Here is a 57,671-nt window from a genome sequence, read left to right as displayed (position 1 = left end):
AAGAATTGAATAGCAAAAATTTGAATGGTATGGTATTAACACCAAACCAGGAATTGGTTTATTCACGACAGCAACAGAAGTTTCAAAAAACATTGATTGACAGGCCTGTAATGATCAATCCTGCTGAAATAAAAAATAATTTTCAATACGAAGATGTTCCTGTTGTTGAAGTTTTGGAACAGATCAGGGAAGCCTATAGTATTAGTATTGTTTACGATAAAGAAGCTGTTAAAAATTGCAAGCTTACAGCCGACCTGCGCGATGAATCTATTTATAAAAAGCTTGAACTGATTTGCAAGGCTATGGATGCAAAATACCAGGTGATAGATGGACAGGTTACAATAGAGGCAAAACCCTGCGAATAGAGAGAAAGTCAATTAATCTCTCATTGCTAGAACTTTCTTGCCAGACAGCCGTATACTATTTCTTAACCACTAAAAACGATTGCTTATGTTATATAATTCAACCTGAAAAGAATACTCCTGCAAGTAAATAAAAGCCGGTACTGCTGCAAACAGAACCGGCCTGCAAAGAACGCCCCGTCACAGTGGTATGGCGGCGGGGCTGTTGTGATCATTTTGATTTTTTAACCAAAACCTAGTAAAGTTATGCAAAATCGTGAACGCCTTAAACGGCTAATTTTTCAATTTATGAGAATAGGACTGCTGCCCGTTTTAATGATCATGTGTTTGGCGGGTATCTCTTATGCTGAACCTGCAAATGGACAGGAAATTTTAAAAAAGAAGATATCCATTTCTGCTGATCAGGAAGTAATGAAAAACATCCTCAGGCAGATAGGTAAAAAGGCCGAAGTGAAATTTGTTTATATCTCTTCAAATATTCCGGACCGCAATAAAACGACCATTGTTGCAAATAATGAAGAATTGGGGTCGGTGTTGTACAAACTCCTGAATCCTTTCAATGTTCAATACGAAGTGAATGGTGATCAGATTGTTCTGAAACCGGTTGCCCTATCTGCTTTCATTACGGAGCCTGAAACTGGTAGTTCACCTGTGGTGACGACTACAAGCACGCCTATTAAAGGGGTAGTAAAAGACTCGGATGGCAAACCGCTGGCAGGAGCAAGTGTGGTGGTTAAAGGCTCTAGCAGTGGTACGGTGACCAATGAAAAAGGTGAGTTTGTTATCAACGTTCCTGAAAATGTATCAACATTGATCGTTTCTTATATAGGAATGGAAAATGCAGAAGTGAGCATTAAAGGAAAATCTAGTTTAAATATCACCATGTTGATCTCTGCTGCCCAACAGCAGGATATTGTAGTGGTAGGATATGGAAAGCAATCAAAACAAAAAGTAACCAGTGCTGTTACTACTTTAAAAACTGATAATTTTAAAGATGCGCCTTATACCGATATCCAGTCTGCAATTGCTGGTCGGGTTGCAGGTGTAGTCGTAAATTTTAGTGGAGGAGCGCCCGGCAGCGTGCCTTCTTTGACCATAAGAGGTGGCGAGCCATTGATCGGTCAGAATACACCATTATACGTAATCGATGGAATCATCAGGGATGGTGCTGCCTTCGTTGCCCTGAACGTGAACGACATTGAAAACATCAGTTTCCTGAAAGATGCCTCAGCCACTGCCGTATATGGAGCGAAGGCTTCTGCTGGTATTGTATTGGTAACCACAAAATCAGGAGTTGCTGGCAAATCAGTAATCAATTATTCCAACAACATTGCCTGGAATACGCCTAACCTGTTTCCTAAATTGATCAATTCATATGATAAGGCCCTCGTTGCCAATGCCATTGGGGCAGAAATGGGTTTCGGTCCATATTCATCATACAGGCAGGGTCAGTTGGACTCTATAAAAAGTGGCATCAGTCCTGATATTTACCCAAATACAGACTGGTATGGCCTGGCTTTTAGAAAATACGCCAGTCAGCAATCGCACAATTTATCCTTGAGCGGTGGTAACAAGCAGACAAAATATTATGTGGGCCTGGGCTATTTCAACCAGGGGAGCAACTACGTAAACAATGCTTATAAAGTTCAGCGTTTTTCCTACAATACTAAAGTTAGTTCCGATTTTGAATCCATTGGTTTGAATGTAGCGCTTGGCCTGAGCGGGTATTATTCCTCTTCAACCCAACCACCTGCCGGTACGGCCTCAATATTCAGCCATATAGTAGCCAAAAGTCCATTGGACCAGGCCTTTAATAAGGATGGTAGTTTAGCACCTTTGGTGGATCACCCACTTGCTGAAATCTATTCTCCTGGTTACAGCCGTTCAGAAGCTTTTTTCAATGACGGTAACCTTACATTTACCTGGAATGTACCTATGGTAAAAGGATTGAGCTTTAAAGCATTAGGCGACTATGCATTTACGATGAATCCTTCCAAAACATTTAATGTGCTGGCTACTCAGTACAAGACAGATGGTACGATTTATCCAACACCTAATGCTTCTTTATCTCAATCCAGCAATAGTACGAAGGCATATAATGCGGAATTCCAGGCCGACTACAGCAGAAGCTTTGACAGACATTCCGTAGGTGCCACTTTTGTTTCGATTGTAAGAGGAGGTAGTAACAATGGGTTTAGTGCTTCCAGAAATAACTTCCCTTCTACAGCCATTGACCAGCTATTTGCCGGAGATGCCTCCTCTCAGTTGAATAATGGTTCAGCAAGTGAATGGGGAGAAGTTGGTTATGTAGGAAGAGTAAAATATGACTACGCAGCTAAATACCTGCTGGAAATGAGTGGCCGTTATGATGGGTCGGATTATTTCCCTCCTTCAAAACGATTTGGATTCTTCCCTGCTGTGAGTGCTGGCTGGGTTTTATCATCAGAAGGTTTCTATAAACAACTGAATCTGGATAAGGTATTCTCCTATTTGAAATTTAAGGGTTCATATGGCGAAACTGGTTCCATAGGCGGCAAATATGCTTATTTACCAACGTATAGTGTAAATTCCCAGGTATATGTTGCCAATGGAAATCTTCAAAATGGATATTCTGAAGGTGGCCTGACAGTCGCAGATCAGAATATTACCTGGTTTGATACTCGTGCACGTGATTTTGGATTTGAATTCGAAGTATTGAATAAAAAATTGTCTGGAGGTGTTGACTATTTCTATACAAGAACAAAAAATATATTGGGTAGCCCTGCCTTCCGCTATACCGATCCTTTAGGGACAAGTTTACCACAGGTGCTTACAGATGCTGCAACGCGCAAGGAAGGATTGGACTTCTCTTTAAACTATAATTTTAAAATTAAGAATGACCTTAAGGGATATATTGGGTTCAATGCTACCTACTTCAATTACCTCTGGGAAAATACCAATGAGGATAGTGTAGCATTGATGAATCCATTTACGCGTAGCCAGGGTTTTGACCAAAACTATTATGGCGCTATGCTTTTATCAAATGGCTTGTATCAGGACTACCATGATATCTTAAATAATCCAGTTCGTATAACTTCTACAGCATTAGGATTGGGCGATGTTTGGCTGGCAGATACGAATGGCGATGGAAAGATTGATAGTCAGGATAACCGTCGTTTAGGAAAATCACAATCTCCCCGCTTTACGTTTGGTGTTCCCGTTGGCTTACAATACAAAGGGCTTCGCCTGGATGCGCTTGTACAAGGCACCGGAACCCGTAATGTGTACCTTGGAGGCTTAATACAAGCTGGAGAGGGTTTTAACCGCATAAATTTTGATTTTCAGAAAGATTACTGGTTATCCAGCAATACGGATGCTAGTTATCCAAGAGCCGGTAATAATACGATGAACAGTGGAAATAACTACACCACCAGCACTTTCTGGTTAAAGAATGCTCGTTTTGTAAGGCTTAAGAGCGTAACCCTTTCTTATGATTTCAAACGGATCATGAAGAAATCCAGCTTCTTTAATGAATTATCTGCCCATGTAAGTGGTACTAATTTGTGGACATCATCACCTGTTAATAAATATTTTGATCCCGAATTAGCTGACAATAATAATTTCTTCTACCCTGTAAACAAGACTTATTCAATGGGCGTCCGTTTTGGTTTTTAAGAGCCTTATTTAATTAAACTAATGAAAATCATGAGATACTTTCTTTATATAATACTGATTTTTGCCATATCCTTTACCTCTTGTAACAAAGTAATGGATACCAAGCCTCTTGATAAATATACAGGAGAGGATGTGTGGAATAATTATAGTTTGGCAGAAGGTTACATATATACCTGTTATGCCAATTGCATGGGGTATATATTTTCCTGGAATTACGATGCAATAACTAAAAGTGTAAAAAACCATCCATGGGGTGGGTCTTATACTTCTGAAAAAACAGAACAGATTGATCGCAACTATGATGGTGGTTGGACGCAATTTAGTAATATCCGCAGGGTAAACCTGGTGTTGAAAAATATACCTGGTGCACCATTTACTGATGTTCAAAAAAACACTTTACGCGGTGAGGCTTTTTTCTTAAGAGGCTCTATCTATTCTTACCTGGCATTCCGTTTTGGTGGGGTGCAAATTGTAAAGGATGTATTAGATGTTGATAGTGACTTTAACATTCCCCGCTCTTCAATGAAGGATGCCTATGATTTCGCCCTGGCGAACTTGGATTCCGCGGCTAATTTACTACCTGCGACAAATACTAGAGGAAGGGCAACGAAAGGAGCCGCTTATGCTTTGAAAATGCGGGTAGCCCTGCAGGCAGGAGCATACATAAATGACAATAAATATTATACAGCCGTAAGAACTGCAGGTGATGCTCTTTTTGCCATGACGCAATACAGCCTGGACGATTATTCTAATTTGTTTAATGCCTACAGCACTGCCATCGCTTCTCCGGAAAACATTTTGGTATATGACCGTAAGAACACCAATACCAGTTTTGATGGAACTCCGATGCAATCGCTGGTGTGTAATTCTGATCAGATTCCTTCCAAGCTTACTGCAAATGCGCTGCTGAAATTTCCGCTCAAGGAGTCAATAGAAGGATGGATGAATTATGCGCCTACCCAGGACCTGGTAGATGATTATTTGGTAACTGACGCCGATGGCAAACAAAAGAAGTGGGATCAGACATCTTTTATCACTACAGGAGCAAACGTATATGAGAAAATGTATAAGAATAGAGATAAAAGATTCTACGCTTCAATTATATACGACAGTTCAAAATACTTTGGAAACGTAGCGTACCTGCGTGCTGATGGAAATTGCTCTTCCAACATCTCTCCGCTGAATGGTGGATGTATCTCTGGTGGAGCCTCTTTAACAGGCTATCTGTTTGCAAAATATGTGTACCAGGCAAAGAAACTATGGTACTCCGATCCAACTGACTTTTGTTACAGCGTACTTCGTTTGGGAGAGGCTTATCTCAATTATGCAGAAGCATGTATCAGGCTGGGCGATGAGGCCACTGCTAGGACCTATATCACGAAAACATATCAGAAACACGGCGGGTTTACCAATTCAATCACTTCTTCAGCAGAGGATCTGTGGAACGATTACCGCAGGGAAAGACATGTGGAACTCATTTTGGAAAACGGTGACAGGTATAGGTCTTTGTTGAGATGGGGTATGCAAGCTTCTGGCGGATTGAAGCAAGGATATGAAAATACGGCTCTTGCCATCCCTGAATTGACTGGTGTGTTGCACGGTATAGCAATTAGTGCTGATGGCAAAACATACCAGGTGTACAATTTAAATGAACAAAATGGTCAGCCTTTAAAATTTACTCCTAAGCGTTATTTATTCCCAGTACCTCAATCTAAAATAACTGCTCTTTCTATTTTGACTCAAAATGCTGGTTGGTAAGCCTTTTAATAAATATTAATCATGTTTCGTATGAAAAAATATAGTTTCCAATTGTTAATGGTTTCAGTCATTTCTCTGTTGATGACATCCTGTCTGAAGAAAGACTTGCCGGAAATGAAAAGCTCTTCATTGAATAGCATTAGCGATTTCAATTTAATTTATAAATACATCGATACAGTTATTGATAATCCCGGTACTGCGAAAGAAACTACCCGCATTCTGGTGAAGACGGTTCAGTTGAGTAAGACCAGGACAATCTCTAATGATACAGTTTATATATCCCCATCTTTCCCGGCAGGCTTTCCCCGTAAAGAAAAAGCAAAGGTCACTTTGAGCAATATCGTGGGATACGCTAACATACCAGACGCCGCTATTATTAGTCCAGTTAGCTCAGCTCCGGAATTGGGAAAGCCTGGTAATTATGCTGCACCAGTTAGGTATGAAGTAACTGCAGCAAACGGGAGCAAAAAAAGCTGGGTAATTGCTGTGGCTCCATTGCCTGTCGTAAGTAAATGGGAAGGCATCTATACGGAAACTGGGACTTTGGATCATTCAACTGCAGGTCTTCAAACTTGTCCGGCAAATTATACACAGGAGTTAATTACAGTGACTGCAAATAAATTAAAGGCGACAGCAGGATTTTGGTACTTTAATAACGCTGCTATAACCTACTTTATAACCATAAATGCAGACAACTCTGTTACCATTTCAAGCGATCCAAATGCTTCAGTAGTTGTGCAGCAACAGCCTTCGCCGGCTTCTACTTATGATCCGGTAAATAAAAAGTTTAATTTGTATTACTTCTATTACAGCGGCGGCGATCCTGCCAATTGGCGGAAGTTTAATACAGTGTTTACTTATAAGCCTTAAGGCTGAACTTTTCTCATATGGTAGCAATCGTTTAGATTCAAAAGGGGCTTTTCTAAGCCCCTTATTTGTTTTATTATAATATGAGGCAAAATAGCATCAGTATTCGTCAATATATTGGACATATGTCAGCCGGCAAATTGTTTTATTTGGGCCACTAAGCTGTAAATAATGGTTGCGTATTGGTAATGACCGAATGGGGACCATGCTGATGGGAGGCATTATAACAGATAGCATTCAGTTCAATGAAATAAGTCTTTGGTCAATTTAACATCGAATTTGAGAGAAAAGTTTAAGAGATTAATATCGATTTGAATAGAAAAGGAAAATAAATATGAAATTCAAAAAAGGCCTTTTATTACTTGCATTAACAGCATCTCTAAAAATAACATTTGCTCAGAAAAATGCTTCGGTACAACTTCCTGATGCCCGGCATGATTTGATTTTACAGGCACCTGTAAAAACGTGGGATGAGGCTCTTCCTTTAGGAAATGGCTTAATGGGCGGATTGCTATGGGGAGAAAACAATACCATCAGGCTATCATTAGACAGGGGCGATTTATGGGATGAACGCAGTTATAACGGGAAAGAATGGTGGAAAGACCATACATATGCAAAGGGAGTTGAACTGGTTGCTCAAAAAAAGTACGGGCAGTTGAATAACAGCTGGGATGCACCTTATAACGGTGTAACGCCCACAAAGTTGCCGACCGGCAGGCTTGAAATTAAATTGCCAACCGAGCATATTGTGCAGCAGTTTAAGTTGCATGAAGCTGTGGCGGAGGGAGAAGCTCGTTTTAACAGCAAGGCCGTGTTGAAGGTGATTTACAGTGCTATACAACCTGTTGCCCTGATTTCCATCAAAGGGGCTGTACCTGACGCTATTCAATTATTGACCACAATGGATGTTTATCGCAACAGTAAAAAAGGTGAATCAGGATTGTCCAGTGGTGGTTCTGTTCAAAAATTGGGGTATCCGGAGGCTGAAAGGGGAGGAAAAGAATCGGCTCAATGGTATATTCAAACAGCGGCACAAGGGTTGAAATATTGCGTGTATGTGCAAATGGAAAAGCGTAATGACGAAACGCTTATAGCCTTAACCATTACATCTACCAATGATGCTGCTGATTTTTTAAAACTGGCTGCCGAACGTTGCTCAATAGCTTTAAAGCAAGGCTATGCATCGTTGATGCAGCAACACGCACAATGGTGGAAAAACTTTTGGCAGCAGTCGAGTGTTTCGGTACCAGATACCGCCATTCAAAAACAATATAATCTGGTGCAATATTTTTATGGTGCCGCATCGCGAGCAAATACCCCGCCTATGCCTTTACAAGGGGTGTGGACAGCCGACGATGGTATATTACCTCCCTGGAAAGGCGACTATCATAACGATTTGAATACGCAAATGACTTATATCGCTTATCAGGAAGCTGGCCGCTTTGAGGAAGGATTGTCTTATTTGAACTATCTGTGGAACCGTAAGCCTTTCTTTGAGCAATTTGCAAAGGATTTTTATGGTACCAAAGGCTTGGCCTGTCCGGGGGTAATGTCCTATACCGGGCAGCCGCTTGGCGGTTGGGGACAATACAGCTTATCACCCACCATGAGCGCCTGGAGTGCCCATTTGTTTTACTTGCATTGGTTATATAGTGGCGACAATAAGTTTCTGAAAGAGAAGGCTTATCCGTGGAGCGCAGGCGTTGGCGAGTGTATGCTCGGACTATTAAAACCTGATGAGAAAGGACTACTAAAACTGCCTTTATCTTCTTCGCCGGAAATTTTTGATAATTCTCCGAAAGCCTGGCTAACGCCTAACAGTAATTATGATTTAATGTGCCTTAAAATGCTATTTCTTTCATTACAGGAAATGGCAAGTGTCTTAAAACAGCCTGGCGAAGCACAGAAATGGGAAAAGGCGGCCAAAGCCTTAGGCGATTTTCATACAAAAAGTGATGGCACCTTGCTGGTGGATGCAGTGCATGAACTGCCCTATAGCCATAGACACTTGTCAAACATCATAGGTATATATCCTTTTAATTTGGTAACGACCGAAGGAGAAAAAAGAGATGCAGAAATCATTCGTTCTAGTTTGAAGCAATGGGACAGCCTGGGTACCTCGCAGTGGTGTGGATATAGCTTTGCCTGGATGAGTTGTTTGCAGGCGAGGGTAGGTAATGCAGAGAAAGCGGTTGAGAACCTAGATATTTTCGTAAAGGCATTTATCCTGCGAAACGGTTTTCATGTCAATGGCGATCAAACCAAAAGTGGCTATTCCAGTATGACTTATAGACCCTTTACGCTTGAAGGTAACTTTCTGGCTTCACAGGCCGTACAGGAAATGCTGCTGCAAAGTTGGAGCAACCAACCCGGAATGGAGCATACAAGTATGATTCGTATTTTTCCTGCCGTGCCTGACAAATGGCAATCTGCATCATTCTCCAATCTTCGGGCAGAAGGTGGTTACAGGGTATCTGCCAAACGAGAAAATGGAAAGACGGTATTTGTTCAGATAACTGCTTCGAAAGCAGGAATTGTTCGGATTAAAAACAATTTCAGTGCGACTCCCCACTGGAATCTGCCACAGGTTCAATTCAAGGGAGATGTTTACAGTGTAGAACTGAAAAAAGGGCAAACACTGATTGCACAGTTTTAAAAAAGTGGGCTCTAATATAAAGCATGAGAAAGAAACTTGATTGGATGTGGAATGGACGTTCAGCTTAATAATTAAAGAATACATCTAAAAATGAAGACAAAATCAGCATTATTTTTCCTTGCTCTTATATTCTTATCAGCGGAGATGAATATAGCTATCTGTCAGGTTTTTCTTAAGAAAAATCAATCTAATCCCAAAGCTTCAATAGAAGATAGAGTTAATGATTTGTTGAAGCGGATGACTTTAGAAGAGAAAGTACAGCAACTAGGAATGACCAGCTTGATTAATTTTAGCAAAACACCAAATGTTTATGGAGTATGTGAAAGCCCGTTCGTAAGCTTGGATACTATTGCAAAGCAATCAGCAGCGGCCAAGAAGCATGCTTTCGAAAATACACGGTTAGGCATTCCACCCATTCAGATTGCTGAGTGCCTGCATGGCGTGTTGGCCTACGGCGCTACTATTTTCCCACAGGCAATTGCACAAGGGAGCACCTGGAACCCTGCTTTGATAAAACGTATGGCAGGCACAATTGCAACAGAAGCAAGTGCGGCCGGTGTTGATCAGGCGCTTTCTCCTTTATTTGACCTGATTAGAGATCCAAGATATGGTCGCAATGAGGAATGTTATGGTGAGGATCCTTATTTAGTAGGTAAGATCGGGTCGGCTTTCGTTATAGGGATGCAAGGTGATGTTGATCTTACTATAAATGGCATTCCTAAAGGTAAAATCATGTGTACCGCTAAGCATTTTGCAGCGTATAGTGCACCGGTTGCTGGTATTAATCTTGCCCCTACAGCAGTCGGCGAACGAGAACTTCGTACTTTTTATCTTCTTCCTTTTGAAATGGCTGTTAAAGAGGCTAATATTTATTCCATCATGCCTTCATATAATGAAATGGATGGTACGCCTGCCCATGCCAATAGCTTTTTATTAAACAAAGTTTTGAGAAAAGAGTGGGGCTTTAATGGATATGTATTCTCTGATTATGGAGGAGTTTCCATGTTGAACTATTTTCACCATATTGCACGGGATAAGCAGGAGGCAGCACTGCAGGCCATTCATGCGGGAGTTGACTTGGAAGCTCCTAATCCTGAGGCTTATCAAACTTTGGTACAACTGGTTAAAGATGGTAAGTTACCAGAGGAGATAATTGATCAAACAGTTCGTCGAATTTTGACTGTTAAGTTTAAGGCCGGTTTATTTGAAAAGAAATATGCCGATGGTACGCAATTGGCAAAAGTGAAACATACAGCTGAAGCCGTGAATCTTGCCAAAGAGATTGCTGAAGAATCAATCATTTTACTAAAAAATGAAAATAACTTACTTCCTCTAGATCAAACTAAGCTTAAAAGTATTGCTGTTGTTGGGCCAAATGCCAATCAAGTTCAATACGGTGATTATAGCTATACTCGTGATAATAGTTCAGGGGTTACAGTTTTGGAGGGAATAAAAAATCTTGTTGGAAAGAATACTCAAGTGAACTATGCCAAAGGCTGTGGAATTTCATCGTTGAATAAAGATGGATTTGAAGAAGCAATTGCGGCTGTTGAAAAGAGCGATGTTGCTGTAGTTGTGTTAGGCGAAACGAGTGCAATTTTATCAGGTCTTGGTTGGGGAAATGGTCCGGGTAAGGAAGAAAGCCACGAGCCATTTACAAATGGTGAAGGGTACGATGTAAGTGATATCAATCCTACGGGAGTGCAACGCGAATTGATCCAGGCAATTGCTAGGACAGGAAAACCTATTGTTTTGATTCTGATTCATGGTCGTCCCTGGAGCATAAAATGGGAAAAGGAAAATATTCCAGCAATTGTAGAGGCATGGTACCCGGGAGAACAGGGCGGAAATGCCATCGCAAATATCTTGTTTGGAAAGGTAAATCCCTCAGGTAGATTAAATGCCACTTTTCCTCAAACTGTTGGACATATACCTGTTGTTTACAATTACAAACCCTCCTCAAAGGGGTACTACCATCAGCCAGGCACTCCCGAAAAGCCTGGGCGTGATTACGTCTTTTCTTCACCAGCGGCATTATTCCCTTTCGGATACGGATTATCCTATACAAGTTTTCAATATTCTGACATGAGTGTTTCTAAAAAGAAGTTTGGAAAAGAAGATATTCAAGTATTTGTAAATGTTAAAAATACAGGTGGCAGAACCGGGAAGGAAGTTGTTCAGTTGTATATCCGTGATAAAGTGAGTTCAGTTACTACTCCGGTAATGGCCCTAAAACGTTTTGAAAAAATTGAATTGCATCCGGGCGAAAGCAAACGGGTAACCTTTAACTTATCTTACAAGGAACTTGGTTTATGGAATTCGGAAATGCAGTTTGTAACCGAACCCGGAGAATTTGAATTCATGTTCGCTAAGTCGGCAGAAGATATTCAATGCAAAGAGACTGTAGAATTTGAGCCTAACCAACAACCTTAATTTATGCCCTTAACTTCATTCTAGTTTTGAAACACTTGTAAAATGTTCGTTCATTGGGTTCAAAGGCCGGCTGGCAGATGCTAAGGGCAAAACACCTGGCACGCGGTGTTTGGGAAATGAATTTCCCTTCATCTAACCAGGATTTGGAGTATTATATTTCGGCTGTTACCAGCGAAAACCAGGAGCTTCGCTGGCCTGCAACGGCTCCATCCATAAACCAGACCGTGGTTGTATGGTAAGGCTACGGGAATGCGCTCACCGTTATCCTTGGTTAATGCATGGCGTAAAATGTGATCCCTTGTCTGGGAGAAACAAGTTACATCGATCTCATTATGACAGCAATCGTTAATTATCAAAGGAGCTTTTCTAAGCTCCTTTCTCATTTCCCAAACGATCAGAGTATAATCTATGATGCACCCTGTTTAATCCATTTTTTAGTTAATGCAGCATATTTAATTTCGCACCCATAATCAAGTAATTACTTTTTTACCTGGTTATTTTAGTTGATTACTAAGGGGCTTTTCTAGGCCCCTTACTTGTTTTTTATAATATGACGCAAAAATAGCATCGGTATTCGTTAATAAAGCATCAGTATTCGTCAATTTAGTGCCTGTTTGATACCTGCCTCATAAAGTAGCTTTACTTCCTGATTTGTTGATAAACTGTTTTCAAAAAATTGATTGTAGCATATATGACAAAAATCAAAGCAATATTCTTATGGCTTACAATAGCCAACACTAATCTGCTTTTTGCGCAGCAAAATAATCTGGCGATACGAAACAACTCTCTTACGGCTACATTTAACGTTGCACAAAAAACATTTGAGGTAAAAGATATAGCAACTGGAATAATTTTTCTCAGAAAGGGAATTGCTAAAGATGTTGCTAAGGCTGTGAGCGTTTCCGTAACGGATCCTGTTTTTGGCAAGGGTCAGGCTATACAGTTAATGAAACCTGACGGAGGCAATTATATCATGGCCCTGTATCCCCAGGTTCCCTTTCTCTTTATTCGGGAAACGATTGCCAACAGGGGGAAAGAAACGCTTGAACTGCAAAAAGTAAGCTCCTGTTCTTTCCAGGTAGACTTGCAAAAGCCGGTTGCCGGCATGAAAACATTGGGAACCGGAGGCTTGCATACCCCCACTGATAACCCTGGCAGCTATGTTTTTTTGACAACAGTATGGCCTCAGACACGCGAAGGCGTGGTAACAGGCTGGCTGACCAATGAGCGGGGCAGTGGTGTGGTCTTTTCGGATACAAGTGATAGCCGTGTAAGCATTCGTCCGCAAATTGATTATGGCCGCCTGTTGGTACAGGCTGGTGCCCAAACCCCTCTTGAAACCCTGCTGGTTGGCTATTTTAAAGATGCAAGGGTAGGGGAAGAAGAGTATGCGGCTACAATCGCCAGGCATCAGCATATTCAATTACCACCCCGCAAGGCAGTTTATTGTACCTGGTATAGTGAAAAAAATGGTGGTGCAGGTAATGAAAAATCAACAGATGAGCTGACAAGTTTTATTGCTAAGAGCCTAAAACCTTATGGTCTTGGTGTGGTTCAAATAGATGATGAGTGGCAGGATGGTGGCAATTTTAACGGACCCAGGCGTGGATTTGACAGGGTAAAACCCAATGGTCCTTATCCAAATGGTATGACACCTACTGCGAATATTATCAAACAAAACGGCTTGACAGCAGGTATTTGGTGGATGCCTTTTTCGCGCAACCATCAGGATCCGGAATACAAAGACCGTCAGTCATGGTTTGCACGTCGTTTAGACGGAAAACCTTACGAAACTACATGGGGTGGCACTTCTTTAGATATTACCAACCCGCAGGTGCAACAGCATTTGGCGCAAACTGCAAAAACATTGCGTAACTGGGGTTTCAATTACTTTAAGATGGATGGCTTGTGGACAGGTACAGTTACAGAGCAGGTATATATCAATGATGGCTACAAGGATGATCATATAGGCAACTGTAAGCCATTGTATGACAGCAGCAAGACCCAAATTGAAGCTTTTCGGATGGGATTAAAGTTGTTGCGAAACAATGTTGGAAAGGATGTGTTTTTTTCAGGCTGCTGCATTAGCCAGAATATGCGTTCTTTCGGTGCGTCAATAGGATTGGTGAATGCCATGCGTGTAGGCCCTGACTATAACCATGATGGTCAGACTATAAGAACAGGACCTTTAAGAGCATCAAGATTATACTTTTTAAATGGCAGAGTGTGGTGGAACGATCCTGATCCATCCATTATTCGTCAATCCGGTACTGCAACAGCAGATGGTGCTTGTAAAGGGATAGGTTCTTTGACAAGAGCACGATTGATGCCGTCATGGGTAGCATTAACAGGTCAGTTCTTTTTAAGCAGCGACTGGCTGCCCAATCTGCCTGAAGAGCGATTGGATATTATGAAAAGATGTATGCTGTCTCATAATGGAACTGCTCGCCCGGTAGACGCTTTTGATAGAACATTGCCTGCCACCTGGTTGGCAACAGACAAACATACAAACGTAGAGCGCAATGTGATTGGCTTGTTCAATTGGGATACAACCAAACAGCAGATTGGTTGTGGAACAGCCTGGGCTGGGCTGAAAAAAAATACCGCTTATTATGCATTTGATTTTTGGGAAAACAAAGTATTGCCTGATATAGCAAAGGAATTCGCTTTTGAACTTCCCGGCGAGTCATGCAAGATCATCGCCGTTCGTGCAAAGGCCAATCATCCGGTACTGGTGTCCACTTCCAAACACATCACCCAGGGGATGGTGGATGTAAAGGAGGAGACATGGAGTAATGCAACCCTTTCAGGCAAGAGTGAACTGGTTGGAGGGGATCCATATGAAATGCGCATAGCTGGTCTTGCAGATAATGGCAATTGGTCCCCAGAAAAGGTTGATGTCACTGGCCTTGAAGGTGCAACGATAAAAATTTTACCTGTCACCGAAAAAGGGTGGGTGCGAGTTGTGATTCAGAGCGAAAAGAGTGGCATTGCTCAATGGCGCATAAAGTTCAGGAACAAAGTGTAAAGCTTTCAAATCATCGAATAATCAATGAAAAATAGTATCATAAAGCATTTTTCTAATCATTTCTTTGCTTTTGTTTTGAGTATGGGTTTTCTGTTGCTGTTTACGAGCAGCCTTAAAGCTCAATCATTTCAATTGCAAACACAATATGCCAGGATCAGTGTGAATGGCAAAGGATATATTACTTCTATCAAAGAGAAAAAAACGGGGAAGGAATATTGCCCCAAAGGAATGGCTTCAGCCTTGATGAGCCTTCATAATGACAAGCAATATATCCTGCCCTCAAAAGCAATCTTCAATATTGCCCAAAAGGAAGTTGTAATCACTTATACCAATGGGTCTGTTGCTAAAATAAAAATCGATCAGAACCAAAACTACCTGCGGTTTCAGTTATTGTCATTGGCCCCGAGAAACGGTGTGGAAAATATCGTGTGGGGTCCTTACAAAACCAATATTTCCAAAACTATAGGTGAAATTATTTCGGTGGTGCGTAGCGAGGATTTTGCTATTGGTATTTTGGGTCTGAACGACAATACAATCAGTGGGCCGCCCACCGAAAGTTCCGCATATTATTATATTCACTCCCCGGATCCTAAAAAGTATCCGCTGCCACAACATCTGAAGGAAGGGCAGACATTCCCTATTGGAGGTGATGGTATCAACGATGTGGCTTTTTATTCACAGCCAGAGGAATATTTCAGGATGAATTATGGAAACGGCGCTTTATTGGAGCCTGCTTTTGGCTCAAGCATCTGCATGCATTCGAGAGACCGGAAAAAAGAGCGGATGATCCGCTTCCCTGTTTATCCGGAAGGCGTTGATCCAAAAGCAAATGCGCCACGCTACCAACTGGTATCGCCTGTAAATGCCGATTTTATAGGATCTGCCATTGCCTTTTATGCCTGCCCCGATTCTCTGGGGTTAAATACGATAGAAAAAATTGTAATAAAGGAAGGACTGCCACATATTAAAACAGACGGTAAATGGATAAAAGACCCGGCTGCTTTCAGACCTGATATTGCCTGGTGGGGCACACACGACAGCTTGGCTAGCTATGCTAATCAGCTTGGACTAAAATCTGTTCAGGATGAGGGCTGGGGAGAGTATTATCCTAATCCTGCCAACCGTTGGGGCAAAAGGAAAATCAGTTTGAACGGAGGATCTTCCATGAGCATTCCTGAATATGGAGCCCTGATGAAAAAGAATGGTATTCAATATGGTTTACATACCTTATGCGAATTCCTGCAACCAAATAACAACAGTGATGTTTCCCCGGTGCCAAGCGATAGCTTAGCTATTATGCTGAGAACCACTATTACGAAGAACCTTTCTGCATCGGATACCATCATTACCGTAGCAGACACCAGTTATTTCAATGAATTTGGCGGATGGGAAGGCAATCATACCAATGTGTTGAAAATTGGAAAGGAATTGATAGAATACAATGGGATTACCAGGACCAAACCTTATACTTTCTTAAATGTAAAACGCGGTTTTCACGGCACAACACGTGGCAACTACCCAGCCGGAACTACAATCGTAAAATTGCAGCCGAACTGTTACCACGGGTTTGCACCGGATATGAACCTGCAGGAGGTATATGCCGATTATTATGGCCGCTGGCTTACTGAAGGAGGAATGGACTATATAGACTTTGATGGATTGGAAAGCTGTTTGTACCAGGGACATGGCCAGTATTCATTCAAACGCTTCTTCCGTGGCCTGTTCGACAGTTATCATCGCAATGGTGGAAAATACCTGCGGGTGATGGGTAGTGCTATTGGTGAAGGCAGTTGGCATTATATGAGTGTATGCAACGTAGGCGGCGGCGACCACATGTTTAGTCCTGTGCTTAATAAATGGGGTATAGAGGGTAAAGACATTCGTTATGCTTGGGAAAGCAGTTATTTTCCGGCAACCTTTGGCATTCAGAATTACAGTGGAGACTGGAGCGTTTATGATGCAGAAAATTTACAAGCTAAATCAATAGGTTGGAATGCTACCTATATGCTCGGACTCAGCCAGCAGGCAGTAGAAAATAGTGCAGAAAAAGCTGCCATCTTTAAATCCTACCGCACTTGGGAAAATGCAAGGGCCTTACAACTGTTTAGCAAAGCGCATAAGGAAAAGCTGAAAGATCTTAATTACAAATTTCACCTGGAGCATAATGGAGAACGTTCTTTTACCTTGTTTACTGTTAAAGAAAACCGTTTCCGTAACCTGGAATACCTTCCTGGGGCACAACCATTGGTATTGCAAAATGAATTTGAAGCACAGCCTCTTGAATTGGCGATCAGGGTGCAGGGAGCAAAGGATGTTATTGCTGATGGTATACGCATCAAATTGGATAAAGGAGAGGAACTGGTTGTTGATAAGAAGTTATCCTCTGGCCAATTCATTATGTATAAAAACAATAGCCTGTATATAGCAGATAAAAACAGGAATAAGTTGGAAGAAATTAAAGTGACTAAGCCTCTTTCAATTGAAAAGGGACAATCCAATATATCAGTGCAGGCTTTGCACAATGCAAATGATAAAGTGAAACTGGAGTTGGTGGTGTCTGTGATAGGTAAGGGAGAAAAAATTAATGGCAAATCATTGGATGGAAAAGAACAGGCTTTCAAAAAATCCGGGATGGGATACGCCATAAAAGATAATACCAAAGAATAGATTGGTTACATCTGATTAAATATTCCGGTGTGTAATAATATGCACCGGAATATTTTTTTGTAGCATTGAGCTCTATTAGATTTGGAAAAATAACATTAGGAAAATGGGAGGTTGATGCAGAAAAAGAAAGCAATTTTATGTAGGTTGAGTAGGTCATGATCAGTAGCAGTATGCAAATATTGCATCAGTTTATGTCAATATTCAATAACATTTATTGAAGGTGTGGTTGTTAATTTTACTGCAACTTACCCTTTCAAACCTTACCTTGAAAGCGTAAACCCCCAGGGGAAATTGAATTAATATTTACAAGCTTGCATATGATGAAAAGACTGTTGAATAAAAAAACAATTGTAACAGGCGCCGGAGAAGGCATCGGCAGAGGTATTGCAAAAGCAATGGGACTGCACGGTGCAAAACTGGCCATCTGTGATATTAATGGGAAAGCCCTTGAAGAAACCGCTCTTCAATTGAAGAGTCTTGGAACAGAGGTGTTCAGTAAAATTGTTGATATACGAAACGAACAGGAGATTGTTGACTTTGTCCGCGAATCTTCTGCTTACATGGGTGGCATCAATGTATTGATCAACAACGCTGCCGTAATGCCTGGTTCGTCGTTGGAAACCCTTTCGTCTAAAACAATTGATGAAGTGTTAAGTGTGAATCTGAGGGCTCCTATATTATTCAGCCGGGAAGTGTTGCCTTATATGAAGAAGGGAGAGAGTGGTTCAATTATACACATGTCAAGCGTTACAGGTCATAATGGCTTTCCGGATGTAGCCATTTACGGAGCCACAAAAGGCGGATTAATGTCGCTGGCCCGCGGGCATGCAATGGAATTGGCGAAATACAATATTCGTGTAAACACGGTGTCTCCCGGAACAGTGGATTCAACCATGCTTCACCGGTTTATCCAGCAAAACGCAACGAATCCGGAGCAGGCGCTCAACGAGTTTAACCGCATTCACCCAAGAGGAAAAATAGCTTCCATAGAGGAGGTCGCAAATGTGTTCGTATTCCTCGCAAGCGATGAATCCATGAATATTACGGCTACAGACATTCGCTGCGATGGCGGTTATTGCGTTCAAGGTACTCAGCCAAAATAAAATTTACAATAGAGATGAAAATTACAGGATTAAAAACACTGGTGGTTAACGCAGAAATGCGAAACTGGGTTTTTGTAAAAGTTGAAACCGATCAGCCAGGACTTTTTGGATGGGGCGAAGGATCGCTTGAATGGAAAACCAGGGCGGTAGTGGGTGCATTGGAAGATTTTGAGCCCATGATTGTGGGTGAAGATCCCCGGAATATCGAACACCTTTACCAGAAAATGTACCGGCAATCTTTCTGGGCAATGGGCGCCATTGGAATGTCGGCGATTTCCGCTATTGAACAGGCGCTGTGGGACATTAAGGGGAAAGACCTCAATGTTCCGGTTTTTGAACTCCTGGGAGGCAAAGTCAGGGACCGGGTTAGAATGTACACCCATTTAGGTGGTGGCGACATGAAAGCGGTTTATGAAACCTTTGCTGTGGAACCCCTGATCGAATATGCTAAAAGCGTCATCAACAAAGGCTACTCTGCATTGAAAGTGGTTTTTGTTCCGTATTCAAAAACGATTGAAGGGACGAAAAAGGTGAAACAGTTTGCACACATGTTTGGAAAGCTGCGAGAAGCTGTTGGACCCGATATTGATATCATGGTGGATTTTCATGGAAGAACCACTCCTGCAATGGCTATCCAGTATATTAACGCTATTGAAGAGTATCATCCCTTCTTTTGTGAGGAACCTGTGCGGCCAGAAAATATTGATTCGATTAAAATGGTAACAGACAGAACCAAGGTTCCGATTGCTACGGGAGAAAGACATATTTCTATCTATCAGTACAAAGAGATATTTGAAAAGAATGCTGTGCATGTCATTCAGCCCGACCTCTGCCATTGTGGAGGGCTTTGGGCCGCAAAAAAAATTGCAGCGATGGCGGAAGTATATAATATGGGAGTAGCGCCGCACAATCCGCTGGGGCCGGTAGCCAATGCTGTAGCCTTGCATTTTGCGCTTTCAACACCCAATTTTTTGATCCAGGAAGATATGTTAACGGATGTTCCCTGGCGATGGGATGTAGTTGAAACGGAAATCACTTCAAAAAATGGTTATTGGGCTGTTCCTGTGAAACCCGGATTGGGAATTGAAATCAATGAGGCAGAGGCAAAGAAACATCCGTTTAAACAGGAAATAATACATTCCAATACCATTAGAGATGAAGACAATGCCATTTTAGACTGGTAAAAAATCAAACTACATAAATCAATAAAAATGGATAGAGTTACAGCTGAACCGGTCTATTCAATTCCGGCAATAGTGGGGGAAGGAAGTATATGGGATGCAGCGAATCAGCGCCTGCTGTGGGTGGATATCCTGGCGCATAAAATTTATGCATTCAATCCCCAAAATGGTTCTAACACCAGTTATGATATTGGGCAGGATGTTGGTACCATTGTGCTCACCGACTCCGGGCTTTGGGCCTATGCCGATGAAAATGGAATAGGATATCTTAATCCTGATACCGGTGAAATATCGGAAGGAGCAAAGCCGGAAAAAGATCATCCTGAAATCCGCTTCAACGATGGTAAATGCGACCCCAGGGGCACTTTTTGGGCGGGCACTATGGCTTATGATTGTACGAACGGTGCAGGCAGGTTGTATGAATTTGATTCAAAAGGCGCTATTGAAGTAAAGATAGAAGGCACTACCATTTCTAACGGCCTGGCCTGGAATAGTGATTGTAAAAAGTTTTATTTTATTGATTCACTCACTTATGAAATTCACCAGTATGATTATGACATCGATACGGGTGCTATTCAAAACAAAAAGGTCATCGCAACAATAGAAAAAGAAACTGGTTTGCCCGATGGAATGACCATTGATAGCGATGATTATTTATGGGTGGCCTTGTTTGATGGTGGCAAAGTGATAAGAATTAATCCCCAAACCGGAGAAACTGTATTTGAAGTTTGTTTGCCGGTTCCTAAAGTAACCTCCTGCGCATTTGGCGGAGAAAATTTAGACGAGTTGTACATTACTACTGCCAATTATTTAATGGATGAAGAAGCACTTGAAAAATATCCGCTCTCAGGTTCTTTATTCAAAGCAAAACTTCCTTTTAAAGGAGTGTTGCCTTATAAAATGAAATGAGCCATAAAAAAATTTCGAGCAAATTCATACTAACTGCGATGAAAATTTTTATGGTGAATTCCATGTGACCAAAAAGAAATAAAAATTAACACATGAAAATTTAAAAATTGATAAATAAAAATATGGTATCGGGAAAAAGTTTAATTGCTGGAAACTGGGAAGAAGGACAGGGAAGTTCTTTTACTTCCTTTAGTCCTTTGGATGGATCAAAACTTAACGATTACCGGGGTGTAAATTCATCTCAGGTAGACAGGGCAGTAAACGCTGCTTCGGAAGCTTATCTGGTATTTAAAGCTCTTGATTTTGATAAGCGGGCTGCATTTATAGAAGATGTTGCTTCAGAAGTGGAAGCATTGGGCGATGAACTATTAGAAGTTTGTAACCAGGAGACAGGATTAGGAATTCCACGATTAACCGGAGAACGGGCCAGGACCTGCGGGCAGTTAAGGGCTTTCGCCTCATTGATAAGGGAAGGGAGCTGGCAACAGGCAAGTATTGATACGGCTATACCCGACCGTAAGCCTTTGCCCAGGCCCGATATACGAAGTATTCTTGCGCCCATCGGGCCGGTAGCTGTTTTCTCTGCCTCCAATTTTCCTTTGGCATTTTCTACTTTGGGTGGCGATACGGCATCGGCATTGGCTGCGGGTAATCCCGTAATTGTAAAAGGTCATCCCAGCCACCCCGCTACATCGGAGTTGTGTGCAAGGGCTATCGAAAAAGCAATAGAAAAAAATAATTTTCCAAAGGCTGTGTTTAGTTTGTTGCAGGGTGCAGACCCGTTGGTAAGCAACGAACTGGTAAAACATCCAAAAATAGAAGCGGTAGGATTTACCGGTAGCACCCACGTAGGCAGAACGCTTTTTGATCAGGCTTCATCCCGGCCCAAACCAATACCTGTATTTGCCGAGATGGGCAGCGCCAATCCCTTATTTATATTAGCCAATGCCGTCAAGAACAGGACATCCGAAATAGCCAACGGACTTGCTGGTTCCATAACGCTCGGAACTGGCCAGTTTTGCACAAAGCCAGGCCTTGTATTTATGCTCACATCAGCAGATACGGAAGCCTTCAAGGGTAAGCTTGTTGCAGCGCTTGAACAGATTCCCGATGCCGTTTTGCTGAATGCTAATATCAAAACAGGCTTACAGCAAAAATTAACTGCGTATAGCAATAAAAGTGAACTGTTAAAGCTCACAGGAAACACTGTCGGAGGTGGATATTTATTTACCGTAAGTGCAACAGATTTTATAAAGAATCCTGAATTGGAAGAAGAAGTATTTGGCCCGGCGGCTTTAATCATCGAATGTAAGGATATGGATGAAATGACAAAAGCTGCCAGTCAGTTGGGTGGCCATTTAACAGGCACCATCCATACAGACAATGATGAGGAAGCCGAAAAACTAAAATCAATTCTTGAAGAAAAAGTGGGGCGCATAATTTACAATGGCTTCCCTACAGGAGTAGAAGTATGTCCGTCCATGCATCACGGCGGCCCTTATCCATCATCCACCTTTGCTGCCGCCACTTCTGTTGGAACGGCTGCCATCAAACGGTTCTGCAAAGTGGTGAGTTACCAGAATGCTCCCCAGGGACATCTTCCCGAAGGTTTGAAAAATGAAAACCCAAGAGGCATCATGCGTTTAGTGAACGGTAAATATTCTACTTCCAAAATATAAACTGAACACCTTGTAACTGAAATTATAAATACGAAAGATGAAACAGGAAACAATAGATATAAACCAAATCATTCCCAATCAGGCCAGCGAAGGAACATGGATTGGCAGATGTATGGTGCCTGCAGCACTGGCATATAATGGAATTGCCGGTCCCCATGTTGTAAAAGTAGCCAACGGAAAAGTTTACGACCTGTCTGCACATTTTAATTCCACCAGTGAATTGATCAATACAGATAACGTTGCCGAAATGATGATACAACTTGATGCGCTACCTGTGATCGGTGAATTAAAGGACATTCTTAAAAATTCCCTTTTCTCCAATCGGGACAACTCGTTGCCCTGCTTCATTGCTCCCAACGATTTACAATCGGTAAAAGCCTGCGGTGTAACTTTTGTAAAAAGCTTATTGGAACGGGTTATTGAAGAAAAGGCGAGGGGGAATGCAAAAAAAGCAGACCAGGTTCGACAAACTATTTATGAAACACTGGGAAATGATTTAAGTAAAACTGTTCCCGGCTCACCTGAAACAGAAATATTAAAAAAACGGTTCCAGGAAGAAGGTATCTGGTCGCAATATCTTGAGGTGGGAATAGGCAAAGATGCAGAAGTCTTTACTAAAAGCCAGCCTATGTCTGCGGTAGGATTTGGTGCACAAGTGGGCGTTCTAAAGGATTCAGTGTGGAATAATCCTGAGCCGGAAATAGTGTTGGCTATTTCTTCAAAGGGAAAAATTGTAGGTGCCACTTTAGGAAACGATGTGAACCTGAGAGATTATGAAGGGCGCAGCGCTTTGTTGCTTGGAGAGGCCAAAGATCAAAATGGCTCCTGTTCAATAGGGCCCTTGTTTAGATTGTTTGATAAAACCTTTTCTATCGACGATGTGAAAAATTGCGAAGTTGAACTCACGATTACAGGAGAAGACGGGTTTAGTTCTTCCGGGGCAAACAAAATGAATGAAATAAGCAGGTCGCCCGAGAATTTAACAGCACAGGTTATTGGCAAAAATCACCAATACCCCGACGGATTGGTCCTTTTTCTGGGAACCATGTTCGCCCCAACCGAAAATCGTGATGCAGATGGAAAAGGCTTTACGCATAAAATCGGCGACCAGGTAATCATAGCATCTGAAAAGCTGGGTCAATTAATTAATTGGGTAAATACTTGCGATCAGATTCCCAGGTGGGAGTTTGGTATTCATTCGTTTATTGATTTTCTTATAAAAAGAAACAAGCTTTAATATTCTTTACTCATGCTTGAATTTAGTATTGACGTTATAGATTTTGGAAACACGAATGAAGGAAATGCCTCGCTTATCAATATGAGCAATGGCATTGTTGATGTGGCCATTACCAATTACGGTGCAACGATTGTTTCTATTGACTCGCCTGACGTTTCTGGGAACAAAAAAAATATTGTTGCCGGATTTTCCTCGCTTCAGCCTTATCTCAACAACCATCCTTACCTCGGCTGTACCGTTGGCAGATTTGCCAACCGCATTGCATATGGAAAATTTCATCTTGACGGTAAAGAGTATCAATTACCAATTAACGACGGAGTGAATCACCTGCATGGAGGACAGGGAGGTTTTCACAGAAAACTTTGGGATATAAAAACGATCATCAACGAAAACGATAAAGTTGGTGTCGAGTTATTTTGTTTGAGTAAGGATGGGGAAGAAGGTTATCCGGGAAACCTGGAAGTAACGGTGAAATATTTACTGGATAATAATGGACTTTGTATTTCCTTCTTTGCCGGAACGGATATGCCTACAATTGTGAATCTTACCAATCACACTTATTTTAATCTTTCCGGTTTTGAAGATGAAACCATTTATAATCACCAGTTGCAGATTTTTGCTGACAACTATCTTGTTAAAAATTCAAATAACATCCCTTCGGGAGAGATCGCCCCGGTGAAGCATACGGTTTTTGATTTTATAACTCCCAAAAGTATCGGAGATCATATCGGGCAGCTTGCAGAAGATAAAGGGTATGACCATGATTTTGTATTGAACACACAAGACGGAAATTTGGTTTGCGCTGCAGCGCTGTCAGATCCTCCATCCGGGCGGGTGTTAAAAGTTTATACAAACAGCCCCGGCGTTCATCTGTACACGGCAAACTGGTGGGATGGTACGCTGACCGGCCAGCAGGGAAAAGCCTATCAGCAGCATAGCAGCATTGCATTGGAAACACAGGCTTTCCCCGATGCTCCCAACCATGCTCATTTTCCCAATGTGATTTTACGTCCCGGTGAATTGTATAAAACAACCACCATTTTTCAATTTCAAAATATTCCCTTCGCCAGCGCCGCCCATTTTTAATGACGGCAATTAAAAAGTACTTTCATTCGATTGATAATTTATTTGAAATCATAGATAATGAATAAAAAAGCCTTTTTTATCGTAGTATTATTCGTACTATCTTCTGTAGCATTCGCCCAAAAAGGGTATTCGCCAACCCCTGAAAACTTAAAAAACAGGGCAATTTTTCAAGACAATAAATTCGGTGTATTCATCCACTGGGGCATTTACAGCATGATGGCTGATGGAGAATGGGTGATGAATATTAAAAAAATTAATTACAATGAATACAGCAAATTAGCCGGAGGTTTCTATCCATCAAAATTCAATGCTGCGGAATGGGTGGCCAATATTAAAGCTGCAGGCGCTAAATATATCTGCATCACCTCCCGCCACCACGATGGCTTTTCCATGTTTGATACAAAATATTCCGATTATAGTATTATGAAGGCTGCGCCCTTCAAACGGGATGTGCTGAAAGAACTGGCAGATGAATGCCATAAACAAGGCATCAAATTGCATTTTTATTACTCACTGTTGGATTGGGGAAGGCCTGATTATAATCCCAATGGCGCTTTTATTACCAAAACCGAAGAAACCAGGAAAGCAAAATGGGAAACCTATCATCAATTTATGCTGAACCAGCTTCGTGAGTTGCTGACTAATTATGGTGAGATAGGCGCTATCTGGTTTGATGGCAAATGGGATAAACCAAAAGATTTTAACTGGAAATTTGATGAGATTTATTCGCTGATCCATTCGCTTCAGCCAGGGTGCCTGATTTTGAATAACCATCATTTGGCTCCCATTGAAGGAGAAGATGCACAACCATTTGAAAGGGACCTGCCCGGCTACAATACATCGGGTTTCTCTAAAGATGCGGAAATAGGAGCGTTGCCATTGGAAACCTGCGAAACCATGAATACATCATGGGGTTATAACATCACCGATAATAAGTACAAGTCTGAAAAAGAACTGGTGCAATATTTAGTAAAAGCAGCGGGTAACAATGCCAATCTATTGCTGAATGTAGGACCAAGACCCAACGGCACATTCCCCGATATTGCCGTGCAGCGTTATAAAGCAATGGGCGACTGGCTAAATCAATATGGCGAAACTATTTACGATACCCGCGGCGGCATGGTTAGTCAGCACAAATGGGGCGTTACCACGCAGAAGGAGAACCGCCTGTTTATACACATACTCGATTTGCAGGATCAGGCGCTGTTTCTTCCGATAACAGATAAAAAAATAAAATCGGCCAAAGTTTTTATTGATAAAAAGCCGGTGAGGTTTACGCAAAGCAAAGATGGAGTGCTGTTGGTGCTGGATAAAAAGCCAGATGAAATGGATTATGTAGTAGAAATGGCTTTTTAAAGCACAATTGGAATATTAACCTGGAAGATGAATAATCATATTCCGTAAAAAAGCAATTTGATGTAAGTTGAGTAGGTCAAGATCAGCAGCAGCATGCAAATATTGCATCAGTATGTGTCAATTTTCAATAACATTTATTGGAGGTGTAGTTGGTAATTTTACTGCGATGACTTTTTTATCATTTTGTCATCTCAATTAAAATTAATATGACAGATCAAATTGCTGATATGAGGAAGTTATTATGTGTAATGATTACCTGCTTTAGTACGCTGCTGCACGCCCAGGATTTCAAACAATATCCAATGTGGAATGAGGCTTTGCCCATGGAACAGCGTGTCAATGACCTGGTGAGCAGGCTCACACTGGAAGAAAAAGTAGGACAAATGCTGAACGCGGCACCAGCAATTCCTCGTTTGGGTATACCAGCTTATGAATGGTGGAATGAAATATTGCACGGGGTGGCCCGCACTCCCTACAAAACAACGGTCTACCCCCAGGCCATTGGTATGGCTGCTACCTGGGATACCAGTTCGCTGAAATTAATGGCTCGCTATTCCGGTTTGGAAGGAAGGGCGATCAATAATTTGGCTGTGGCAGAAGGTAAAACCAAAGACCGTTACAAAGGTCTTACCTACTGGACGCCTAATATCAACATCTTTCGTGATCCACGTTGGGGCAGGGGGCAGGAAACTTACGGTGAAGATCCTTTCCTGACAGCCAAGTTGGGTGCTGCGTTTGTAAGAGGCTTGCAGGGTGATGATCCAACCTATTTACTGGCCGCAGCCTGTGCCAAACATTATGCTGTACACAGCGGCCCGGAACCTACACGGCATACAGATAACATTAATCCCGATACTTATGATTTGTGGGATACTTATTTGCCGGCTTTCAAAGAATTGGTAGTGAATGCAAAGGTCGCTGGAGTCATGTGCGCTTACAACGCACTCAACTCGCAACCCTGCTGTGCCAACGATTTGCTGATGAATGATATTTTACGGAATCAATGGAAATTTACAGGCTATGTGACAAGTGATTGCTGGGCAATCGATGATTTCGTAAAAAACCATAAGACGCACAAGGATGTCGCTTCTGCTGCTGCCGATGCAGTATTTCATGGCACCGATGTGGAATGTGGAACTTCGGTTTACAGATCTCTGGTTGATGCGGTGAAGAGAGGAATTATCAGTGAAACACAATTGAATGTATCACTGAGTCGATTATTTACCATACGTTACCGTTTGGGAATGTTTGATGCTCCTTCGAAAGTCAAATATGCACAGGTGCCTGCAAGTACGCTGGAAGCGCCAGAGCACAAAGAGCATGCATTGAAGCTGGCGCAACAGTCTATAGTGTTGTTGAAAAACCAAAACCAATTATTACCACTCAGCAAGAACTTGAAACGTATTGCGGTGGTAGGGCCTAATGCCGACAATAGATTGGCTATGCTGGGCAATTACAACGGTTTCCCTTCACGTATTGTTTCTGTGCTCGATGGAATAAGGGATAAAGTTGGTGCTCAAACAGAGATCATTTATGAACCTGGTGTTAACTATGCCAGCGATATTCTTTTTACGCCCGACAATGATGCCGCATTTTATTCATACAACAACAAACAAGGCATACAGGCATCTTACTTCAATAATGAGAATTTGGAAGGTGCTCCGGTCTATCAAACTGTTGTATCAGATATCAACTTTATCTATCCCGAAGGACAACTTCCTGCCCCAGGTGTAAATTCCCGTCATTTTTCGATCCGCTTTGCTACAAGTTTTACTTCCGCTAAGGATTCCACTTATACCTGGCAAATGGAGGGTGATGAAGGATATAGGATATTTATGAATGATAGCTTGGTGCTGAAAGATTGGAACGCCCAGCCAGGAATACGGACTTTTAAATGGAAAGCCCAAAAAGGTAAAACCTATAAAATGGTGTTGGAATACTGGCAAAATGAAGATGCCGCCAGGATACGCATGCAAAAAGGTACTTATCAGAAAGCCGATTTAGGTTCTATTGCAAATAGGGCTGCTAATGCAGATGTGATAGTTTTTGTGGGTGGTATTTCTCCTGAATTGGAAGGCGAGCAAATGCCGGTGAATGTGCAGGGCTTTGATGGTGGAGACCGTACTACTGTTATGTTACCTTCTGTTCAAACTGAATTGCTGAAACAATTAAAAGCTACGGGCAAGCCGGTTGTGTTTGTCATGCTTACGGGAAGTGCCATTGCTACTCCTTGGGAACAGGAAAATATACCAGCCATCTTAAATGCATGGTATGGTGGACAAAGCGGGGGAACCGCTGTAGCCGATGTGCTGTTTGGTGATTATAATCCTGCTGGTCGTTTGCCTGTAACATTCTATAAGAGTGATGAAGGCCTGCCCGGTTTTAAAGATTATAACATGCAGGGCCATACCTACCGCTATTTTAAGGGCGCTGTATTATATCCTTTTGGATATGGCTTGAGTTACACTTCCTTCAACTACGCTCCACTCAGGATGCCAAAAATAGCAACGAGGGGATCTTCTATTACAGTAGAAACTGAAGTTAAAAATTCTGGAAATAGGGACGGAGAAGAAGTGGTACAGTTGTATATCGCTTACCTGAATGCAAAAGGAAAAGCTCCTATTAGAGCCTTGAAAGGATTCCAGCGAATTGCCTTGAAAAAGGGCGAATCTCGCAAAATCCGCTTTGTATTGACTCCGGAGCAACTGTCACTTGTAAATGACAAGGGGGAAATGTACCAGCCAGCAGGAGCTTTGCTGATCAGCGTTGGAGGGGGACAACCTGCTGTTAAGCTTGAAGGTGTATCCAAAGTGAGCTGGGGGACCTTGATGATAAAGTAGATCTGAAAAAATCATAAATAATATTGAATATTTTAAAATGAGAACAAGTATCATAAAATGGGGTTTGTTATTGTTGATAACAGGCTCCCTGCAACCAAAATTGAATGCGCAATCAGCAAATGATATCACGGTGCAGAAAATGCTGAAGTCATTAAGCGGTAGCATGCGGCTTTCCACAAAACAATATGAAGGAACCAACCTGGTGGCTGAACAGTTGTTTCAACAGGGCAGCTTGCAAACGAATACAGGAAATTGGCAACTGCAACTGCAAACTGCATCGGTGTCTGGTCACCCTGAAGCAATAGATGTTACTGCTGCTTATAAATTGCAAACTGGCACCGCCAATGCAACGGCAGTCACTGTTTCGTTTGATTTTAGTAACTGGACGCGCGATAACTATGTAATGGTTCCTGCGAGCATCTATAATGGCAATCGTTACAAAGCCATTGGCTATGGTTATAATCCTGATTATCCTAAGGATATGTATTATAACCCTTCAGTGCCGCTTACAATCTCCAATAACCCCAGGCTTTCAATAGAGACCGGAAAAGCATCCCTGGTTGAATTGCAAACAGGTAATACGGCTACTCCGGCAATGTGTTTCTATTCCCCAGCTGCTCAAAAGGGTTTTATTGTAGTAACAGATCAGCGGTCTAAATTTGGTAATCACGGCCTGACAATCGCTGAAAATGCGGCGCAGGACAGTTGCCGTTTCTCCATTTCTGTACCAGCCATGCGCAAACTGGCTACCGGGTTTGGTGATTTTCATCCCAGTGGCGACAAAGCTCCCAACTGGAAAGCCGGCGATGAGATGGCTTTACATTTCAGGTTATATGTTTTTGATGCAAAGAGTATTCCCGACCTGCTGACTGCTTTTATGAAGGTGAGAAAGGATTTCCTGGGCCCCAATCAGCCTCGTAATATCCTGCCAATGAGCAAGCAGGTAGAGGTGACAACTGCTATTAACAGTGGTAATTTTATTACAGTGCCGGCTGGTAGCTACTATCGCATGGAGAACAACAATCACTTCCAGTTAGGCTGGGTAGCCGGAATGATGAACACTTATCCCATGCTTGCTCTTAATAATGAAAAGGAACGCAATCGTGTGGCACAGGAAATAGACTTTGTGGTTTCCAAATTGCAGGGTAAGAGCGGATTCTTTTATGGCGGTATGACTGCTGAAGGTCAAATCAGACCTGAAAAGATGAGCCCTGCCTTTCCTGCTCTTCAGGCAATGGTGCGTAAAAACTGCGATGCGTTGTTATGGATGATGAAGCACCTTATGCTGTTCCGTGCACAGGGATATGGCTCTATGATAAAGCCCGAATGGGAAGAGTCTGCTAAAAAGCTAGCAGCGGCTTTTACCCGTACGTGGAAGCAACACGGTGAGTTTGGCCAGTATATTATACCCGAGACAGGGGAAGTGGCTGTTTTTAATTCCACGGCAGGTGCTATCGCGCCGGCAGGCTTAGCCCTTGCTTCAGGCTATTTCAAAAACAAGGAGTGGCTGCAAGTGGCTAAAGAGGCTGCCAATTATTACTACAACCGTGATGTTGTAAAGCAAGGTCTTACTGGTGGCCATTGTGGCGATATTTCAATGGATGCCGATGCAGAATCATCATTTGGATTCCTGGAATCGCTGATGGCATTGTATCATTATACTGGCGACAAAAGCTGGTTGAAAAAGGCTGAAGTACAGGCAGCCTTGTGTGCAACCTGGACCATCTCTTATGATCCTGAGTTTCCGGCCAATAGCCAGATTGGAAAGCTTGGATCTCACATGGCTGGAGCGGTTTGGGCCAGTATTCAAAACAAGCACGCAGCACCAGGGGTATGTACCTCCTCTGCTGATTATCTGTTTAAACTGTATCGTGCCACGGGCAATCCTCTGTATGCTGACCTGATCAGGGATATTCAGCATGCACAGACGGAGGCTGTAAATATGCCCCCCGACCATATTACAACCAATAACCTGGTGGGTAGCAGTATGGAGCGCATTCAGCTCAGCGATGCAGAAGGAAAAGGCGCCATTGGTAATTTTATCAATACACGCAACTCCTGGACAGAAACCAATGGAGTGCTGATGGCATTAGAGCTGCCTGGCATTTATCTGCAAACAGACAAGAAAACTTTGCGTGTTTTTGACCATGTAGAGGCAAAAATTGTAAAATCCGATGATGCAGGGCTGGTCCTTGTCATTGAGAATAAAACTACCTACGATGCCTCAGTTTCATTGTTTGTTGAAAACAGTAAGAATGCTGCTAAACCAATGGGATATACTGAATTCCTGAACTGGCCTAAAGTTTCTGTGAAAGCAGGTGAAAACATAAGAGTATTGGTTAATAAAAACGGTAAGGTATCGTCGTTACAGCCGTCAAAAACAGCGTTAGTTACTCATCAGAATATTAAATAAAAAGGCTTAATTAAAGGGCCCATGAAAAGAAGAAGTTTTGTAAAAACGGCAGGAAGTTTTGCCGTTTTTTTCCCCTGTGTAAAAGCTTTGGGCAGTATTGGCTTAGGAGAAGAAAACCATGATGATGTCGACGATCTAAAGATGAGGTGCATAACAGCCTTTAACAGATTTGAAACCATTTGGGAATTTAATGACTTCTGGAGAAGAGGTAACACTTTCGATGCATGTCTCAACTTTACAGATGCAGCGCAGCAAAGATGGCCGGATGATACGGAAATAAAATCGATGCAGCAGAAGGTAAACGTGATGCTCGAAAAAAACATGGCCTATTTCAAAAGCTTTGACCCCAGTGGTTTCTGGGCAGATGATTTTGGCTGGTGGGGGTTAATGGGGCTTAATGCAAGAAAACATTTGCTGCGCACAGGTTATACGGAATTAGCGGATAAATACCGGCAGCTTTCCTCCGATTTGTGCTGGAAACAGATGAAAGATCATGCTTATGATTTTTCGACAACAGCAAAACCGGTGCCTCATGGTTGCAGTAATGGAGATGCCAAAGGCATTCACAAAGGCGTAAAAAACACAGTAACCAATGTTTTGTTTTTTTTACTCTCTACACGCATTTATCGCCTGACGCTTGCAGAAAAAATCGGAGACAATGAAAAATACCTTGAAACAGCATATAACCAGTGGATCTGGTTTGACAGCTGGTTTCAATTGAAGCAATATGAATATCTAAAGAAAACCACTTCTGGTGGTGCACTGGTACAGGAACGGCCAACTGCTTTTTTTGATGGGTCCGGTTATACGGATATTACGCATCCAACCTGGTACAAAGGATGGGTATGGACAGGCGATCAGGGAATGTTACTGGCGGCACTTACCGATATGCTGGCCATCAAAAACAATATTGCTGATTGGTTAGCGAAAAATAAAAAAGAAGCGGATTTTAACGTAAAGGCTTTTGCTGATAAAGTAAATACCTATATATCACTGATTGCAAAAGGAATAAAAACAACCTTGATTAGTGAGAAGGATAATATCATTCGCGAAGCACCTTTAGTAGCAAATATGGGCCCTGAGTTTGGTAGCGATTACCTGGCGGGCCGTGGTATTATGATGCGGTACCTGGGAACACTTAATAAAAGAACTACGGGTATTGATTTTAAAAATAACATTAAAGAAACTGCAAACGCTATATGGCAAACACGTGATGCTTCAAACAACCAGTTCAAGCCCGAATATACAAATGTTGAAAACGATAAATTGTACATACAGCAATTTAAAAATCAATGGGGGAGCGCTGATAATATGCTGAAATGGGATATAGAAAAGACGAATTTGCAGCAAAGGTTAGGTGTTTGCCAATCAATAGGTCTTGATGCATTAGGCGCAACAATTCGACTTATGTAAGTTAACTAAGTTAAAGCAAGGAACGATCCAGGAAATAATTACGAAGAATGGTTTATTACCGAAATAAAAATATGCAGATGAGAATTGTCAGTTTATTTTTTGCATTAGTGCTTGGCTTTATAGCAGCTCTTGGCCAAAATAGAAGGGTTCAGGAAGCAAAAGTTTGGCCATCACAAGTGCCTGCGAATTGTCCGATAGACAAGTCAAAAAAACTTGCAGGACTTGCTTTTACCGGACGTTATACGTCTTATAGTAATGCAGATACATGGTATCCGTCGTGGGGATCTGATGGTCGGCTATACTCGCCTTTTACTGATGGAAACGTTACGGGCTTAGATATTAATGGAAAGGAAGTAACTGTGAAAGCTTTTTCCGGAGGCAAAGCAGCTGTTGTTGGACATGCTATAATTACAGGTGACGACCCAATGCATCTTACCATTACTGAGCCTGGCCTTATTGCAGGAAATCCTGCACCCTATGGAGGACGTTATCCCTGCGCTTCTCTGTACAAAGATGGAATTTGGTATATAGGAACGTATGCATTAAATAATGCTTCTTATGGGCTCAATTGGCCTATCTGTGGTCCATTTGCAGGTTTTCATATTTCAAAAGATAATGGCAAGACCTGGATAGTTTCACCGCTTTCTTGTAAACCGGAGAAAGGGCTTTTTCCTGAGCCGACAGCATTGAATGGACCAATTAAATTTGGAGTACCGCATGTAGTGGACTTTGGAAAAAATATGGAAAACACTCCCGATGGCAAAATGTACATGGTAGCACATGGTTCATTACAAAAAGATCAGGAAGACCGTAAAGCAAACCTTAGTTGGATTACAGGCGATCAAATTTATCTATGCCGGGTTACGCCTTCACCCGAAACAGTTAACGATGTGAAAGCATATGAATATTTCGGAGGTCGCACAGCCACAGGAAATGACATTTGGACAAATGATTTATCGCAAGCAAAACCAATTCTTGATTGGAACAATACTTGCGGCGGCGCAACGATTACATATAATAAACCGTTGAAAAAATATTTGATGTGCGTTACCAATGGCGGGAATACGCAGAGTATGTACGATTCTTACATTCTTGAATCAAACAACATTACCGGTCCGTGGAAGATGGTGACCTACATGAAAAATTTTGGAACACAAGCTTACTTTTTGAATATCCCTAGCAAATTCATTAGTCCCGATGGACGTTCTTTCTGGCTTTGTTATTCGGCAAATTGGGAAAATCAAATGGGAAAAAATTATGCGTCTATACCTGCCGGAGGTTCCTATTCAATGACTTTGCAGCAAGTACTTTTGCTTACTTCAAAAGAGGCAGCTAAAATGCCTGTATTGGAAGTCGAAAAGTAAAAAAATATTAAATTAAAACCACTTTGAAAATACAACATCTCTTATTAGCCTGCCTTGGATTAGTAGGATTACAAACCGGGGCTTTTGCTCAAAAAATTATCAACGCTGCTGACTTTGGCGTAAAAGCGAATAGCCCAAAAGATGCAGGGCCCGGAATCCGTAAAGCCATCGAGGCTTGTAAGAAAACAGGAAAGGCTATCCTGGTTTTGCCTGGTGGCCGTATTGATATCTGGCCTGACAATGCAGTTAAGCGTGAGTTGTATATTTCCAACTCTACCGAAAATGACACCCTGCCCAAGATAAAGAGCATTGCTTTCCCATTTGAGGGCTGCAATAACATTACGCTCGATGGAAACAATACCTTGGTGGTTTTGCATGGCAAAATGGTTTCGTTTGCCATACTCAATAGTGTGAACATGAAGGTAAAGAATATCAGGTTCGATTATGAAAGACCTACCATTTCAGAGTTAACGATTAAATCAGTATCGGATACTGCCATCGAAACTGTGATTCACCAGGATTCAAAGTATGCAATTGACAGTGGGCGGATTAGTTTTTATGGCGAGGGTTGGAAGGTTAGGAATTATCATACGATTGTGTTCGACCCCTCCAGGGAAATCATGCGGTATAGCAACTTCGCACCATTCCTGGCAAGCAAGGCTGTTGAAACGACCCCTTTTCAGGTAAGGTTTGAAGGGAAGTTTGCAAAAACTAATTTTCGCCCTGGCGATGTGCTCACTTTCAGAGACCCTTATCGCGATAATTGTGGTGCATTCATTTCCCGTAGCAGGAATATTGAATTGGAAAATGTAAAAATGTATTTTATGCATGGACTGGGAATTGTGTCCCAGTTTTCAGAAAATATTTCATTACTGAAAGTGGCTGTGGCGCCCCGGGAAAACAGTGGCAGGATCATTTCTTCCTTTGCAGATTGCTTCCATTTCTCAGGATGCAGGGGATTGGTGAAAATTGATAGTTGCCTCACATCTGGCTCACACGACGACCCGGTGAATGTGCATGGTACCCATTTGCAAATAACCGCTATCGATGAAGCCAAAAAGATCAAGGTTCGCTTCATGCACAATCAGACCTATGGCTTCGAAGCTTTTTTTGCCGGCGATAGCATCGCTTTTATCAACCCGAAAACACTCATGCCGCTAGGAAAAGCAAAATTAAAAGCAGCTAAACTCCTGAACAGGCGGGAAATGGAATTAGAAGTAGTTGGCGAATTACCCTCTTTTGCAAGCACTGGTCTTTGCATTGAAAACCTAACCTGGACGCCTGAAGTAGTGATTCGTAATAGCCGTTTTGAACGGACCAATACCCGAGGCTTGTTATTGACTACCTCCAGAAAAGTAATAATTGAAAATAATGTTTTTCACCGCACGGGTATGTATCCTATCTTGATTGCAGATGATGCTTCAAGCTGGTTTGAGTCAGGTTCTGTTCAGGATGTTACCATACGTTATAATACATTTGAAGATTGTGGCAATAATTCAGGTGGGGCTATCAACATCGCTCCCGAAAACCATGAATTAATGGCAGGCAATTTTGTCCATCGTAATATTCGGATTATTGACAACACTTTTAAAGTATATAAAGATGCTGTATTGTCTGCGCGCAGTGTGGACAATCTTGAATTTTCAGGCAATAAAATAATGTTCACTAATTTCCTGGGAAGTGGAAACAGCAAGCCTTCCATCAATTTAACCGCTTGTAAAAATGTGGTCATTAATAAAAACAGTTTTGATGCAGCTGGACAGCCTGTGATCATTACTTCAAAAATGACAGAAAAAGATTTGAAAACAGACCTGGATGTGAAACTCATGAATTAGCAATGCAAATGAATTGTATGAAAAGAACACTGAGCTTGATTTGTGCTTGTGGATCACTGTTTATGTCTGGCAATCTTCATGCTCAAATTAAATCGGCAAAACAAGCTGTCGGTAAATTTCAAAATGTGTTTACTGCGCCTCCTGCAAAAACACCTGGATCGGTATCGGTTGATGGGCCCCTGCTGGGCAATGGTTCTACGGAAGTAGTCATATCCGGTCAACCGGAATTGCAAAATTATCACCTGGCCCGTAATGATTTCTGGCGTTTGAAATCAGGTTATGACAATGCTTTTCCTGCCGTGTTGGGCAACCTTAAAATCCAAATTCCGGAATTAACAGGTGCTTCTTACCGCATCGAACAGCAATTATACAATGCTACTACAATCTCCAAATTCAGCAAAGGAAATACAGCAGTAGAAATTCAATCGATAGTGGCTGCTGAAAAAGATTGGGTATTGATTGATATTTCTAATAAAGGCAAAACGATCGTTAAGGGAAATGCATTGTTGGAGGTTTTTAAAACCAAGGGTCATAAGTTTCCAGATACATTGGCAGATGGCATCAAGGATGGATTGCAATGGATACAACGTGGGTTTGAAAAAGATGTGGATATTAAAACAACGGCAGTTGCAGCTGTTAAAATATTGGGACATTCTTCAGGAGAGTTTTCTGTTGCTCCGGGACAAAAAGTTACGATCGTGTGCGCTTTGACAAGCAATTTTAAATCACCTGATTGCTTAAAGGAGGTGCAACAACAAGTAGGAAAGGCCACACTGCCAATTATTGCTAAAGTCCGTAAAGATCATTTGGCCTGGTGGAGCAGATATTGGAATGAAAGTTTTGTGGATATCGAAGATTCGGTGATCGGAAGCCAGTACTATAAATCACAATACAACATGGCATCATGCAGCCGTGATCCTAAATTTCCTCCGGGAATTTTTGGTTGGGTGACAAAGGAAATTCCGGCATGGAATGGTGATTACCACCTCAATTATAATTACAGTGCCCCCTTTTATGCATTGTTTTCATCCAATCACTTAGAGCAGACGGTGCCCTATGAAACTCCCTTGATTGATTATATGCAAAGGGGTAAGTTTTATTCCTCAAAGCTTACTTCAATTCCTGACGGAATATTGTATCCTGTAGGTATTGGGCCTTTAGGTATTGAAACTGTTCGGACAAATGCAGATAATGCATTGTTTTTGGGGCAAAAAAGCAATACAGCCTATTGTGCAACTGTTTTGTCAATGAAATTTTACAGAACATACGATAAAACGTTTACTCAACGGGTCTATCCTTATGTTAAGGCCACGGCCATTTTTTGGCAACATTATTTGAAAAAAGATAATGACCGTTATATTATTGAAAACGATGCTGTACATGAAGGCACACACGGCACACTAAATTCTATTCTTTCATTGGGGTTGGTTCCTATGGTATTGAAAACGGCAATTGATATGAGTGTCTTATTGGGTGTTGATAGTGATTTGAGAGGTGATTGGCAGGAAAAATCAGATCATGTTGCGAACTATACGATGCAGGTGCGGAATGGAAAAACTGTTTTCAGGTACAGCGAAAAAGGTACGGATTGGTGGCAAGATAATACACTGGGCATTCAACACATTTATCCTGCAGGACAGATCGGGTTGAACAGCGATCCTAAGCTTTTAGAAATAGCTTCCAATACAATTAGTGAAATGAATCGTTGGCAGGATAATAATGGCTCCAATAGCTTTTTTCCTGCAGCAGTTAGGATCGGTTATAATGCAGATACAATTTTGAAAAAGCTTCATGATTACAGTTTGCATACCTATCCCAACGGATTTCAGCTCAATAATCCTCATGGTATCGAAAATTGTAGCACCGTTCCAAACACGATCAATGAAATGCTGTGTATGTCCAATCAGAATGTGTTGCGGGTTTTTGAAGTGTGGCCGAAAGAAAGCAATGCATCCTTTTCAAATATCAGGTGTGATGGCGCTTTCCTCGTGTCTTCAGTATTGAAAAACAGATCGGTTGGGTATGTAAAGATCCTTAGTGAAAAAGGGTATAGCCTTGTATTGCAGAATCCATGGCCAGGCAAGGTATTGCAGATAAAAAGTAATAAAAGATCTACTTTGAAAACAAGTGGTGCCCAGGTCAGTCTGCCTACATTGGTAGGTGAAGAGTTAATGATAAAACCTTTATTATAGTTCTGAAAATGCCTTCTTGTACATGAAACTTTTTATAGGGAGGCTTCTTAAAGCTTGTTTATGAATCAATTTAAAATGATAAAAAGAATAGGAACTGCATCAGTGATGCTTTGGTTACTGTTTGGCTCAATGATAGCTAATGCTGGTAACGGAAATGAAATGAAGTTATGGTATGCGCAACCTGCAAAGTCCTGGGATACCGAAGCATTGCCGATTGGAAATGGAAGGATGGGAGCCATGTTGTTTGGTGAGATGAACAAGGAACACATTCAGTTTAATGAACAAAGCCTCTGGTCGGGCGATAACAATTGGGATGGAGGGTATTCAACCGGAGACCGTGGATTTGGTTCCTATCGCAACTTTGGAGATATCTTTATTGATTTTAATAATGTAGGTGAAGCGAAGTCTTATCAACGCTCTTTAGACATCATCACCGGCATTCATACCACTACCTTTGAAAGCAACGGTATCAAGATCCATAGGGAAGCCTTTGCCAGCTACCCCGATCAGGTGCTTGTTTTTAGATATACGGCCAATAAAAAAGGTACTTTGTCCGGAAAGATTTCTATGACATCGGCCCAGGGAGCAGCGATTGTTGCCCAAAATTACGCGCTGACCTTTTCAGGCGTAATGCCAAACTTATTAAAATATGCTGCCAAACTTCAGTTGGTGAATGAAGGCGGCTTTATTAATGTGGTAGGGAACAACCTTGTCTTTGAAAATTGCAACTCCTTCACAATTTACCTGGACGCCCGTACCAATTATAAACCCGATTACAATGCTGGCTGGCGGGGTGCAGATCCTATGCCACTGATTGAAAGAGAACAGGCTGCTGCACAGCAATTAAGCTATAAAAAATTATTAAGTCGCCACTTAAATGATATAACCCATTTAACCGCTGCTGCTTCCATTGATATTGGAAAGACAGCCGACTCATTACTTGCCATGCCTACGGATATACGCTTAAAGAAATATGCAGCAGGCGGCGCTGATCCCGACCTGGAAGAAATGATGTTTCAGTATGGTCGTTATCTGTTGGTTGGTTCTTCCCGCCCAGGTGGTTTACCCGCTAATTTGCAAGGTTTATGGAACAATAGCAACACCCCCCCATGGGCAAGTGATTATCATAACAATATCAACGTACAGATGAATTATTGGGGGGCAGAATCTACCAATCTTTCAGAATGCCATATTCCCTTAATAGATTTTATTGTTGCAGCACAAGAGCCTTGCCGCATTGCTACCCGTAAAGCATTTGGTGCCAATACCCGTGGGTGGACTGCACGCACCAGTCAAAGCATTTTTGGCGGCAATGGTTGGGAATGGAATATCCCTGCCAGTGCCTGGTATGCTCAGCATGTTTTTGAGCATTGGGCCTTTACAAATGATAAAACCTACCTGGAAAAAACAGCTTATCCCATCTTAAAAGAAATCTGTCAATACTGGGAAGATCGTTTGAAGAAATTGCCTGATGGAACCTTGGTGGTACCTAATGGATGGTCGCCTGAACATGGCCCAAGAGAAGATGGTGTCATGCATGACCAGCAATTGGTTTGGGACTTGTTTCAAAATTACCAGGAAGCTGCAAAAGCGCTGGGTGTTGATGCCGAATATCAAGCAAAAGTGGCCGACATGCAACAGCACCTTGCCCCCAATAAAATCGGTAAGTGGGGACAATTGCAGGAGTGGCAAACAGATCGCGATGATCCAAATGACCAGCATCGGCACACCTCTCATTTATTTGCTGTTTATCCTGGGCGTCAGATTAGTCTTACAAAAACACCTGAACTGGCGCAGGCAGCCATTATTTCACTGCGCAGCAGGAGCGGCAACTATGGAAAAAATATAAATACTCCTTTCACCGTAGAATCAACAATCGGTGATAGTCGTCGCTCATGGTCATGGCCTTGGCGTTGTGCCATGTGGGCGCGTTTGGGTGAAGGCGAGAAGGCTGGCATGATGATCAGGGGATTGTTAACCTATAACACAACTGGAAACCTATATACTACTCATCCACCCTTTCAGACGGATGGAAACTTTGGTATTACAGGTGCAATACCTGAAATGCTGTTGCAAAGCCATGCCGGAGAAATACACCTGTTGCCTGCCATTCCGAAAGAATGGACTAGTGGATCATTCTCTGGATTAAAAGCTCGTGGAGGTTACACCGTTGATTGTAAATGGAATGATGGAAAGGTGATAAGTTACCGGATCTATTCAAAAACTCCTCAAAAAGTGAAGGTGCGTGTGAACGATGAAGTGAAAGAAATAATTTCTGAAAAAAAAACTAAAATAAAGTATATATAATGCTATTGTTAAACCCTCTTCGCTTATCTAGGCGTTGTTCTTTAACATTGGTATTAATAATGTTTATTCAGTGTATTGGACAGGCACAACGTTTACCGGTTGATTATGTTAATCCTTTTATTGGTGCCAGCACCAGTGCAATGAAAGCAGGCGATGCAGCGGGATTGGGTAAAACCTTTCCCGGTGCAGCTACGCCCTTTGGTTTGGTTCAGGTAAGTCCTAATACAATTACCGGTGGTGATAATGGTAGTGGGTACAGTCATGAACACCAAACCATTGAGGGGTTTACTTTTACACAAATGAGTGGCGTTGGCTGGTATGGAGATTTGGGAAATTTCCTTGTAATGCCCTCTGTTGGTCCATTGAAAACCAATGCAGGTAGGGAAGGAGGGAAAGCCGGCTATCGTTCACATTATGACAAGGCCACTGAAAAAGCAAGTGCCGGTTATTATTCAGCTATGCTTACCGATTATCATATCAAGGCAGAAGCTACGGCTGCTCCGCACAGTGGTATGTTGCGGTTTACTTTTCCGAAGGATCAGCAATCTCGCATCCAGGTAGATTTGGCACGAAGAGTTGGAGGCACTTCTACCGAACAGATGGTGGAGGTTGTAAACGATAGAACCATCAGGGGCTGGATGAAATGTACTCCGGATGGTGGGGGCTGGGGCAATGGAGATGGCCATCCCAACTATACAGTTTATTTCTATGCAGAGTTGAGCAAACCTCTAAAGAAGTTTGGTGTTTGGTCAGCAGATATCCCGGATGGTATGAGGCGCAAGCGAGAGAACGTAACAAGCGATGCCTATCAGGAATTAGTGGCCAATGCTAAAGTGTTGCCTGGTGCTAAGAAAATGCAGGGCAGGCACCTCGGCTTTTATAGCGAATTTGCCACCCGTGATAAGGAACAGGTGATGATAAAAACAGGCATCTCATTTGTGAGCATGGAAGGTGCACAGAAAAACCTGCAGGCTGAAATAAAAGATTTCAACTTTGATGCCATACATAAAAAAGCCAGGCAACTGTGGAGTAAAGCTTTGGAGAAAGTAAAAGTAACAGGTGGTACGGAAGAGGAAAAGCATGTGTTTTATACTGCCTTATACCATACCATGATTGATCCTCGCTGTTATACAGATGTTGATGGCCGTTATGTTGGCGGAGACAATAAAGTGCATCAGACAGATAAGTTTGTAAAACGAACCATCTTTAGCGGTTGGGATGTATTTAGAAGTCAGTTCCCATTGCAAAACATCATCAATCCTGCCGTGGTAAATGACATGGTCAATTCGCTGGTGGAACTGGCTGATGAAAGTGGTAAGCAATACCTGGAACAATGGGAGTTTCTGAATGCTTATAGTGCATGTATGATCGGCAATCCTGCTGTGTCGGTATTGGTGGATGCATATAACAAAGGCATCAGGAATTTTGATGTGGCAAAGGCTTATCGCGTTGCCAAAAATTCCTGTGAGAAGTTTGGTAATACAAAAAATGGCCAGTCTGAGGGAATATCTCTAACCTTGGAATATGCCTATTTTGAGTGGTGTCTTTCCCAACTGGCAGACAGTTTACACCTTGCTTCAGATGCAGGTTTATACCTGCAGCGCTCGCAGAGCTACCGCAACATTTTCGATACTTCTATCCATTGGTTCCGCCCAAAAGACAAGGATGGTGCCTGGAGGCCAATGCCTAAAGAGGGCATCTTGGCTATGGGCTTCGGTAGCGTTGAATGTAATCCTTTACAGCAGGGCTGGTTTGTACCACATGATGTTGATGATTTGGCTGGCTTACTCGGTGGTAAGCAACAGACGCTCCTGGCATTGAATCGCTTTTTTGAACTAACGCCTGAGCGGATGAACTGGAATGATTATTACAATCATGCCAATGAGCCTGTGCATTTGGCTCCATTCATGTTTAATAAACTGGGGGCTCCATACCTCACCCAATATTGGGTAAGAGAGATATGCCGGAGAGCTTATCATAATGCCGTGGAAGGTCTGGTCGGAAATGAAGATGTTGGTCAAATGTCGGCCTGGTATGTGTTGGCAGCCAGTGGGCTTCATCCTTCCTGTCCCGGCGATAACAGGTTCGAAATTTTCAGTCCTGTATTTGACAAAGTAGAAATACAAACAGATGCCCATTATGCTAAAGGGAAGAAGTTTACCATCATTGCTCATCACAACAGTACAACCAATCGCTATATACAGTCGGCCCGCTTAAATGGTAGTCCCTATAATAAATGCTATATCGATTTCAACAGCCTTGTGAATGGAGATGTGCTGGAACTGGATATGGGTCCCGAACCCAATAAACATTGGGGAAATCTATAATGAATTACTTATGACAAAGCTATTATGGGCTCTTGCTTTCACAATCGCTATTCTGGCAACTGCTCAACAGGCAACTGCTCAACAGGCTACCGGCAGCTTTTGCAATCCATTGAACTTGAATTACCGCTTCAGCTATGATTCGCCTGCCTATCGGGAGGCAGCTGATCCAGTGATGCATATTTATAAAGGAAAATACTTTCTGTATGCTTCAAAGTCCGGAGGGTATTGGTATTCTGACGATATGTTAAACTGGGTCTATCGGCCAAGCACGACGCTTCCTGTGGAAGATTATGCCCCTACAGTTGAAACGATTCATGATACGGCCTTTTTTATCGCGTCAAAGGGAAAGATGAAAATATACTACAGTACCAATCCTTTGGAAGATAATTGGAAAGTGTATAATTCCCTCTCAATTTCCATGACTGATCCTGCTCTGTTTAAAGATGATGATGGCCGTGTATATTTTTACTATGGTTGCTCCAGTAAAGATCCAATCATGGGGATAGAGCTTGATCCTAAGCGTCGGCTGGATACCATTGGTTCGCCTCTGGTGCTGATACAGCATAATTTCAAAAAGTATGGTTGGGAAGAACACGGAGAGCTGAATAATAATGGAAAAGATGGCTGGAATGAGGGGAGCTGGATGAACAAGCATAACGGGAAATATTACCTTCAATATGCTGCGCCGGGAACCGAGTTTAAAGTATATGGTGATGGTGTTTATGTATCCGATAAGCCTTTGGGGCCATTTACTTATATGCCGAATAGTCCGTTCTCTTATAAGCCCAGCGGGTTTATCAATGGTGCCGGGCATGGTTGTACTTTTAAGGATAAGTACGGTAACTACTGGCATATTGCCACGATGGCAATTTCTGTTCGCCACATGTTTGAGCGTCGTCTCGGTCTGTTCCCTGTATTCTTCGATGCTGATGGACAATTACATTGCAATACTGCCTTTGGCGATTATCCGATGCAAATAGTAAATCGTAAAATGAATTTCGAAAAAGAAAGCTTGTTTACCGGCTGGATGCTGTTGTCATACAACAAGCCAGTGACCGCTTCTTCCGAAATGCCGGGTCATGCGGCTACTATGGCTAATGACGAGGAAGCGCGCAGTTGGTGGTGTGCTGCTTCCGGTAACAGTGGCGAATGGTTACAAATGGATTTACAACAGCTTTCCACTATCCGCGCCATCCAGGTAAACTTTGCCGACGAAGGGGCGCGCCTGAAAGCAGGTATGCCGGTAAAACCATATCAGTACAGCATTGCCGCTTCCTCCGATGGTAAACAATGGAAACTGATTGCTGATAAAACGGCTAATACTGTCGATGTCACACACGATTATATTGTATTACCGCAAAGCATAAAGGCCCGGTTTGTAAAAATCACCAACCACCAGGTACCCGATGGGGCTTTCTCGCTTTCTGGCTTCAGAATCTTTGGCAAAGGAAATGGCAAAGCACCTCAGGCAGTGAAAGAGGTAAGTGTGCAACGTGATGCTTCTGATACTCGCCGTGCAACCATTCAATGGAAACCATCGCCTGGTGCCACTGGCTATGTTATCTATTTTGGAAATGAAAAAACCAAGCTCTATCACTCTGTGATGTTGTATGGAAAAAATACCCTGGACTTGCCCGGCCTGAACAAAGACGTACCCTATTTTTTCCGTGTAGATGCCTTCAATGAAAATGGAATTACCAAAGGAAACTAACCTCTTTATGAATATGATTTTTAAACATGGACATGCACTGCTAATAGCAGTTTGTTTTACCTCTGCTACGTTATCGGCTGTAGCGCAGAAGACAGAGAATCCTCAGCCCTTCGTTATCCCCGCTTTACGTGAATGGCAGGGAGATACAGGAACATTTATAATGCACGATAAGACAGTTCTTGTCGTTGATCCGGCATATAGAAATGAATTGACTCCTGTAGCGAACACCTTTTTGGATGACCTGAAGAAAAGCGGAGCAGCAAAGCAAGTTTCCATTCGTACAGGTACACCTGCAAAGGAGGATATTTACTTCACGCTGAATCCTGCTGATACAGCAAAGGGTAAAGAGAGCTATGTGTTAACGATAAAAGACTTTATTACCATCGCCGCACCTAAGTCTATTGGGGCATTTTGGGCTACCCGTAGTTTGTTGCAGATACTCGAACAGGACAAAGAGTTTCGGAGAATACCTAAAGGCGTTGCCGTTGATTATCCCCAGTTTGCTGTACGTGGTTTTGTATTGGACTGTGGCAGGAAGTTCTTCTCTCTCAGCTTCTTACGCAACTATGTGAAGTTCATGTCATATTATAAGATGAACGACTTTCACATTCATCTGAACGACAATGGCTTCAAAGGGTTCTTTGGCGACAATTGGGACAGTACCTACGCTGCATTTCGCCTTCAGAATGACACCTATCCAAACCTCACGGCAAAAGACGGTAGCTACTCAAAAAAGGAGTTCATAGAACTACAAAAGTTAGCCGATCAGTACGGTGTTAATATTATACCCGAAATTGACGTGCCTGCCCATTCATTAGCTTTCGCAAAGGCGGTACCGGGTGTCGGAAGCAAGGTATATGGTTTGGATCATCTCGATTTGGACAATCCATTGACCTACGAGGTGATCGACAATGTTTTTAAAGAATATCTGGAAGGTCCAAATCCTGTGTTCCGCGGGAAGGAAGTGCACATTGGTACAGATGAATATTCAAAAAAAGAGGCCGAGAAATTCAGGTCCTTTACGGATCATTACATACGCCTGGTTGAAAGTTATGGCAAAAAAGCCCGCCTATGGGGAGCATTAACCCACGCACCGGGAACTACCCCTGTTAAGTCTGAAAATGTAACCATGAACTTATGGTACAATGGCTATGCTGATCCCAAGGAAATGATGAAGCTGGGTTATGATGGCATCAGCACTCCTGATGGCTGGCTATACATTGTGCCGGCTGCGGGTTATTACTACGATTACCTGAATACCAAACGTCTTTACAATCAATGGACACCTAATATGATTGGTAAGGACAGTTTTCCTGAAAATAGTGCACAGATCAGGGGTGGATCATTTGCAGTGTGGAATGATCATGTAGGTAATGGCATTACAGAAAAAGACGTACATCATAGGGTATTTCCTGCCATGCAGGTGCTTGCCCAAAAGATGTGGGGCGGAACTAAAACTACCTTGAGTTATGAAGCATTCCTGGACAAAAACAAAAACATAGGTGAAGGCCCTGGATTGAATATGATGGGCAAGGTTCGCTCAAAAGACTCTTTGGTTTTGCAGTACAGCTTTAATCAAAATAAACAGGATCCTTCAGGTAGTGGCAACGCCATTCTTGCAAATAAAAACGCAAAGATTGATCGTCAAAAACAGGCACTCAGGTTAAACGGAGGAAACAGCTATATTCAAACGCCCATAGAAGGAATCGGTTACGGTTATACCATCAGTTTTTCAATGAATCCGGATAAGAATAATAAGCCTGATGCCGTACTTTTCTCTTCACCCGACGCTATTGTGAAATTGAAACAGCAATCAACAGGCAAGCTGGGTTTTTCGAGAGAAGGATATCACTATAATTTCAATTATTCTGTACCAGTAGATCAGTGGACACATATTGTCATAACAGGTGATAACAAGGGAACAAGTTTATATGTGAACGGTGTGCTTGTAGAAAAGTTGGAAGGAGCAAAAAGGACATTCCCCAATGGTAAGCAGACGGCGAAGGTCCAAACTTTGTTTTTCCCGTTGCAATATATAGGCGACAAAACCAATGCATTTAAAGGATACCTGGATAATTTGAATGTGTTTAATACCGTATTACCGGCAGATAAAATAAAAGAATTAGCAAAATAATCCCAATCTCATCATGGTTAAAAATTATAGATTGATGTTCATGAAACCATCATTTCGTATTAGTGTAAAGAAATTGCTGTTGATCGCGACAGCTACAATCTTTACATCTCAGTTAATGGCGCAGCAACAGGTATTGGCGCATTACAACATGGGGCGCTCTGGCGCTGTCTCTTATGCAACTGCTCCGGAGCAACTCTCCGATATGGCCGCCGGCCACCAGCTGAAGAAAGCCGGCCAGCCCGTTTTCTTTGCAGACGCACCAGCCGACAAAAAGCTGGATGGGGAAGGAGCAATCCTTTTTAAAGATAAAGCAGCCTATTCCTCTAAGGATAGCTTTGCCATTGCAAAGACTCCATTCGTTTTAGAGCTTTGGTTGCAACCCAATGCACGTCAGGGCGCGAACGATCCATCTGCAAATTTTGCTACTGTATTTACATTAGGTAGTGCCGCTTCCGGTTACCAGTTAGCACAGAAAGGTAATAACTGGGTGATCCTGGTGGATGGCAAAGAAGTAGCAACACCAGTTGCCACAGTAGTTCCTGGCGAATGGATGCATATCGCTTTGGTAAGTGATGGCAAAATGGCAAAAGCTTATGCAGACGGCTTGAAAAAACTGGATTTTCAACCGGCAACATCCATCGCTGCAGGCTTTACAATGGGAGCGTATGGAAAGACTAATTCCTTTCGTGGATTGATCTATGAAGTAAGACTGAGCCAATTGAAAGGAATAAAGTTTGATGCAGCCAGGCACCTGCTTTATAATGCTAGGCAAATAGCCCAAAAGAAAAAACAGGCAACCGATCAACAGCGGGCCCTGATTGCTTCCCTGGTCAATAATAAGCAGCTAAAGAAAGTGGAAAGTTTCACGGTGCCTGCTGCGCCTGCCGACTGGCTGATCAACCAGGTAAAAACGCCTGTTGAACTTTTATTGCAGAAAGGAAAAGATGAGCTGACGGCCAAACTCTTGTTGACAAACGGCATTGTCAGCCGCGAATTTTATATAGCTGAAAACCTGGCCTGCATAAGTTTCAGGAATCACCTGAACGACGCGGAGTTTTTGCGCGCCGTGAAGCCGGAGGCAAGAGTGATGCTGGACAGCACCTGGTATAATATCGGAGGCCTTAGCGGCCAGCCTGAAAAATCATACCTGATGGAAAGTTGGTATAACGACCTGTTTGCTGAGCCTTCATCATTCAGATTTGCTGGACTGGAAACGAAGCAACCTGAAGCCCGTTATCCCTGGCAGCAGAAGTACAATGCGGTGCACACCGACTGGCCACCCAAAGGGTTGCATGTAATCATGCACTACCAGGCGCCTTTAAACCGCAATGATTGGCAAAACAAGGTTTCGGTCGACATACATTACGAACTGTACGAGGGAATGCCGGTAATGGCCAAATGGATGACCATTGCCAATAAATCGGAAAATGCGTTCGTTGTACGTGAAACCGAATGCGAAGTGCTGGCCGTAAATCAGGACCAGGTAAAGCGCATTCATATGGAGAGCGATTATTCTTTTGCATTGGCCAATGCCGATCCGGAGGGCAGTGCATTGATCCATTACAAAGGAACCCCTCCGGCTTACCAGGTAGGCCAATCCACTACTACATGGAGGGTGGATAATGAATACAATACTTGGGCATCGCACAACCAGGCCGAAGATAGGTTCCTCGATTTCCCTCACCACAATTTGCTGGTAAGCAGGGTGCCAATGGGACCATCGGAAACCTTGCAGCCCAAAAATGTATTTACATCCTTTACCACCTTCGAATTGTTGCAGGATAGCGACGATCGCGAACGCCAAAGCCTGGCACACCGTAGGTTTTACCGCAAATTGGCGCCCCAGGTAACAGAATCGCTCATCACCGGTGGAATTACTTCCCACGACAGGACAGAGTTGAAAAATTTCATTACTCAAATGGGTGAATTAGGCTTTGAAAGGCTGGATATTATGGCCTGGCCTGGTATATCCCATGACAAACTGGATACTGGCTATGTGGCTTTGTGGAAAGAAATTGCCGATTTTGCAAAAGCCAGGGGCATTGTAATGGGGGGCTACGAACTCCAGGTGGCATCAAGAGGCCGTGGAGCAGAAGTTGACTGTATCGATCCCATCACAAACAAGCCTGGAAGCTTGTTTGGCCAAAGTGTATGTATCGCCAGCAATTGGAAGGATACTTATTACCCTAACATGTGGAAGTTCTATGATCAGACTGGTCTCATGACCTACAATATGGATGGTCCTTATCATGGCGATGTTTGTGCGGCAACGAATCACGCTCACCACAAAGGCATGTACGATTCTCAGTGGGAGCAGTGGAAAACACAGGTAAGTGTACTTCACGAACTGCAGCGCCGTAACATGTACGTTCCTATTCCTGATTGGTATTTCCTCAATGGGCAGTCTGCCACCGGCATGGGTTATCGCGAAGCCAGTGCCAACCTGACGCCACAACAGCAGTTGCTCCTTGGCCGGCAATATATCTTTGACGGAACCTGGCATAAAGCGCCCACAATGGGCTGGTTAGGCTTGCAATTGGTTGGCTTTTATACCAACGATCCCAGGGTCGGCCTTGAACCCTTGTCAAAGAACCTGGACCGCTACGAAATTGGCCTGTTTCAGCATTTAGCCAGCGGTTGCCAGTTTACCGTAAGGGGTAAACGTCTTTACGATACCCCGGAAACGAAGGCAATGGTTTCGAAATGGATCAATTGGTTTAAGGAGCATCGTGCCATCCTGACTTCAGATATTATTCACGTTTCGCGACCAACTGGCCGCGATCTGGATGCCATGTTCCATGTAAATCCATTCATTGAAGAAAAGGGTATGCTGGTAGTTTTTAACCCTACAGACAAACCCATTACCAAGCAGTTCAAACTGCCACTTTATTACACAGGTATAAAAGAGCAGGCATTGATCATCAATCAACATGGGCAGTCTGTGCCTCAAACACTGAATGCACAAAAAGAGATATCCCTGCAAGTTGAAGTCCCCGCAGGCGGATATTCCTGGTACCTGGTTAAGGACAAAGCCAGGATGTAATACCTCTTTTAAATTGTATAGAATGAAAATAGGGAATCTTGATTCCCTATTTTCATTCTATACCCATCCATACACCATAGGATAATCCATCAAAATCTTAGGATTGTCAATTGATTGTAAATAAGGCTTTTCCTATTTTTAGACTTTTGCTTGCTTTAATGTGTATGATTCTTGCTTATGAATAAAAAAGTTCTATGGATAGCACTTGCTATTTTTTCTGTGGTTGTCACAGTATCTTTTTGTTTTCAAAAAATAAAAAGTAGCAGTGCCGGATTGCCTGAATCTGTTAGTTATAACTATCATATCAGACCTGTCCTCTCCGATAAATGTTTTGCCTGCCATGGTCCTGATGCCGGCAAACGGGAAGCTGGATTGAGATTGGATATTGCAGACAGCGCATTTGCTCCCTTGAGAGAAACAAAAGGTGCTTTTGCGATAGTGCCCGGTAAGCCCGAACAATCTGAACTTTTAAAGCGAATATCTTCTACTGATTCCTCTTACATCATGCCAACGCCTGAATCTCATTTGGGTGCGTTGACCGGATATGAAATAAAGCTTTTTAAAAAGTGGATACAGCAAGGCGCAAAATATGAATCACACTGGGCATTTACAATTCCGAAAAAAGCACCGCTCCCCAAAGTAAGCGATAGGAAATGGGTGAAGAACGAGATTGACTATTTCGTTCTGAGCAAGATTGCTGAAAAGGGTTTGCATGCGAATGAAGAAGCCGATAAAGAAAGATTGCTGAAAAGAATTTGTTTGGATATAACCGGCTTGCCGCCTTCGATGGAAATGATGGATAAATTTTCGGCAGATAATAGTGAGGACGCATATGAGAAAATGATAGATAATCTTTTGGCTACTCCTCAATATGGCGAAAAGATGGCAGTACATTGGATGGATGTAGCCCGCTATGCAGACAGCTATGGATATCAGGATGATAACATAAGGACCCAATGGCCATGGCGTGATTGGGTGATCCATGCCTTCAATAAAAATATGCCTTACGACCAGTTTCTTACCTGGCAGATCGCAGGTGATATGTTGCCCAACGCTAATAAGGAGCAAATATTGGCAACAGCATTTTTCCGTAATCACAAATACACAGAAGAAGGCGGCGTGATTCCTGAAGAATACCGTATTGAATATTTGGTTGATAAAACAAAAACCTTCGGAAAAGGCATTCTGGGGATCACCATTGAATGTGCACAATGCCATGACCACAAGTATGATCCATTTTCTCAAAAAGATTATTATTCACTGCTTGCTTTTTTCAACAACACGAAAGAGGCTGGATATGAAGGTGAAATATCTACATCGAAGCCAGCAAAGAATCCAATACTTTATATAAGCAATGAGGATAGGAAGAATGTGTTGGCGTTTATCAATTCAAAGGATACCGGCAGTTTAATGATGTCTGTAATGGGAGAACGGGATACGCTTCGCAAGACCTTTCTGCTCAACCGTGGTGTGTACGACCAGCCAGGTGAAGAAGTGAGACCTGCAGCAATCCCTGCGGTGATGAAATTTGATACATCAAAATTTGCACGCAACAGGATAGGACTGGCTCAATGGACCGTAAATAAAAACAACCCGCTTACCGCAAGGGTTTTTGTAAATCTTATGTGGCAGGAGCTTTTTGGTAGGGGATTAGTAAAAACATCCGGCGATTTTGGTATGCAAGGTGAACTGCCTTCTCATCCCGAATTGCTCGATTGGCTTGCGGTTGATTTTATGGAGCATGGTTGGAATGTGAAACGATTGGTGAAACAAATACTGATGTCTGCAACCTATCGGCAGTCGGCAAAAGTTTCAGAACAACATCTGAAAATGGATCCTGAAAATATTTATTTATCCAGGGGACCAAGGATGCGGTTGAAGGCAGAATTTGTTCGTGACCTTTATTTATCAAGCAGCGGTTTATTGGTTAAAACAATTGGAGGACCAAGCGTAAAGCCTTACCAGCCAAGTGGACTTTGGGAAGCCGCAACTTCAGGAAGAGGCGCATTGACTGTATACAAACAAGATCATGGTGATGATTTATACAGGCGCGGACTTTATACATTTATCAAGCTCACAGTGCCGCCACCAGGTATGATCATGTTTGATGCGAGTAATCGTGACCAGTGCGAAGTAAAACGGCAAAAAACAAATACGCCGATTCAGGCGCTTGTAATGATGAACGATCCTTCCGTATTGGAAGCTTCAAGAGTACTGGCACAAAAACTCGTGAGCGAACAATCTGGTATCAACGAAAAAATTTCCAGGGCATTCCGTTTAATAGTTTGCCGGAAGCCATCTGAAACAGAAATGAATATTCTGCAGGACTATTATACGCAACAATTGCAGTTGTTTGGGCGAAAGGGCTTGGATGCTGCCACTATTTTAAAAATCGGCGAATATCCATTAAATGACAAAGTGGGTAAGAACACATCTGCAGCCTTGATGAAAGTGATCAGCATGATCTATAATATGGAGGAAACAATTACAAAGTCATAGAAGCGAAAAATTATGGAAAAAGAAATCCTGGAGCATGGACTGAATATGAACCGTCGCCGGTTTCTGTCGAGGCTTAGCCTGGGCTTGGGCAGCGCGGCATTGGGATCCTTACTCATTCCCGATCTTTTTAGCAAAGGCAAAGAGGAATTAGCAATGGCAGGCCTGCCTCAATTTGCGCCCAGGGCTAAAAGGATTATTTATTTGTTTCAAAATGGTGCGCCTTCACAACTAGACCTGTTTGATTATAAACCGTTGCTGCAAAAGATGCATGGGCAGGATTTGCCGGCATCCATCCGCATGGGACAACGATTAACCGGTATGACAGCCAATCAGGCAAAGTTCCCGCTGGCTGGAAGTTATTTTAAATTCAATCAATATGGTCAGGCAAAAGCCTGGATCAGTGAGTTGCTGCCTCATACCTCAAAGGTTGTAGATGATCTCTGCATCATTCGCACCATGCACACCGAAGCGATCAATCATGACCCCGCCCTTACATTTTTTCAAACGGGTGCACAGGTGGGTAACAGGCCAAGTATGGGCGCCTGGTTAAGCTATGGATTAGGAAGTGAAAATAAAAACCTTCCTGCATTTTGTGTATTGCTGTCAAAAGGCAAAGGAAATGGCCAGGGTGTTTATTCTAAATTATGGTCGAATGGATTTTTAGATTCTATACACCAGGGCGTGCAATTCAGCAGCGGAGATAACCCTGTATTGTATTTAAATAATCCGGACGGCATTGATAAAGTTGATCGAAGAAAAATGTTGGATAAACTGGCCGAGTTGAACCAGGAGTCCTTTAAAGAATTCGGTGATCCGGAAATCAATGCCAAAGTGCAGCAATACGAAATGGCTTTTCGGATGCAAACAGCCGTACCGGACATTACAGACTTTAGCAAGGAGCCAGAAGATACCATTAAGTTATACGGACCTGATTGCTTGGTGCCAGGCACTTATGCAGCCAATTGTCTGCTGGCAAGAAAACTTTCAGAGAATGGTGTGCGCTTTGTGCAATTATATCACCAGGGCTGGGACTCGCATGGCAATTTGCCATCACAATTGAGCGGGCAATGCATGGATGTGGACCGGGCATCGGCAGCACTGATTACGGACCTGAAACAAAGGGGATTACTGGATGAAACCTTGGTGATTTGGGGAGGCGAGTTCGGTCGCACAAATTATTGCCAGGGCTTGCTGACCAAGGATAATTATGGCAGGGATCATCATCCGCGTTGCTTTACCATTTGGATGGCAGGCGGTGGTGTGAAACCCGGCGTATATGGCGAAACAGATGAATTTGGCTACAACATCGTAAAGGATCCTGTGCATGTGCACGATTTCCATGCAACTATTCTGCACCTTATGGGACTGAATCATGAACAGTTTACCTATAAACATCTTGGTCGTCGTTATAGACTAACCGATGTAGCGGGTAAAGTGGTGCAGGGGTTGATTGCCTGAACGGGCATCATCAATTTCAATCCTGTAAAATGTTATAATAAATATTAAAAGCTTTTGCTGATCGGATTCTAAGCCTTAAACGAAAATCATTATGAATCGTAAACAATTCATTAAACAATCCTCCTCTGCTGCAGCTGGCATGTTATTCATTCCTTCAATGCTGCGCAATCAAAAAATGGATGACATGATACTCGGTCACAACAACAAACGTTACCGTATCAATACCAAATGGAGCCAGCTAAGTTTTGAGCAATATCCTGTAAAAGACTGTCATGAAATGGTGCAGGATAAATTGGGGCGCATCATTCTATTGACGAATGAGACCAAAAACAACGTCATTATTTACGATAAAAGTGGTAAACTGATTACGACTTGGGGTCATGAATATCCCGGTGCCCATGGCCTCACTTTATTTAATGAGAATGGAGATGATGTATTGTTCATTTGTGATAATAGTCGTCACCAGGTGAGCAAAACAACAGTGGATGGTAGAGTCTTAATGACACTGGACTATCCAAAAGAAATCGGCCTGTACACAAAAGCAGAGGAATACGTGCCTACAGAAACGGCTATTGCGCGTAATGGTGATATTTATGTAACAGATGGCTATGGCAAGGATTTCATTATCCAATACGATTATAAAGGCAACTATATACGTCACTTTGGCGGAAGGGGAGATGGTGATAAGTACTTGATGAATGCACACGGTATTTGTGTTGACTATCGCGACAAAAACAGGCCTTGCCTGGTGGTTTCATCCCGTCAGCAGAATGCGTTCAAGCGATTTACCTTGGATGGTGTTTATATCGATACCATTCCATTGCCTGGAGCATGGGTTTGCAGACCTGTGATCAAAGGCGAATATTTGTATGCTGCCGTTTTGCAAACGCAGGCAAGGCAGGGCGAGCAATCTGGTTTTGTAACGATCCTTGATAAAAATTTTAATGTGGTATCAAATCTGGCAGGCAGCCAGCCTAAATACACGAATAATACGCCGGATGAAATGTACCAGACCATCAAAGTGTTTCAATACCCGCATGACGTGTGTATTGATGATGAGGAGAATCTTTATGTAGCGCAATGGAATAGTGGGCATGTGTATCCTTATAAACTTCAGCCTGTATGAAAAAGTTAATGCTGCCCTTTTTTCTTTTGATGGTACAATACAGTTTTGGCCAACAGGTATTTCAGCTAACGCCTCCGTTATTAAAATATCAATCCATTTTTTATGATAACAAGGCGCTGCTGGAAATAAAATTCGATCAACCGGGTGCAGAAGTTCGCTACACCATGAATGGTAATGAACCTACAGAAAAGGATTTGTTGTATACCAAGCCTGTAGTGATTTCGGGGAAAAGAATAAGGGTAAAAGCTAAATCAATAGGCAAAGGTTTTTTACCATCCGGAACAGCCACTGTCGAATTTTTTAAGACAGGAAAAGCAATTCGCAAAATTGAGTTTAGTACACCCAACCCAAAATACCCGGGCAATGGCGTTGGCACTTTACACGACAATATTGGCGGACAAATGGATCTCAGTTCTGGTACCTGGCTGGGCTATGATACGGACACAGTAACAGTGACCATCCAATTAAAAGAGAAAGGGAGTATCAAAGGAGTATTGGTAGATATCTTGCAAAATGAAAGCAACTGGATCTTTTTGCCTGAACAAGTTTTATTATACTATTATGATGATACAAGGAATGCTTATGTACCTGCCGGCAAAGAAGTTTTCTCTTCTGAAAGGCCTGCTCCTAAACAATGTAGCGCACAGGAATTGATTCCAAACCAAAAGATCCACACCGATAACCTAAAACTGGTATTCTGTCCTGTGAAAAAAATACCAGGCTGGCACCCCGGTAAAGACAATCATGCCTGGTTATTTATAGATGAAATAAAAGTATATTAAACACATGCAACGCTGGAAAAATATTTTATTCAACACTTCTCTTTTTCTAAACTGTTTGTTGGTATACCTTCAGTTATTTGAAGACCGCTTGTCTATTCCGGTTTGGTTGCAGGTAGCAGGACGTATGCATCCAATGATTTTACACTTTCCTGTTGTATTGATTTCAGCATATGCTATTATCATTCTTTTTTTACAGATATCAAAAACAAACGATGATCAAGCCTATCAAAATATTGCAGACCTGATCTTGTTATTTGCCGCATTAAGTTCTGGTTTCACGGCACTCGTAGGCTTGTTTTTATCAAAAGAAGGAGGTTATGATATCGAAACATTGCAATGGCATAAGTGGGGTGGTGTGGTCATTTCTGTTTTTACTTTAGCATGGTATTATTTTAGAAAACCATTACAGGTATATAAATACTTTGCTCTGGTGACATCGCTCACGGCTCTTTGCCTGGTCACTTTGGTGGGGCATCAGGGAGCGAATATTACGCATGGTCAGGATTTTTTACTGTCGCCTTTGATGCAAGAGAAAAAACAGGTAGCGATTGCTCCTGGTGAAGCAGAAGTGTATGCACATTTAGTGCGGCCAATTCTGGAAACCAAATGCATTACCTGTCACAACAGCAAGAAAGCGAAAGGCGAACTGGTCATGGATACAGAAGAAATGATACTGAAAGGCGGCAAAAGTGGTGTTTTATGGGACACTACTGTTGCCGACCTGGGTTTGATGTTGCGAAGGATTCATTTGCCCGAAGATCAAAAAAAGCACATGCCGCCTCTTGGTAAGCCCCAATTGACTGAGGAGGAAATTTGGATACTAACGCAATGGATCAAACGAGGTGCCGATTTCAAAATAAAAGTAGCCGATCTTTCTCCTGCTGATACACTACATCAAATTGCAAATAGGATTTTTACGGTGAATGAAACGGCTGAATATGATTTTGAGGAAGCAGCACCTTCAACGGTCGCACAGCTCAATACTGCAAATCGTGTAGTTGATGCCGAGGCAGTAGCCTCCCCGGCTTTGAACGTAAGTTTTTTCAATAGTCAGCTTTTTAAGGCCGTGCAATTAAAAGAATTAGAAAAAATAAAAAAGCAGGTGGTTTCACTCGACCTGTCCAAAATGCCGGTTAAAGACGAGGATTTGAAAATCATTAGCGGGTTTGAAAATCTGAGAAAGCTGAACCTGAATTTTACCGGCATTACCGGCGCTGTCCTTCCGGCTTTTAAAAATCTGAAGTTTTTAAAAAGCCTTTCACTGTCCGGCACAAAGGTCAATGCAGAACAGCTGAAGCAACTGAAGGATTTTCCTAAACTAAAAACAGTTTTTACATGGAATATTCCGGTGACGTCGGCTGAAATGGAGAAGTTGAAACTGGAATTGAAAAATATTCATTTCGAAACAGGCTTTAAAGGCGATACGGTGGTAATGAAATTAATGCCGCCGCTGGTGCAGAATGAAGAGGCGTTTATCTCTGCGCCTGTTCCCTTAAAATTGAAGCATTATATCAACGGAGCCACTATAAAGTATACATTGGATGGGAGTGAACCTGATAGCATCCATTCAACTGTTTTTAAAGAAGGACAGATGATTAACGGCAATGTATACGTCAGGGCCAAAGCTTTCAAGCAGGGGTGGGTGAGCAGTGATGTTATAGAAGCTAACTTTTATAAAAGCACCCACAAGGTGGATAGTGTGATTTTTTTGATACCACCCGATCCTGCTTATAAAGGCGAGGGTAAAATGTTGACGGATTTAGTAAAGGGTAAAACGAATTTCAAGTTGGGCAACTGGCTCGCATGGCGGGATAATAGAATGGAAACCTTGCTGCAGTTTGCCAAACCAACAACAGTGCAAAGCATCACGCTGAGTACATTGCTTGATGTGGACAGTTATATCATGCCGCCAACCCGTATAGAAATTTGGGGTGGGGCTGATCCAAAGAAGCTGAAATTATTAAGCAGTATGTCGCCTCAGCAACCCACTAAGTCACAACCTGCATCCATGCGTGGCTTAGAATGTAAATTCAGTCCTGCTACCTTACAGTATATCAAGGTCATTGCAACCCCTCTGGCCAAATTACCAGCCTGGCATTCCGGCAAAGGCAACAAGGCCTGGGTATTTTGTGATGAAGTAATCGTGAATTAGGTGAAAAAAGACTACCATATACGGTAGCCTTTAGTTGTTTGTGTAAATAGAATTTCTGTTTCTGTATTAGCGGGTCAAATAAAGCGATTGGGTTGAAGG

General features: G+C 42.4%; 33 protein-coding genes (1 of these 33 running past the window's edge). All 33 read left to right on the top strand.

Features of this window, described 5'->3' with window-relative positions; genetic code table 11:
- A protein-coding gene (locus OCK74_RS24115; RefSeq protein WP_279299668.1) for a FecR family protein crosses the window boundary here: on the top strand, window positions 1–365 show its 3' end. 739 nt of this gene lie to the left of the window's left edge; only the last 365 of its 1,104 coding nucleotides appear in the window; the start codon falls outside the window, past its left edge; the stop codon is at window positions 363–365.
- 285 nt (window positions 366–650) lie between these two features.
- The gene (locus OCK74_RS24110; protein ID WP_279299667.1) at window positions 651–4,016 is read left to right on the top strand and encodes a SusC/RagA family TonB-linked outer membrane protein; all 3,366 of its coding nucleotides are present in this window, start codon (window positions 651–653) and stop codon (window positions 4,014–4,016) included.
- 30 nt (window positions 4,017–4,046) lie between these two features.
- On the top strand, window positions 4,047–5,774 hold the full coding sequence (locus tag OCK74_RS24105; RefSeq protein ID WP_279299666.1) for a RagB/SusD family nutrient uptake outer membrane protein: 1,728 nt from the start codon (window positions 4,047–4,049) through the stop codon (window positions 5,772–5,774).
- A gap of 30 nt (window positions 5,775–5,804) precedes the next feature.
- Window positions 5,805–6,644 carry a DUF5018-related domain-containing protein gene (locus OCK74_RS24100; protein ID WP_279299665.1) on the top strand — a complete coding sequence of 280 codons (840 nt, stop codon included), beginning with the start codon at window positions 5,805–5,807 and terminating at the stop codon, window positions 6,642–6,644.
- A 172-nt stretch (window positions 6,645–6,816) separates the two neighbouring features.
- On the top strand, window positions 6,817–6,912 hold the full coding sequence (locus OCK74_RS28040) for a glycoside hydrolase N-terminal domain-containing protein (protein WP_423803177.1): 96 nt from the start codon (window positions 6,817–6,819) through the stop codon (window positions 6,910–6,912).
- Window positions 6,913–6,975: 63 nt separating this feature from the next.
- A complete protein-coding gene (locus OCK74_RS24095) occupies window positions 6,976–9,297 on the top strand; it encodes a glycosyl hydrolase family 95 catalytic domain-containing protein (protein ID WP_279299664.1) in 2,322 nt (773 codons plus the stop codon).
- Window positions 9,298–9,387: 90 nt separating this feature from the next.
- Window positions 9,388–11,730, top strand: coding sequence for a glycoside hydrolase family 3 N-terminal domain-containing protein (locus tag OCK74_RS24090; RefSeq protein ID WP_279299663.1), 2,343 nt, complete (start codon window positions 9,388–9,390; stop codon window positions 11,728–11,730).
- Window positions 11,731–11,783: 53 nt separating this feature from the next.
- Window positions 11,784–11,969, top strand: a complete 186-nt coding sequence (locus tag OCK74_RS24085) for a hypothetical protein (protein WP_279299662.1) — start codon at window positions 11,784–11,786, stop codon at window positions 11,967–11,969.
- 452 nt (window positions 11,970–12,421) lie between these two features.
- Window positions 12,422–14,758 carry an alpha-amylase family protein gene (locus OCK74_RS24080; protein ID WP_279299661.1) on the top strand — a complete coding sequence of 779 codons (2,337 nt, stop codon included), beginning with the start codon at window positions 12,422–12,424 and terminating at the stop codon, window positions 14,756–14,758.
- A 24-nt stretch (window positions 14,759–14,782) separates the two neighbouring features.
- The gene (locus tag OCK74_RS24075; RefSeq protein ID WP_279299660.1) at window positions 14,783–17,425 is read left to right on the top strand and encodes a hypothetical protein; all 2,643 of its coding nucleotides are present in this window, start codon (window positions 14,783–14,785) and stop codon (window positions 17,423–17,425) included.
- 317 nt (window positions 17,426–17,742) lie between these two features.
- Window positions 17,743–18,528, top strand: coding sequence for an SDR family NAD(P)-dependent oxidoreductase (locus OCK74_RS24070; protein WP_279299659.1), 786 nt, complete (start codon window positions 17,743–17,745; stop codon window positions 18,526–18,528).
- A 14-nt stretch (window positions 18,529–18,542) separates the two neighbouring features.
- The gene (dgoD, locus tag OCK74_RS24065; protein WP_279299658.1) at window positions 18,543–19,712 is read left to right on the top strand and encodes a galactonate dehydratase; all 1,170 of its coding nucleotides are present in this window, start codon (window positions 18,543–18,545) and stop codon (window positions 19,710–19,712) included.
- Between the two features lie 27 nt (window positions 19,713–19,739).
- On the top strand, window positions 19,740–20,618 hold the full coding sequence (locus OCK74_RS24060) for an SMP-30/gluconolactonase/LRE family protein (RefSeq protein ID WP_279299657.1): 879 nt from the start codon (window positions 19,740–19,742) through the stop codon (window positions 20,616–20,618).
- A gap of 122 nt (window positions 20,619–20,740) precedes the next feature.
- Window positions 20,741–22,297 carry an aldehyde dehydrogenase (NADP(+)) gene (locus OCK74_RS24055; protein WP_279299656.1) on the top strand — a complete coding sequence of 519 codons (1,557 nt, stop codon included), beginning with the start codon at window positions 20,741–20,743 and terminating at the stop codon, window positions 22,295–22,297.
- A 37-nt stretch (window positions 22,298–22,334) separates the two neighbouring features.
- Window positions 22,335–23,534 carry a fumarylacetoacetate hydrolase family protein gene (locus tag OCK74_RS24050; RefSeq protein ID WP_279299655.1) on the top strand — a complete coding sequence of 400 codons (1,200 nt, stop codon included), beginning with the start codon at window positions 22,335–22,337 and terminating at the stop codon, window positions 23,532–23,534.
- A gap of 12 nt (window positions 23,535–23,546) precedes the next feature.
- Window positions 23,547–24,620: an aldose epimerase family protein gene (locus OCK74_RS24045; RefSeq protein ID WP_279299654.1), complete on the top strand. Its 1,074-nt coding sequence runs from the start codon at window positions 23,547–23,549 to the stop codon at window positions 24,618–24,620.
- Between the two features lie 57 nt (window positions 24,621–24,677).
- Complete coding sequence (locus OCK74_RS24040; protein WP_279299653.1) at window positions 24,678–25,976, top strand: alpha-L-fucosidase; 1,299 nt, start codon at window positions 24,678–24,680, stop codon at window positions 25,974–25,976.
- Between the two features lie 227 nt (window positions 25,977–26,203).
- On the top strand, window positions 26,204–28,816 hold the full coding sequence (locus OCK74_RS24035) for a glycoside hydrolase family 3 C-terminal domain-containing protein (protein WP_279299652.1): 2,613 nt from the start codon (window positions 26,204–26,206) through the stop codon (window positions 28,814–28,816).
- Window positions 28,817–28,853: 37 nt separating this feature from the next.
- Window positions 28,854–31,229: a YyaL domain-containing protein gene (locus OCK74_RS24030; protein ID WP_279299651.1), complete on the top strand. Its 2,376-nt coding sequence runs from the start codon at window positions 28,854–28,856 to the stop codon at window positions 31,227–31,229.
- Window positions 31,230–31,250: 21 nt separating this feature from the next.
- Complete coding sequence (locus OCK74_RS24025) at window positions 31,251–32,642, top strand: hypothetical protein (protein WP_279299650.1); 1,392 nt, start codon at window positions 31,251–31,253, stop codon at window positions 32,640–32,642.
- Window positions 32,643–32,719: 77 nt separating this feature from the next.
- On the top strand, window positions 32,720–34,006 hold the full coding sequence (locus tag OCK74_RS24020) for a DUF4185 domain-containing protein (RefSeq protein ID WP_279299649.1): 1,287 nt from the start codon (window positions 32,720–32,722) through the stop codon (window positions 34,004–34,006).
- A gap of 23 nt (window positions 34,007–34,029) precedes the next feature.
- Complete coding sequence (locus OCK74_RS24015) at window positions 34,030–35,841, top strand: right-handed parallel beta-helix repeat-containing protein (protein ID WP_279299648.1); 1,812 nt, start codon at window positions 34,030–34,032, stop codon at window positions 35,839–35,841.
- Between the two features lie 17 nt (window positions 35,842–35,858).
- Window positions 35,859–38,033, top strand: a complete 2,175-nt coding sequence (locus tag OCK74_RS24010) for a glycosyl hydrolase family 95 catalytic domain-containing protein (RefSeq protein WP_279299647.1) — start codon at window positions 35,859–35,861, stop codon at window positions 38,031–38,033.
- 60 nt (window positions 38,034–38,093) lie between these two features.
- Window positions 38,094–40,340, top strand: a complete 2,247-nt coding sequence (locus tag OCK74_RS24005; protein WP_279299646.1) for a glycoside hydrolase family 95 protein — start codon at window positions 38,094–38,096, stop codon at window positions 40,338–40,340.
- Window positions 40,340–42,667: a GH92 family glycosyl hydrolase gene (locus OCK74_RS24000; RefSeq protein WP_279299645.1), complete on the top strand. Its 2,328-nt coding sequence runs from the start codon at window positions 40,340–40,342 to the stop codon at window positions 42,665–42,667. The genes OCK74_RS24005 and OCK74_RS24000 overlap by 1 nt, the downstream gene beginning before the upstream one ends.
- A gap of 10 nt (window positions 42,668–42,677) precedes the next feature.
- Complete coding sequence (locus tag OCK74_RS23995) at window positions 42,678–44,378, top strand: family 43 glycosylhydrolase (RefSeq protein WP_279299644.1); 1,701 nt, start codon at window positions 42,678–42,680, stop codon at window positions 44,376–44,378.
- Between the two features lie 7 nt (window positions 44,379–44,385).
- Window positions 44,386–46,512, top strand: a complete 2,127-nt coding sequence (locus OCK74_RS23990; RefSeq protein ID WP_279299643.1) for a family 20 glycosylhydrolase — start codon at window positions 44,386–44,388, stop codon at window positions 46,510–46,512.
- A 40-nt stretch (window positions 46,513–46,552) separates the two neighbouring features.
- A complete protein-coding gene (locus OCK74_RS23985; protein ID WP_279299642.1) occupies window positions 46,553–49,555 on the top strand; it encodes a LamG-like jellyroll fold domain-containing protein in 3,003 nt (1,000 codons plus the stop codon).
- Between the two features lie 177 nt (window positions 49,556–49,732).
- Window positions 49,733–52,054, top strand: a complete 2,322-nt coding sequence (locus OCK74_RS23980; protein WP_279299641.1) for a PSD1 and planctomycete cytochrome C domain-containing protein — start codon at window positions 49,733–49,735, stop codon at window positions 52,052–52,054.
- A 12-nt stretch (window positions 52,055–52,066) separates the two neighbouring features.
- Window positions 52,067–53,512 carry a DUF1501 domain-containing protein gene (locus tag OCK74_RS23975; protein ID WP_279299640.1) on the top strand — a complete coding sequence of 482 codons (1,446 nt, stop codon included), beginning with the start codon at window positions 52,067–52,069 and terminating at the stop codon, window positions 53,510–53,512.
- Between the two features lie 91 nt (window positions 53,513–53,603).
- The gene (locus OCK74_RS23970) at window positions 53,604–54,638 is read left to right on the top strand and encodes a 6-bladed beta-propeller (protein WP_279299639.1); all 1,035 of its coding nucleotides are present in this window, start codon (window positions 53,604–53,606) and stop codon (window positions 54,636–54,638) included.
- Entirely contained in the window at window positions 54,635–55,420 is a 786-nt protein-coding gene (locus OCK74_RS23965) for an FN3 associated domain-containing protein (protein WP_279299638.1), read from the top strand. Before OCK74_RS23970 ends, OCK74_RS23965 begins: the two co-directional genes overlap by 4 nt.
- 4 nt (window positions 55,421–55,424) lie before the next feature.
- Window positions 55,425–57,572, top strand: a complete 2,148-nt coding sequence (locus tag OCK74_RS23960) for a c-type cytochrome domain-containing protein (protein ID WP_279299637.1) — start codon at window positions 55,425–55,427, stop codon at window positions 57,570–57,572.
- Window positions 57,573–57,671: the final 99 nt, after the last annotated feature.

Source organism: Paraflavisolibacter caeni, assembly GCF_025628885.1.
Taxonomy (GTDB): domain Bacteria; phylum Bacteroidota; class Bacteroidia; order Chitinophagales; family Chitinophagaceae; genus Flavisolibacter; species Flavisolibacter caeni.
The sequence above is the reverse complement of the archived record's forward strand: the minus strand, read 5'-3'. Positions and strand labels throughout refer to the sequence as shown.

Coding starts and splice junctions, on each gene's coding strand:
- OCK74_RS23975 (WP_279299640.1), top strand. CDS start 52,067: ATGGAAAAAGAAATCCTGGAGCATGGACTGAATATGAACCGTCGCCGG.
- OCK74_RS24045 (WP_279299654.1), top strand. CDS start 23,547: ATGCTTGAATTTAGTATTGACGTTATAGATTTTGGAAACACGAATGAA.
- OCK74_RS24030 (WP_279299651.1), top strand. CDS start 28,854: ATGAGAACAAGTATCATAAAATGGGGTTTGTTATTGTTGATAACAGGC.
- OCK74_RS24025 (WP_279299650.1), top strand. CDS start 31,251: ATGAAAAGAAGAAGTTTTGTAAAAACGGCAGGAAGTTTTGCCGTTTTT.
- OCK74_RS24060 (WP_279299657.1), top strand. CDS start 19,740: ATGGATAGAGTTACAGCTGAACCGGTCTATTCAATTCCGGCAATAGTG.
- OCK74_RS24000 (WP_279299645.1), top strand. CDS start 40,340: ATGCTATTGTTAAACCCTCTTCGCTTATCTAGGCGTTGTTCTTTAACA.
- OCK74_RS23980 (WP_279299641.1), top strand. CDS start 49,733: ATGAATAAAAAAGTTCTATGGATAGCACTTGCTATTTTTTCTGTGGTT.
- dgoD (WP_279299658.1), top strand. CDS start 18,543: ATGAAAATTACAGGATTAAAAACACTGGTGGTTAACGCAGAAATGCGA.
- OCK74_RS24035 (WP_279299652.1), top strand. CDS start 26,204: ATGAGGAAGTTATTATGTGTAATGATTACCTGCTTTAGTACGCTGCTG.
- OCK74_RS24075 (WP_279299660.1), top strand. CDS start 14,783: ATGAAAAATAGTATCATAAAGCATTTTTCTAATCATTTCTTTGCTTTT.
- OCK74_RS24105 (WP_279299666.1), top strand. CDS start 4,047: ATGAGATACTTTCTTTATATAATACTGATTTTTGCCATATCCTTTACC.
- OCK74_RS23970 (WP_279299639.1), top strand. CDS start 53,604: ATGAATCGTAAACAATTCATTAAACAATCCTCCTCTGCTGCAGCTGGC.
- OCK74_RS24050 (WP_279299655.1), top strand. CDS start 22,335: ATGAAACAGGAAACAATAGATATAAACCAAATCATTCCCAATCAGGCC.
- OCK74_RS24070 (WP_279299659.1), top strand. CDS start 17,743: ATGATGAAAAGACTGTTGAATAAAAAAACAATTGTAACAGGCGCCGGA.
- OCK74_RS24110 (WP_279299667.1), top strand. CDS start 651: ATGAGAATAGGACTGCTGCCCGTTTTAATGATCATGTGTTTGGCGGGT.
- OCK74_RS24040 (WP_279299653.1), top strand. CDS start 24,678: ATGAATAAAAAAGCCTTTTTTATCGTAGTATTATTCGTACTATCTTCT.
- OCK74_RS23985 (WP_279299642.1), top strand. CDS start 46,553: ATGAAACCATCATTTCGTATTAGTGTAAAGAAATTGCTGTTGATCGCG.
- OCK74_RS24020 (WP_279299649.1), top strand. CDS start 32,720: ATGAGAATTGTCAGTTTATTTTTTGCATTAGTGCTTGGCTTTATAGCA.
- OCK74_RS23965 (WP_279299638.1), top strand. CDS start 54,635: ATGAAAAAGTTAATGCTGCCCTTTTTTCTTTTGATGGTACAATACAGT.
- OCK74_RS24100 (WP_279299665.1), top strand. CDS start 5,805: ATGAAAAAATATAGTTTCCAATTGTTAATGGTTTCAGTCATTTCTCTG.
- OCK74_RS23990 (WP_279299643.1), top strand. CDS start 44,386: ATGAATATGATTTTTAAACATGGACATGCACTGCTAATAGCAGTTTGT.
- OCK74_RS24080 (WP_279299661.1), top strand. CDS start 12,422: ATGACAAAAATCAAAGCAATATTCTTATGGCTTACAATAGCCAACACT.
- OCK74_RS24095 (WP_279299664.1), top strand. CDS start 6,976: ATGAAATTCAAAAAAGGCCTTTTATTACTTGCATTAACAGCATCTCTA.
- OCK74_RS23995 (WP_279299644.1), top strand. CDS start 42,678: ATGACAAAGCTATTATGGGCTCTTGCTTTCACAATCGCTATTCTGGCA.
- OCK74_RS24005 (WP_279299646.1), top strand. CDS start 38,094: ATGAATCAATTTAAAATGATAAAAAGAATAGGAACTGCATCAGTGATG.
- OCK74_RS24090 (WP_279299663.1), top strand. CDS start 9,388: ATGAAGACAAAATCAGCATTATTTTTCCTTGCTCTTATATTCTTATCA.
- OCK74_RS23960 (WP_279299637.1), top strand. CDS start 55,425: ATGCAACGCTGGAAAAATATTTTATTCAACACTTCTCTTTTTCTAAAC.
- OCK74_RS24010 (WP_279299647.1), top strand. CDS start 35,859: ATGAAAAGAACACTGAGCTTGATTTGTGCTTGTGGATCACTGTTTATG.
- OCK74_RS24055 (WP_279299656.1), top strand. CDS start 20,741: ATGGTATCGGGAAAAAGTTTAATTGCTGGAAACTGGGAAGAAGGACAG.